Below are 56,453 nucleotides of genomic sequence, written 5' to 3'. Positions count from 1 at the left end.
GGCGAGTGCCGCCGCGGCCAAGTCGGTCGTACCCGACAGCGGCCGCCAGCAGTCCGGCAACGTGACGGCGCGCGTGCAGGAACAGGCCGCCCCGACCGATGGCCCACGCGACGAGCTGAAGCTGAGCAAGGGCGAGCGGGGCGCGCAGGCCGATGCTGCCGCCAAGGCCGAAGCCAACGTCGCGCGCGAGCGCCAGGTCAAGGAAGCCGAGGCGCGCCTGGCGCAGCTGGAAAAGAATATCGGCGACATGCAGAAGCTGCTCGAGCTGAAGAACGCCGAGATCGCCAAGCTGAGCCAGACCAACCAGGCTGCGCTGGCTGACAAGGAAAAGGAGAAGGAAAAGGCGGCCGCGGTGGCCAAGCCGGAAGCAGCCGCACCGAACGTGGTGGCTGCCCAGGCGCCAAAGGCCGATGCCGCTGAACCGGCAGCGGCAGCGGCAGCGGCAGCAGCCACTGCCGCCGCCGTGCCGGATGCCGCCGCCAGTGCCGCTGCTGCCGCAGCGCCGGCGGTGGCAGCCGCCGGGGCTTCGGCGCCGCAGGCCGCAGCAGCGGCTGCCGCGCCGGCATCGGCCCCGGCAGCCAAGCCGGCGCCGCCCGTGGTGGCCCCGCCCGCACCGGTGCAGGAGCCGTCGTTCCTTGACGGCCTGCTGGCCAACCCGCTGCTGCTGCCCGGCGGCGGCCTGGTGGTGGCGCTGCTCGGCGTCTACGCGATCTATCGCCGCCGCCGCCAGCAGAAGGAAGGCGAGGCGACCGGCTTCGGCGACAGCATCCTGTCGCAGGAAAGCACGGTGATGGCCGGCACCAATTCGCTGTTCGGTGCCGCCGGCGGCCAGAGTGTCGATACCTCGCAGCACAGCGTGTTCGGTGCCGACTTCCGCATCGGCAACAACACGCCGGAAGCCAACGAGGTCGACCCGATCGCCGAGGCCGAGGTCTATATCGCCTACGGGCGCGATGTGCAGGCGGAGGAAATCCTGCGCGAAGCCCTGGAGAAAAGCCCGGAGCAGCAGTCGGTGCGGCTCAAGCTCCTGGAGATTTACAGCAACAGACAGGATGTGGAAGGTTTCCGCGTGATAGCAGAAGAAATGTTCGCCCAGACCGGCGGGCACGGTGCGGAATGGCTGAAGGCAGCGGAAATGGGGCGCGCGCTCGAGCCGGGCAACGCGATGTACCTGGCGGTGACGCCGGAGGCCGCGGGTCCGGATACGGCCTCGCCGGCGACGGACCAGTGGCGCACACAGGACCCGTCGCAGGATCCGGCTTCGATCCCGCGCCTGGAGCCCTCGCTGGGCGACCTGGCGTTGCCGCTGGACGCCTTCCCGGCGCCCGCGGCGGGCGACCCGATCGTGGCGCCGGCGTCGGCGGCAATGATGTTCGGTGCGGATTCGGACCCGACCGAGCCGGCGGTGCGCCTGGACGGCGGACTGGACCTGGACTTCCCGGCCCGTGCCAGCGACCCGCTGGCGGACGAGCACGCGCACGACGTGCCGCGCCTGGACACGCCGACGCGCTCGCGGCCGCTGGAGTTCGACATGTCGGCCCTTTCGCTGGACCTGGGCAGTGGGCCGTCGGCCAACAGTGATGCGCCGGTCGCGGCGGACGAGGCTTTCGCGCCGCTGCCAGCGACCACCCTGCTGCGCGACGGCAAGCTGGCTGCGCCGATCGACCTGTCGCGTGTACCGGACGAAACCAATCCCGACACGGCCCGCGGCGTTTCGCCCAGCACGCTGTCGACCGATGGCTTCGACGGCGGGCGCGACATGCAGATCAAGCTCGACCTGGCACGCGCCTATATCGAGATCGGCGACAAGGAAGGGGCCCGCGAGCTGCTGCAGGAAGTGGTCGAGCAGTCGCAGGACCCGCTGCAGGCCGAGGCCCGTTCGCTGCTGCTGGAAGTGGCCTGAGCTATCATTGACGGTCCGCCGCGGCACGCGCTGCCGCGGCCTGAAGCGATGCGCCGGAAGCGTCCCTTCCGGCGCATTTGCTTTTCCGGCGCGCATCGCCTGCTCGCCGCCATGCTTTTTCCCCTGACATGAACCGCATCGCACTTGGCCTGCACTACGACGGCGCCGCCTTTTCCGGGTGGCAGTCGCAGCCGCACCGCAATACCGTGCAGGATCACCTCGAAGACGCCATCGAGCGCTTTGCCGGCGTGCGCCTGCTGACCACCGTGGCGGGGCGCACCGATGCCGGCGTGCACGCGCTGGGGCAGGTGATCCACCTGGATACCGGGCTGGAACGCGAGCCCTTCTCCTGGGTGCGTGGCGTCAATGCCTTCCTGCCGCGGTCGATCGCGCTGCAGTGGGCGCTGCCGGTCGACGAAGGCTTCCATGCCCGCTTCCTGGCCTATGAGCGCATGTACTACTACGCGCTCTACACCGGTCCGCACCGGGTGCCAATGGTTCATGGCCGCGCCGGCTACCAGATGCTGCCGCCCGGACAACGCCTCGACGTGGACGCCATGCGCGAAGCCGCGGCGCACCTGATCGGCGAGCACGACTTTTCCGCGTTCCGCGCCGCCGAATGCCAGGCCAAGTCGCCGGTCAAGACCATGTACGACGTCACCATCCGCGACGACGGCAACTGGGTGTTCCTGCGCTTTCGCGCCAGCGCCTTCCTGCACCATATGGTGCGCAACCTGATGGGCTGCCTGGTGGCGGTGGGCCGGCGCCGCTACCCGCCGCAGTGGCTCGCGCAGGTGCTCGCCGGGCGCGACCGCAAGCTGGCGGCGCCCACGTTCATGCCGGATGGCCTCTACCTGGTCGGGGTCAAGTATCCTGATGCTTACCCGATCCCCGCGGCCGACCCGTCCGCGAGCCTGTTCCATGGAGTGTTCGATGACGCAGCCTGAGGGCAGTGCGGCGCACCTGCCGCAGCGCACCCGCATCAAGATCTGCGGCCTGACCCGCGAAGACGACGTGCGCGCCGCCGTCGACGCCGGCGCGGACGCGATCGGGCTGGTGTTCTACCCGAAGAGCCCCCGCTACGTCGACGTGGCGCAAGCCGCGGCGCTGGCCGAGGCCGCCGGGCCGTTCGTCGCGGTGACGGGACTGTTCGTCAACGCCGAACTGGAAGACATCGCCCACGTGGCCGAGCGCGTGCCGCTGACGCTGCTGCAGCTGCACGGCGACGAAACCCCGCAGTTCTGCACCCAGGCCGCCCAGCGCTGCCGGCTGCCGTTCCTGCGCGCCGCCCGTGTCCGTCCGGGGCTCGATTTGGTAGAATTTGCCGACCAATACCGTGATGCCGCTGCCTTGCTGCTCGATGCCTTCGTCGAAGGCTACGGCGGTGGCGGCCACGTCTTCGACTGGACCCTGATTCCTCCGGCATGGCTTCCGCCCAATCCTCCGGTTCCGGCAACCGGCAACCCGAACGCAAGCGGCGCTCCTCGCATCGTTTTGAGTGGTGGGTTGAACGCGCAAAACGTCGCTGGCGCGATTGAACGCGTGCGGCCCTATGCTGTGGACGTCAGCAGCGGGGTAGAGGCCGCCAAGGGCGTGAAAGACCACGCCCGCATTGCCGAATTCGTGCGCGCTGTCCGCAGCGCCAGCGCAGGATGAGCCGGGTCGAAGCCCGATCCCTTCCCCATACCGCGCCCGCCGCTATGACCAGAACCATTGCTGGCATCGCGCACCCAGTCAACCAGGCGAGCCCTGCCGAGCGAGGCAAGGCCGCTGTTCCGAAGAGCCTAGACATGTACGACCTGCCCGATTCCCGTGGCCATTTCGGCCCCTATGGCGGCACCTTCGTTTCCGAGACGCTGGTCCACGCGCTGGACGAACTGCGCGAAGCCTATGCGCACTACCAGAAGGATCCGGAGTTCGATGCCGAATTCCGCCGCGAGCTGAAGCACTTCGTCGGCCGCCCGTCGCCGATCTACCACGCGCAGCGCTGGAGCGAGACCCTCGGCGGCGCGCAGATCTACTTCAAGCGCGAAGACCTGAACCACACCGGCGCGCACAAGATCAACAACGTCATCGGCCAGGCGCTGCTGGCCAAGCGCATGGGCAAGCCGCGCGTGATCGCCGAGACCGGGGCAGGGCAGCATGGCGTGGCCACGGCCACCATCGCCGCCCGCTTCGGCATGGAATGCGTGGTCTACATGGGCGCCGAGGACGTCAAGCGCCAGGCCGCGAACGTCTACCGCATGAAACTGCTGGGCGCGACCGTGGTGCCGGTGGAAAGCGGCTCGCGCACGCTCAAGGACGCGCTCAATGAAGCCATGCGCGACTGGGTCACCAACGTCGAGAACACCTTCTACATCATCGGCACCGTGGCCGGCCCGCACCCGTACCCGATGATGGTGCGCGACTTCCAGTGCGTGATCGGCGAGGAGGCCAAGGTGCAGATGCCCGAGCTGGCCGGCCGCCAGCCGGATGCCGTGATCGCGTGCGTGGGCGGCGGCTCCAATGCCATGGGCATCTTCTATCCGTACATCGAGCACCAGGACGTGCAGCTGATCGGCGTGGAAGCCGCCGGCGATGGCCTGGACACCGGCCGCCACGCGGCTTCGCTGACCGGCGGCACGCCTGGCGTGCTGCACGGCAACCGCACCTACCTGCTGCAGGACGACAACGGCCAGATCATCGAGACGCATTCGGTCTCGGCCGGCCTGGACTACCCCGGCGTCGGCCCCGAACATGCCTGGCTCAAGGACAGTGGCCGCGCGCAGTACGTGCCGATCACCGACGAGGAAGCGCTCAAGGCCTTCCACGACTGCTGCCGCATCGAGGGCATCATCCCGGCGCTGGAATCGAGCCATGCGATCGCCTACGCGTGCAAGCTGGCGCCCACGCTGCCCAAGGACAAGCTGCTGCTGGTGAACCTGTCCGGACGCGGCGACAAGGACATGCATACCGTGGCCGAGCGCGCGGGGCTCAAGCTCTGATGCGCGCGCTGCCCCACCCCCAGGGCCTTGCCGTCGGCGGGCCCGACTGCTTGCCTGGCGCGATTGACGCGCCGCCGCTGCACTTGTTCCAGGAAGACATGTTCGAGGGCATTGCCCGCCTGCCGGACGGCTCGGTCGACCTGATCGTCGCCGATCCGCCGTACGGCCTGGGCAAGGACTACGGCAACGATTCCGACCTGCTGTCGGGCCAGGCCTACCTGGACTGGTCCGAGCGCTGGATGGACGCGGTCGTGCCCAAGCTCGCGCCCAAGGGCACGCTCTACCTGTTCTGCACCTGGCAGTACTCGCCGGAGCTGTTCGTGATGCTCAAGCGGCGCCTGACGATGATCAACGAGATCATCTGGGACCGCCGCGTGCCCAGCATGGGCGGCACCACGCGCAAGTTCTCGTCGGTGCACGACAACATCGGCTTCTTTGCCAAGGCGCGCGACTACTACTTCGATCTCGACCCGGTCCGCATCCCGTACGACCCCGAGACCAAGAAGGCGCGCAGCCGTCCGCGCTTCGAGGGCAAGAAGTGGCTGGAGGTGGGCTACAACCCCAAGGACCTGTGGAGCATCTCGCGCATCCACCGGCAGGACCCCGAACGCGCCAACCACCCGACGCAGAAGCCGCTGGAGATCGTCGAGCGCATGGTGCTGTCGAGTTGCCCGCCGGGCGGCCTGGTGCTGGACCCGTTCGCGGGCAGCGGCACCACCGCGGTGGCGTGCCTGCGCCACGGCCGCCGCTTTGTCGGCTACGAGATCAACCCGGAGTACGTGCAGGTGGCGTGCGGGCGCGTGGCTGCGGCCGCGCAAGCCATGCCCGCGATCGAGCCTGACGTCACCCCAACCCCGGCCGCCGCCAACGACGACGCCTCGCCGGCGCCGCGGCCTCACCTGATTCCCTGATATGTCCCGTATCCAGAAGACGTTCGCGGCACTGGCCGCGCAGCAGAAAAAGGGCCTGATTCCGTTCATCACCGCCGGCGATCCCGAGCCCGGCCTGACCGTGGCGCTGATGCACGCGCTGGTGGCGGGCGGCGCCGACGTGATCGAGCTGGGCGTGCCGTTCTCCGACCCGATGGCCGACGGCCCGGTGATCCAGCGCGCCTCCGAGCGCGCGCTGGCGCAGGGCGTGTCGCTGACCCAGGTGCTGCAGTGGGTGCGCGAGTTCCGCCAGGCCAATGCCGAGACCCCGGTGGTGCTGATGGGCTACGCCAACCCGATCGAGCGCATGGGCGAAGAGGCCTTTGCCAAGGCCGCGAGCGCGGCCGGCGTGGATGGCGTGCTGGTGGTCGACTATCCGCCCGAGGAGTGCGAGTCGTTCGCCGCGCTGATGCGCGACCATGGCATGGACCCGATCTTCCTGCTGGCGCCGACCTCCACCGATGCGCGCATCGAGGCGGTGGCCAAGGTCGCCAGCGGCTATCTTTACTATGTCTCGCTCAAGGGCGTGACCGGCTCCGCATCGATCGACCTGGACAGCGTGGCGTCACGCCTGCCGCTGATCAAGCAGCACGCCAACCTGCCGGTGGGCGTGGGCTTCGGCATCCGCGACGCGCAGACCGCGCGCGCGATCGGCAGCGTGTCCGACGCGGTGGTGATCGGCAGCCGCCTGGTGCAGTTGCTGGAAGACACGCCGCGCGAGCAGGCGGTGGCAACGCTGCAGGCGTTTATCGCGGAGATCCGCCAGGCGCTGGACGCCAAGTGACCTAATCACTGCCTGGCAGGAATCAAGAAGTGACGCGGCGTGCCCAATACGCGCGCCGCGCTTCGAGGTCACGGGCCCGCCGTGGTAAATTCGCGGGTTGATTCCCTGCCACCTGCCGAAGTTCGCCCTGACTCAGGGTTTGCCGGCGGCGCGCAGCTATCCGAAAGGAGCTTTCATGAGCTGGTTGGATAAACTCCTGCCCCCCAAGATTCAACAGACCGACCCCCGCACCCGCAAGGGCATCCCGGAGGGGTTGTGGGTCAAGTGCCCGTCGTGCGAGTCAACCCTGTACCGGACCGACGTCGAGGCCAACCTGCACGTCTGCCCCAAGTGCGACCACCACATGCGCATCAACGCGCGTGCGCGCCTGGACGCGCTGCTGGACGCCGAAGGCCGCTATGAGATCGGCCAGGAGATCGTGCCGGTCGACGCGCTCAAGTTCAAGGACTCGAAGAAGTATCCGGACCGCATCAAGGCGGCCATGGACGAGACCGGCGAGACCGACGCCATGGTGGTGATGGGCGGTGCCATCCACACCATCCCGGTGGTGGCGAGCTGCTTCGAGTTCGAGTTCATGGGCGGCTCGATGGGCTCGGTGGTGGGCGAGCGCTTCGTGCGCGGCGCGCAGGCCGCGCTCGAGCAGAAGGTGCCGTTCATCTGCTTTACCGCCACCGGCGGCGCGCGCATGCAGGAAAGCCTGCTGTCGCTGCTACAGATGGCCAAGACCACGGCCATGCTGAACCAGCTGAGCGCGAGCAAGCTGCCGTTCATCAGCGTGCTGACCGACCCGACCATGGGTGGCGTGTCGGCCTCGTTCGCCTTCCTGGGCGACGTGGTGATCGCCGAGCCCAAGGCGCTGATCGGCTTTGCCGGCCCACGCGTGATCGAGCAGACCGTGCGCGAGAAGCTGCCGGAAGGCTTCCAGCGCTCGGAATTCCTGCTGCAGAAGGGCGCTGTCGACATGATCGTCGATCGCCGCAAGATGCGCGCCGAACTGGCGCAGCTGCTGGCGCTGCTGCAGAAGCAGCCGGCCGACGCGGTGGCATAACGCCGCAAATATCGCTGTACCGAAGGCGCGGGTGGTTGACGCGCCTTTCGCCTTTTCTGGACGCCAGCGGCGCCGGCACTTGACTTTGCGCCCGCCTGCCCGAATCTGGTAGCAAACGCTTTCCTCGCACACCTGAAATGCCTGTCTTCCATACGCTGCCCGAATGGCTTACCCATCTCGAAACCGCCCACCCCGTGGGCATCGACATGGGCCTGACGCGCATCACGCGCGTCAAGGAAGCCCTCGGGCTGCGCATCGACGCCACGGTCTTCACCGTGGGTGGCACCAACGGCAAGGGTTCGACCTGCGCCATGCTTGAGCGCATCCTGCTGGAGGCGGGCTACAAGGTGGGCTGCCATACCTCGCCGCACCTGATCTCGTTCAACGAGCGGGCGCGCCTCAATGGCGAGATGGCGACCGACGCGCAGCTGCTGCCGCACTTCGAGGCGGTCGAGCGCGCGCGCAACAGCTTTGCCGACCCGGTCAGCCTGACCTACTTCGAGTTCACCACGCTGGCGATCATCCATTTCTTCGCGGCTTCCGGCCTGGACGCGATCATCCTCGAAGTCGGGCTGGGCGGCCGCCTGGATGCGACCAATGTGATCGATACCGACTGCGCCATCGTCACCAGCGTCGATATCGACCACACCCAGTACCTGGGCAACACGCGCGAGGAAATCGGCTTTGAAAAGGCCGGCATCTTCCGCCCGGGCGTGCCGGCGGTCTGCGGCGACCCGGTGCCGCCCAAGTCGCTGGTGGCGCATGCCGAGGCCATCGGCGCCGAGCTGTGGCTGGTGGGCCGCGATTTCCACTTCCACGCGGCCAAGGGCCAGGAACGCCAGCAATGGGACTGGAGCGGTGGCGGGCGCAAGCTCAACGGCCTGGGCTACCCCGCGCTGCGCGGCGCCAACCAGCTGCTGAACGCCGCCGCCGTGCTGGCCGCGCTGCAGGCCATGCGCCCGCAATTGCCGGTGAGCGCGCAGGAAGTGCGCAACGGGCTGGCGTTCGTCGAGCTGCCGGGACGCTTCCAGGTGCTGCCGGGACGGCCCGCGGTGATCCTCGATGTGGCGCATAATCCGCATGCGGCCGCCACGCTGGGGCAGAACCTGGAGAACATGGGCTTCTTCCGCTACACCTATGCGGTGTTCGGCGCGATGCAGGACAAGGATATTGCCGGCGTGCTGCAGCATGTGGCCGACAAGGTCGACCACTGGTGCCTGTGCGACCTGCCGACCGAGCGCGCCGCCAGCGCCGCCGACGTGCTGGCGACACTTGAGGGGGGCGGTTTCCGCGCCGGCCCCGACGCCACCGCCGCCTGCTTTTCCAGTCCGGAGGCGGCATTCCGCGACGCCATGGAGAGAGCGACCGAGAATGATAGAATTCTGGTCTTCGGATCGTTCTATACCGTCGCCGGCGTGATGGCCTACCGGGCCACCCAAGCCAACTGACCTGGCACTGAGCGGCAAACGCAACGACCGGCCCCTGCCTGAGGGGGCTGTCGCACCGAACCAATCTATGGGCCTGCTTTCGCTGTTTTCTTCCCGCAAGGGCAACGACCCGGCACCGGAGCGTGCGCGCCGCCAGCGCAACGACCCCGGTGCAGGCATCGCCTCGTCGCGCCGTCTCGCCGACGAATATGCCGACGACACGCTGGACCCTGAATTCCCGCAGAAGCAGCGCGCGCGCCGCCGCCTGATCGGCGCCGTGGTGCTGGTGGTGGCCGCGGTGATCGTGTTGCCGATCGTGTTCGAGACCAAGCCGCGCCCGGTGGCCGACGATGTCGCGGTCAAGGTGAGCGGCGGGCAGGGCAGCAGCAAGCCCCGCGTCGAGCCGCGCAAGGCCGACCCGCTGCCGCCGGCGCCGGCGGCCCGCAGCGACGCGGCGGCGCTCGATGCCGGCGAGGAAATCGTCAATACGGCGGACAAGCCCGCCGACAAGCCCATCCAGCGCGCCGAGGCCAAGCCCGACGCTAAGCCCGAAGCCAAGCCTGAGGCCAAGCCCCAGGGCAGCGGCAAGTACCTGATCCTGATCGGCGCGTTCTCGTCGGAAGAGAAGGCGAAGACCTGGCTGGCCAAGCTCAAGGCGAGCAAGGTGCCGGCCTATGTGGAAAAGAAAGTGCTGGCCGACGGCGAGCGCATCCTGCTGCGCGCCGGTCCCTTCAGCGACCGCGACGCCGCCGATGCCGCCGACAAGCGCGTGCGCGCGGCGGGCCTGACCTCGAAGGTAATCGAACAGTAAGGGCTAGCGCTGCCTGGCGCATGGGCGCGGCAGCGAGCAACGATGCAGCCGACTTTCTTCGACTACGCCGTGGTCTTCATCCTGCTGGCCTCGGGCGCGCTGGGCGTGCTGCGCGGCCTGGTGCGCGAGGTGCTGTCGCTGATCGGCTGGGTGGTGGCGTTCTGGGTCGCGTTCCGCTACGGCGCGGTGGCCGCGGGCTGGATGCCCGAGTCGCTGCCCGGCGGCGAGCTGGCACGCCACGCGCTGGGTTTCGTGGTGCTGCTGATCGGCACCGTGCTCGGGGCGTCGCTGGCCGGCATGGTGGTCGGGCAGTTGCTGGAGAGCACGGGCCTCAAGCCGGCGGACCGCGGGCTCGGGCTGGTGTTCGGATTGCTGCGCGGCGCGCTGCTGGTGATGGTGATGGTGACGCTCGCCAGCCTGACGAAATTGCCGGACGAACCGTTCTGGCGCGATGCGGTGAGCCGTCCCTATGTGATGCAGGCCATGGAATCGGTAAAGCCATGGCTGCCGCCGGAGCTGGCGAAGTACGTCAAGACATGACATGAAGCCGGGCATGGTGCCCGGCCAGTAGTACGCAGGCCTTGCGGTCCGGAAGGTTAGCCGGACCAGGCTGCGCCCCCTGATTCAAAGCCTTTCCTGGGAGCTTGGCATGTGCGGTATCGTCGGTGTGGTTTCAGCCACGCCTGTCAACCAACTGATTTACGACAGCCTGCTGTTGTTGCAACACCGCGGACAGGATGCTGCCGGCATCGCCACCGCCAACGGCAGTACTTTCCACATGTACAAGGCCAACGGCCTGGTGCGCGACGTCTTCCGTACCCGCAACATGCGCGGCCTGCCGGGCACCGCGGGCATCGGCCAGGTGCGCTACCCGACCGCCGGCTCGGCCTCGAGCGAGGAAGAGGCGCAGCCGTTCTACGTCAACGCCCCGTACGGCATCATCCTGGCGCATAACGGCAACCTGACCAACTGGCAACAGCTGCGCGAGGAAATGTTCCGCCGCGATCGTCGCCATATCAACACCCACTCCGACACCGAAGTGCTGCTGAACGTGCTGGCCGACGAGCTGCAGCGCGCCAGCAACGGCATGGCGCTGGACCCGGAAACCATCTTCAAGGCCGTTGCGGGCATGCACCGCCGCGTGCGCGGCTCGTACGCCATCGCGGCGCAGATCGCCGGCTACGGCATGCTGGCGGTGCGCGATCCGTTCGGCATCCGCCCGCTGTGCCTGGGCAGCGTCGAGACGCCGTCGGGCAAGGAGTGGATGGTTGCCTCCGAATCGGTGGCGCTGGAAGGCATCGGCTACAAGTTCGAGCGCGACGTGGCTGCGGGCGAGGCCATCTTCATCGACCTGGACGGCAAGCTCTACAGCAAGCAGTGCGCCGACAACCCGGCGCTGACGTCCTGCATTTTCGAGTACGTCTACCTGGCCCGCCCGGATTCGTGCATCGATGGCGTACCGGTCTACGACGCGCGCCTGCGCATGGGCGACTACCTGGCCGAGAAGATCCGCCAGGAAGTGTCGGCCGGCGACATCGACGTGGTGATGCCGATCCCCGACTCCAGCCGCCCGGCCGCGATGCAGGTGGCCAACCGCCTGGGCGTGAACTACCGCGAAGGTTTCTTCAAGAACCGCTACGTCGGCCGTACCTTCATCATGCCCGGCCAGGCAGTGCGCAAGAAGTCGGTGCGCCAGAAGCTCAACGCCATGGGCGTCGAGTTCAAGGGCAAGAACGTGCTGATCGTCGATGACTCGATCGTGCGCGGCACCACCTCGTTCGAGATCGTGCAGATGGCGCGCGACGCCGGGGCCAACAAGGTGATCTTCGCCTCGGCCGCGCCGCCGGTGAAGTTCCCCAACGTGTACGGCATCGACATGCCGACCCGCAGTGAACTGGTGGCGCACGGCCGCACGCACGAAGAGATCGCAAAGATCATCGGCGCGGACAAGCTCGTGTACCAGGAGGTGGAAGCGATGAAGCAGGCGGTGCGCGACATCAATCCGGCGCTGAAGGACTTCGATGCTTCGTGCTTCGATGGCCGCTACGTCACCGGCGATATCGACGAGGCCTACCTGGACCGCCTGGAAACCGCGCGCAGCCAGGCCGACCGCGACGGCACCGCGGCCGACACCGAGCGCTCGGCGCTGCACCTGCAGCGCTCGGGCAACAACGAGTAAGCCGCAAGCCTGTCCCGCGGCATGTCCGTTCGTTGACGGATGCGACGCCCGGCCGTAACATGGCCGGGCGTCGATTTGATAGTCAGCTTGCGGACGCGGGTCCAGCCCGAAACAGCTAAAGAGATGGTGGCCGGCAAGATTCGCCAATGCGCACAGTGCTGCGCAACGCGTCCACCCATCGCCACAGCCTGCCGAAGGCCGCCGCAGAACAGCAAGCCCGTCGATCCGACCATCCGATCGCACGGGCTTTTTTCATGGCCGGCCGCCTTGCCGCGGCGGGCCGCAACCATTGCATTCGCGCGGGTACGACCGCGCCACCAGCATGAACGAACCGCTCAATCCTGAATCGCTCGGCATCGATACCCTTGGCGTGCGCGCCGGCACGCTGCGCAGCGAGTTCATGGAGCATTCCGAGGCCATTTACCTGACCTCGAGCTTCTGCTTCAACAGCGCCGCCGAGGCCGCCGAACGCTTTGCCAACTCGGAAGAGGGCTTCACCTATTCACGCTTCACCAACCCGACCGTGTCGATGTTCCAGTCGCGGCTGGCCGCGCTGGAAGGGGCGCAGGCCTGCATGGCCACGGCGTCGGGCATGAGCGCGATCCTGTCGGTGGTGCTGTCGTCGATGCAGGCGGGCGATCACCTGGTCAGCTCGCGCGCGATCTTCGGTTCGACCATGACGCTGTTCAACAATATCTTCGGCAAGTTCGGCGTGGAGACGACCTTTGTCGATCCGACCGACCTCGAGGCGTGGCGCGCGGCGGTGCGGCCGAACACGAAGCTGTTCTTCCTGGAGACGCCGTCGAATCCGCTGACCGAAGTGGCCGACATCGCGGCCGTGGCGGACATTGCCCACAACGCCAATGCGCTGCTGGTGGTCGACAACTGCTTCTGCTCGCCCGCGCTGCAGCAGCCGATGAAGTTCGGCGCCGACATCGTGGTGCATTCCGCCACCAAGCATATCGATGGCCAGGGCCGCGTGCTGGGCGGCGCGGTGCTGGGCTCGCACGATTTCATCATGGGCAAGGTGTTCCCGTTTGTGCGCACCGCCGGCCCGACGCTGTCGGCGTTCAACGCGTGGGTACTGCTCAAGGGCATGGAGACGCTGGCGATCCGCATGGAGCGCCATTCGTCCAGCGCGCTGGCGCTGGCGCAGTTCCTGGAGTCGCATCCGGCCGTGGCGCGCGTGTTCCACCCGGCGCTGCAGTCGCACCCGCAGCACGAGATTGCCATGCGTCAGCAGAGCGGTGGCGGCGCGATCGTTTCGTTCGAGCTGAAGGGCGCCACGCCCGAGCAGCAGCGCGCCAACGCCTGGCGCGTGATCGACAACACGCGTCTGTGCTCGATCACCGGAAACCTGGGCGATACCCGCACCACCATCACGCACCCGTACACCACCACGCATGCACGCGTGAGCCCGGAGGCCAAGGCGGCCGCAGGCGTGGGCGAAGGGCTGATCCGGCTGGCGGTGGGGCTGGAATCGGTCGAGGACCTGAAGGCCGACCTGCTGCGCGGCCTGGGCGAGTAAGACAGCCTGCGAGGCTGCCCGCGCTTACGGTGCTTCCTGCGCCGGCGGCGGATCGTCGCTGCCGGCCACCGCTTTCACGCCGGCAGCGGTGATGTCGTAAGTAGTACCTACTGCGGTCGAGGCCACGCTGACCGCGGCGGAACCGACGGTTGCCACGGTCGAAACCGCGGCACTGCCCACGGCCATCACCATGCAGCCGCCCAGCGAAAAGGTAGCCAACGCGGCCCCCAACGCCAAGGCAACGCGCTGCAAGGTGGCGGGTTCTCCGCTATCGTTGCGCACGGTACGCTGCAACGGGAAATTTCGGTATGGCATGGACACTGCTGGCCCTGGCAGGGCTGTTCGAAGTGGTGTGGGCAATCGGGCTCAAGCTGGTGGGCAGCGCCTGAGCCCGCGCGTGCAACCTCAGCGCAACATCCGCCGGCGCAGCAGCACCAGCGAAACCACCAGCGCGGCCACCGCATAGGCTGCGAGCACGGCAAGATGCAGGCTGGCGCCTTCCACGGGCCGGCCCAGCATCAGCGGCCGGATCAGATCGACCGCGTGCGCCAGCGGCAGCAGCCTGGTGGCCGCCTGCACGCCTTCGGGCAATTGCTCCACCGGAAAGAACACGCCCGACAGCAGCAGCATCGGCGTCATCGCCAGCGTCTGGTAGAACATAAAGAAGTCGTAGCTGGGCGCCAGCGCGGTGACGATCATCGCCAGCGCGGCGAAGGCAATGCCGGCCAGCACGATCACCGGCAGCGCCAGCAGCGCGCCCGGCATTTGCGCATAGCCCAGCGCGGCCGCCACCAGCATGATCGCCAGGCCCGACAGCACCGCCTTGCTGGCCGCCCAGAAGATCTCGCCCAGCACCACGTCGCCCAATGTCAGCGGCGCGTGCATGATCGCTTCCCAGGTGCGCTGCACGTGCATGCGCGAGAAGGCGGAGTACATCGACTCGAAGCTGGCCGACATCATCACGCTCGATGCGGTGGTGCCGGCGGCGAGGAAGGCGATGTACGACACGCCGTTGACCTGGCCCACCATCAGCCCCAGCCCGAGGCCGAGGCCGAACAGGTAGATCATCGGATCGGCCAGGTTGCCGATCATCGACGGGATGGCCAGCTTCCTCCACACCAGGTAGTTGCGGTACCAGACCATCATCCAGTTGCGCATGTTGCGTGGCAGCAGCGGCTGTGGATAGGTCTGGCGCGCGGCCGGGCCAGCGCTCCGGGTGGCGATGGCGGGCGTGTCGGAGGTGTCGGAGGTGTCGGTGCGGGGATCCTGTTCGCTCATGTCAGTCCCTGGTTCAGTCCCGCATCTCGCGGCCGGTCAGCTTGAGGAACACGTCCTCCAGGTTGGCCGGGCGGTGCAGGTAGCGCACGCCGTTCTTGCCGTGCAGCGCCGCCAGCAGCGGGGCGGGCTCGCGCACGTAGCAGAACAGCGTCTCGCCGCTCATTTCGGTGCGCTGCGCCAGCGGTGTCAGCGTGCCGCGCAGCGTGCCCAGTTCATCGCCGTAGACCTCGACCACATCGCAGCCGATCTGGCTGTCGATCAGCTCGTGCGGTTTGCCTTCCGCGATCTTGCGCCCGCCGTCGATCACGCACAGGTAGTTGCACAGCCGTTCGGCTTCTTCCATGAAGTGCGTGGTCAGCAGGATGGTCTTGCCACTCGCCATCAGCGACTTCAGGCGCTCCCAGATCAGGTGGCGCGCCTGCGGGTCCAGTCCGGTGGTGGGCTCGTCCATCACCAGCAGGTCGGGATCGTTGATCAGCGCGCGCGCCACCGTCAGGCGCCGGCGCATGCCGCCGGAGAGGTCGCGCACCTGCGCGTCGGCACGGTTTTCCAGCCGGGCGAATTCCAGCAGCTTCGGCACCCGGCGCTCGATCTCGGTCGATGACAGCCCGAAGTAGCGCCCGAAGATGCGCAGGTTCTCGATCACCGAGAAATCCGGGTCGAGGTTGTCGAACTGCGGCACCACGCCCACGCGCATGCGCGCCTGCGGCGCGCGCTCGGGGATGGGCTCGCCGCATAGCATCAGCGTGCCGGCCATCGGCGTGGTCAGGCCCAGCAGCAGGCGCAGCGTGGTGGTCTTGCCGGCGCCGTTGGGGCCGAGCAGGCCAAAGCACTGGCCGCGAAACACCTGGAGATCGAGGTCATCGACGACGACCGTATCGCCGTATTGCTTGCGCACCTTGCGCAACTCGAGGATGGCAGTCAAGGCAGGGTCCGGTGGGCGCCCAAAAGGGGGCGCAATATCCGCCATTATGCCGGGCATCGGCGCAACGCTCAGGTGGCGCAGTGCAGCAAAGGCCGCCAGCCTGGGGCGCGACCCGGACGCACGTTTCGTGCAGGCATAAAAAAACCGCCAGCGAACTGGCGGTTTTTTTACGAAGCTTGCCCGAATCAGTACATCTTCTTCGGCAGCATTTGCATGCGCAGGCGCTTGCGCAGGCGTGCTTCGGCGGCCTTCTTCTTGCGCTTGCGCTCGGTCGTCGGCTTCTCGTAAGCGGTACGGCTCTTGAGTTCAACGATCAGGCCAGTCTGCAGAATGGCACGACGGAAACGCCGCATTGCAACTTCAACGGGCTCACCGGGTTTCAAGACGATCTTAGTCAATTCAGTCCTTTAGGGGATTGCCGCGGTAGCGGCTGGTTCACACGGGGGGAAACTGCTGTCGCCGGAGCGACTGGTATTGCACGCTGGGCTTGTGCCCGGTGCGCCCCCGCGAACCTGAAAGATGTGGACGTTTCAGTCCGTGCAACCAGTGTCAGGGGGTGATAGCGCCAGGCCCGGATATAACTTGGAGCCTGACAGTACCGGTTTCCATGAATGCTATACGCCCGTAACTATGGCACGTATACGACGCACCTGTCAAGAATGGCGTTCGATCGGCGCCGTAGGAAAGGCCGGCAAGCCGCGAATTATCCGCATTTTTTCGCTTGTCCACCAGCCCACCCGGAATCGCGGGTGATGGCCCAAGCGCTGCCTACCGGTAAACCCGCAAGATGCCTGAAATTGTTTGACGATTAAATTCATATGTATAAACTAAGATTCATAGATATGAATTACTCGCCCAGTACGGCGAGATCCACACAGGAGAGCAGCGTGCCGCAACCCCCGGTTTATTTCATCTCGACCGAAGAGGTCGAGGGCTACCACCCCGCCAACCACGTCGGCACGCTGAACCGCCGGCTGATCGGCCCCGAGACCGTGGGTTCGCGCCACCTGGAAGTGATTCACGGCACCATCGAGAAAGGCAAGGGCGCGCTGCCTCACGCGCACCCCGGCATCGAGCAGGTGTGCTACGTGCTGGAAGGCCGGGCCGTCGCAGAAGTCGGCGGCCAGCGCAAGGAACTGGGACCGGGCGATTGCTGCTTCTTCCCGCCGGACGAGATGCATGTGTTCACGGTGGTAAGCGAAGAGCCGGCCAGGATCCTGGTGATCTATTCCCCACCGTACGAGGAATCGCCCGAGCGTGTGACACGGCCCGCCTGAGACGCGGCCGGCCACGGCAAGAATTCATATAACGACAGGAGACAGACCGTGAAGTGCTTCAAGACCGCTTTCGCCAGCCTGGTGGTGGGATTTGCCGCCGCGCTGCTTGCAACACCGGCGCCGGCCGCCGATGAATTTCCGTCCAGGCCGCTGCGCCTGGTGGTCCCGTTCGCAGCCGGCAGCGGCACCGATGCGGTGGCCCGGCTGACCGCCAAGTACCTGGGCGAAGCGCTGCAGCAGCCGGTGGTGGTCGACAACAAGCCGGGCGCCAACGGCACCATCGCCGCCGAGTTCGTCGCCAAGGCGCCGGCCGACGGCTATACGCTGTTCATGACCACCAACACCACGCATTCGGCCAACCCGTCGCTGATGAAACAGCTGCGCTACGACCCGGTCAAGGACTTCACGCCGGTCTCGCGCATGGGCAACCTGCCGTTCATGCTGGTGGTCAACCCGCAATTGCCGGTGAAGACGCTGCGCGAATTCATCGACTACGCCAGGGCGCATCCTGGCATGAGCTACGCGAGCGGCAACAGCACCGGCATCGTCGCCGGCGCGACGCTGTCGAAGATGGCGGGCCTGAAGATGCTGCACGTGCCGTACAAGAGCACGCCGCCGGCGATGACCGACGTGATGGGCGGCCAGGTGCAGGCGATGTTCGTCGACTTTGCCGCGGGCATCGCCAATGTGCGCGCCGGCAAGCTGCGCGCGCTGGCGGTGACCACCGTGCAACGCAGTGCGCTGCTGCCGGACCTGCCGCCGGTCGGCAGCGCGCCCGAGCTTAAGGGTTTCGACATCACTTCCTGGAATGGCGTATTCGCACCCGCCGGCGTGCCGGCGCCCGTGGTGGAGCGCCTCAACCGCGAGCTGGTTGCCATCGCCACCAGCAAGCAGCATGCCGCACAGTTCCACGCGCTGGGCTTCGAGCCCTTCGGCAGCACGCCCGCCGAGCTGAACCAGTTTGTCGTGGCCGAACTGCAGAAGTGGTCGCGGCTGGTGAAGGACGCGGGCATCCAGCCGGAATAAACAACCTGACAGGCAATCTCATGAATTTCGATTTCTCCGAAGAACAGGCATCGATCGTCGAAGCCGTGCAGCAGGTCTGCACGCAGTTCGACATGGAGTACTGGGACCGCCTCGACAAGTCCGGCACCTATCCGCACGAGTTCTACAAGACCCTGTGCGAGGGCGGCTGGCTGGGCGTGGCGATGCCCGAGGCATTCGGCGGCGCCGGTCTCGGCATCCTGGAAGCGGCGCTGGTGATGCAGACCATCTCGCAGTCGGGCGCGGGCATGACCGGCGCGTCGGCGGTGCATATGAACGTGTTCGGCCTGAACCCGGTGGTGGTGTTCGGCACCGAAGAGCAGAAGGGCCGCTTCCTGCCGCCGCTGATCGCCGGCGAGGAAAAGGCCTGCTTTGGCGTGACCGAGCCCGATGCGGGCCTGGACACCACCAAGCTCAAGACTTTCGCGCGCAAGGTGCCGGGCGGCTATTCGGTGAGCGGGCGCAAGATCTGGATCTCGACCGCGCAGGTGGCCGACCGCATGCTGTTGCTGGCGCGCACGACGCCGCTGGAGCAGGTGAAGAAATCGACCGAAGGCCTGTCGCTGTTCTACACGAAGGTGGACCGCAGCCGCATCGAGATCCGCGAGATCGACAAGATGGGCCGCGCCGCCGTCGATACCAACATGCTGTTCATCGACGACCTGTACATCCCGGAAGAAGACCGGATCGGCGAAGAGGGCAAGGGCTTCGAATACATCCTTCATGGCCTGAACCCCGAGCGCATCCTGATCGCCGCCGAAGCCATCGGACTGGGCCGCGCCGCGCTGGCAATCGCCACGCAGTACGCCAAGGAGCGCGTGGTCTTCGGCCGCCCGATCGGCATGAACCAGGGCGTCCAGCACCCGCTGGCGCAGGCGTGGATGCAGCTGGAATCGGCCAACCTGATGATGCTGAAGGCCGCCGCGCGCTACGACGCGGGGCAGTCCTGCGGGGCCGAGGCCAACGCCGCCAAGTACCTCGCCGCCGAGGCTGGCCACAACGCCTGCCAGACCGCGATCCTGACGCTGGGCGGCATGGGCTATTCGCGCGAATACCGCGTCGAGCGCCTGCTGCGCGAATCGTATATCCCGCGCATCGCGCCGGTCAGCCCGCAGCTGATCATGTGCTTTATCGCCGAGCGTGTGCTGGGTTTGCCCAAGTCGTACTGAACGGGAGGTGACGATGCAAGACAAAGCGCCTCCCGCGACCGGGCCACTGGCGGGCGTGCGGGTGATCGACATGACCTCGGTCGCGATGGGGCCGTACGCCACGCAGATCCTCGGCGACATGGGCGCCGAGGTGATCAAGGTCGAAGCGCCCGCCGGCGATGTGTTCCGCCATGCCGAGCCGGCGCGCCACGCCGCGATGGGCGCCAGCTTCCTCAACCTGAACCGCAACAAGCAGTTTGTCGTGCTCGACGTCAAGCAGCCGGAGGACCTGGCCGAGCTGAAGTCGCTGATCGCCACGGCCGATGTCTTCGTCTCCAACGTGAGGCCGCAGTCGTTGCGCAAGCTCGGCCTGGACTATGCCTCGCTGCGTGCGGATCATCCGCGGCTGATCTATTGCGGCGCCTATGGCTATTCGGAGGAGGGCCCGTATGCCGGCGCGCCGGCCTTCGACGACATCATCCAGGCGCGCAGCGGGATGGCGCAGTTCCAGGGCGCCAACTCGAACGAGGGGCCGCAGTACGTGAACACCATCCTGGCGGACAAGGTCGCCGGCCTCACCGTCGCCTATGCGATCCCGATGGCGCTGTATGAGCGCGAGCGGTCGGGGCAGGGGCAGGCCATCGAGGTGCCGATGTTCGAAACGCTGGTGTCCTTCCTCGCCACCGAGCAGCTGGCCGGGCAGACCTTCGTGCCGCCGCTCGGCCCTGCCGGCTATCCGCGCGTGATGTCGGCCCACCGCAAGCCGTACCGCACCAGCGACGGCCATCTCGCGCTGCTGCCCTATACCAGCGCGCAATGGCTGCGCTTTTTCGACCTGTCAGGCCATGCCGGACTGGCGCGCGACCCGCGCTATGCGACCCCAGCCGCGCGCAGCGCCAATATCGACGCGCTCTACGCCACGCTGGCCGAGATCGTCGCGCAGCGCACCACCGCGGAGTGGCTGGCGTTGCTGCGCGATGCCGATATCCCGCACAGCGAGCTGCCGCATTTCGACACCCTGGTGGATGACCCGCACCTGCGCGCCACCGGCATGATGTTCGAATACGACCATCCGAGCGAAGGGCGACTGCGGGGTGTCGGCATCCCCACACGGTTCTCGCGCACGCCGGGCAATATCCGTAGCTGGCCGGAAGGTCTGCCACAGGCGCAGGACGGCACCGGTACCTGATCCGGCCGCACCGGGATCCGCGGGTGCCGTTCCCACGCCGCGTACAATTCCGGCCAAAGCACACGGAAGTCGAGGAAGCCCACGATGGCAGAAAACGAAGCGGCGGAAAAATCGGGCTACGGCAGCGTCAAGACGGCGCTGCGCGTGATCGAGATCATGGAGATCTATGCGCGCGAAGGGCGCTCGCTGACGCTGACCGAACTGGCGAAGCTGCTGGGCGCGCCGATGTCGAGCTGCCTGGGGCTGATCCGCACGCTGGCGTCGCTGGGCTACCTGTACGAAACCGGCCGCCGCCAGGGTTATTACCCCACGCGGCGGTTACTCGATATCGCCCAGCGCATCGCGCGCAACGACCCGCTGCTCGAACGGGTGCAGCCGGTGCTGGAGTCGCTGCGCGATGACACCGGCGAAACCGTGATCTTTGGCAAGCTGCAGGACGACGGCCGCGTGCTCTACCTGGAGGTGCGCGAGTCCGCCAACCCGGTGCGCTATATCGCCGCGCCGGGCGAACTGCGCGACGCGCATGTCAATTCCATCGGCCGCGCCATCCTTGGCACCATGGCCGCGGAGAGCCGCGCGGAACTGCTGGCCGGCGTTTCCTTTGCGTCGCGCACCGGGCGCACGGTGGACTCGCTGCGGGTATTCGAGGCAGCGATGCAGCAATGGCAGGCGCAGGGGTGGTATCCGAACTTCGGCGAGTCGTTCCCGGACCTGGGGGCCATCGCGATTCCGGTGTCGCTCGGCGGCGTCGTCTACGGGATGTCGGTGGCGGGGCCGCTGCATCGGGTCGAAGCCAATGCGGAGGCTATCGTCGTGGCGCTGAAGGCCGCGGGCAACACGCTGCAGGGATAAACGGAGGGAAGAGGGCAGGGGCGGCGAAGGGCAGGGGCGCTGCGGCAGCCCCGGGCGCAAGCCTCAACGAGCTACAAACGAAAAAGCCCGGTGCATTTGCACCGGGCTTCCGTATCGGTTGGCTCCCCGACCTGGGCTCGAACCAGGGACCTGCGGATTAACAGTCCGTCGCTCTACCGACTGAGCTATCGGGGAACAGCTGAGAAAGAAATTATAGCCAGTTTCTCTTTTTGCCGTCAACACCTTGCCAACATTTTGTTTGTCTTCAGGTGCTTCGGAGCGGCTGGCTGGCTGCGTCCCACGTTGGTGGTCAACAGCGAGGCCGCATTATAGCGACGGTTTTTCGTTTGTGCCAGAAAAAAACCGCCTTGCGGCGGTTTTTTCTGCGGCACCGTGCAGCGCCGTTCAGTCGAACACCGGCGATTCCACGCCCAGGACCTTGTGCAGCTTCGGCGAAGTCGTGGTGTACTGCATGTGGATCTTCTTCTCGGGGAAGATATACGGCGCAGCCCCGAACGCAGCCAGCGCGGCCTCGTGGAAGCCCGACAGGATCAGCTTCTTCTTGCCGGGGTAGGTGTTGATGTCGCCCACCGCGAAGATGCCCGGGATATTGGTCTGGAACTTCTCGGTATCCACCTTGATCTGCTTGCGCTCCAGGTCCAGGCCCCACTCGGCGATCGGGCCGAGCTTGGGCGACAGGCCGAAGAACACCAGCAGGTCGTCCAGCGGCAGGCGGCGGGTCACGCCGTCGGCACCGGTCACCTTGATCTCGGTGAGCACGCCGTCCTTCTCTTCATAGCCGCCGATCTGGCCGACCAGGAACTGCATCTCCATCTGTTCGCACAGTTCCTTCATCTTGGCCACCGAGGCCGGCGCGGCACGGAAGCCGTCGCGGCGGTGGATCATCACCACCGACTCGGCCTTGCCGACCAGGTCCAGCGTCCAGTCCAGCGCCGAGTCGCCGCCGCCGACGATGACCAGGTTGCGGCCGTGGAAGCGGCTCGGATCCTTGACGCGGTAGAACAGCTGCTTGCCGTCGAACTTGTCGAGGCCCTCGACCTTCAGCGTACGCGGCTGGAACGAGCCCACGCCGGCGGCGATGAAGATGGTCTTGGTGATAAAGCGGGTTCCGAGCGAGGTCTCGACGAAGAAGCGGCCGTCTTCACGGCGCTCCACCACGGAGACTTCCTGGCCCAGGTGGAAGGTGGGCTCGAACGGCTCGATCTGCTTGAGCAGGTTGTCGGTCAGTTCCTGGCCGGTGCAGCTGGGCACGGCCGGGATGTCGTAGATGGGCTTGTCGGGATACAGCTCCACGCACTGGCCGCCAACGACTTTCAGGGAATCGATCACGTGGGCCTTGATTTCGAGCAGGCCCAGTTCAAACACCTGGAACAGGCCCACCGGACCGGCACCGACGATCAGCGCGTCGATTTCGAGCGGCTGGCCGCCTGCGGGGCTGCCGCCCTCGACCTGCTTGGTCGTGTCGGCAACGGGATTTGGAATGCTCAAGTCCATATTCGTCCTGATACGTTGGTTGGGCACGCGGGTGCCCGGCATTGCGGAAAGCGCGTGGGGACGGCCTTCTTTGCAGCCTGGCGCGCTCAGCGCTCCAGGTACTGCAGCTTGTCGGTGGTGTCCTTCCAGTCCTCGGCCTCGGCCAGCGGGGCCTTGGTCTTGGTGATGGAAGGCCAGGCGCGCGCCAGTTCGGCGTTCAGTTCAATGAACTGCTGCTGGTCGCCCGGCACGTCTTCCTCGGCGTAAATGGCGTTCACCGGGCACTCGGCCACGCATACGGCGCAGTCGATGCACTCATCCGGGTCGATGGCCAGGAAGTTCGGGCCTTCGCGGAAACAATCCACCGGACATACGTCAACGCAGTCTGTATAGCGGCAACGGATGCAGGATTCGGTGACAACGTGAGTCATTTCGGTTCCAGGAAAACGGGTCGGCTTTTAATGGGAAACTGTTGGGCCGCTTCTTGCCGGCGGACGCCTCCATCTGCCTTGGCGGGCAGGTATGGCGGGACGAGCGCCGGCCGTGGCCTTTCGGGAACCGGTATTGTAGCCGAGCCTTCTGGCAAGGATAGCGGGTCTATATAGCTGGATCAGATAGTTTTCTTATTTCTTTATGTACTTTTGATCCAAGACATGGCGGCCCGCTGGCGTGCTTGCGCAACCGCAGGCATGATGAGGCCGCCTGAGTGCCACATGCCTCCACGCCGGGAGATTCGTATGCCACGCCAGCTTCGTGATTGCCGCCGCGCCGCCTTGCTATCCCTGCTTGTGATGCTGGCGGCATTTCCGGCGATGACACCGACCGCCGCTGCGCAAGCCCTGGTCCAGCCGGGCATGGCGGACAGCGTGGTGTCCCGGCTGGTGGCATGGCGCGCGCGATCGGAGGCGCCGGTTGCCTTGCCCGCATTGACCGGCTTCGACTGGGACTACTTCACCGTGACCGATTCCCCCGCGGGCGATGCCATCGCCCATTGCGGCCGTGCCGGCCTGATGCCTTGCGGACCCGAGTTGAACCCGAAACCGGGGGACCGGATGCAGGTGCTGCGCTTCGAGCGCGCGGGCGCGGCGGTCTACACCGAGCGCATCCTTGCCGAGGACGGCGCCTTCGCCGAGCCGCTGCCGCAACGCGTGCCGCGCAGTGCCGCCACGCTGGTGTCGTGCCCCGGGAGCGACGGCCGCGCGCTGTGGTGCCTGCAGGGCAGGACGGCCGGCAAGCCGGTCCTGCGCGCGCCGCAGCCGTTCCTCGACGGCGCTTGAACGCCTGTCAGCGCCCCGGACGCGCGCCGTCTCGGTTAGCATGTCAGCCTGACCCGGCACATCGCCTTCTGGCTAGCCATGATTATCCAGTCTCTGCTCGACACCGACCTGTACAAGTTCACGATGATGCAGGTGGTCCTGCACCAGTTTCCGCAGGCGCAGGTCGAATATCGCTTCAAGTGCCGCAACGCCGGCGTCGACCTGACGCCGTATATCGACGAGATCCGTGCCGAGATCGCGCACCTGTGCCAGTTGCGCTTTACCGATGACGAACTCGCCTACCTGCGCGGCCTGCGCTTCATCAAGAGCGATTTCATCGACTTCCTCGGCCTGTTCCACCTGAACGAGAAGTACGTGTCGGTGCGCGAGGCGCCGCAGGGCAACGGCGAGATCGAGATCTCGATCATCGGCCCCTGGCTTCATACCATCCTGTTCGAAGTGCCGGTGCTGGCGATCGTCAACGAGGTCTACTTCCGTCGCACCCAGCCGCGGCCTGACCTGGCCGTCGGGCGCAGCCGGCTGGAGAACAAGCTGGCGCTGCTGCAGCCGCCGGAATTAGCCGATTGCGTCATCGCCGACTATGGCACGCGCCGGCGCTTCTCGCGCGACTGGCAGGAAGAGGTGCTGCTGACCATGCGGCGCGAGCTCGGTTCGCAGCTGGCCGGCACCAGCAACGTCCATTTCGCCCGCCTGCACAACATGGTGCCGCTCGGCACGATGGCGCACGAATACCTGCAGGCCTGCCAGGCGCTGGGGCCGCGCCTGCGCGATTCGCAGGTGTACGCGCTCGAACGCTGGGCGCGCGAGTACCGTGGCGACCTTGGCATCGCGCTGTCAGATACCTATGGCTTCGATGCCTTCCTGCGCGACTTCGACCTGTACTTCTGCAAGCTGTTCGACGGCGTGCGCCATGATTCGGGCGACCCGATCGTTTGGGGCGAGCGCATGGTGGCGCATTACGCCGCCAACCGCGTCGACCCGCGCACCAAGACGCTGATCTTCAGCGACAGCCTGGACGTGCCGCGCGTGATCGAGCTGTTCCAGCGCTTCCACGGCCGCTGCCGGCTGGCCTTCGGCGTCGGCACCAACCTGACCAACGATCTCGGCTACACGCCGCTGCAGATCGTGATCAAGATGGTGCGCTGCAATGGCCAGCCCGTGGCCAAGCTGTCGGACACGCCGGAAAAGACCATGTGCGACGATGTCGGCTACCTGTCCTACCTGCGGCAGGTGTTCTCGGCGCAGTAGGCATTGCGGGATTCCGGTGCGCCGTGCCATGCCGCGGCAACTATAATCGGCGCATCCTTGCCAACCGCACTGCCAGGCCCTATGGAAACCAACGACGCCCGCGACCGCATCTTTGCCCGCATCCGTGCCGCACAGGGCAGGCCGCGCCAGCCCACGCAGGGCGAACGCGCCGCGGTGGCCGATTACCTCGCGCGCCATCCGCAAGGCCCGCGCCCGATGCCGGCCGCCGATCTCGTCGAAGCCTTCGTGCAGCAGGCCCAGCGCATGGCGTCTACGGTCGATCGTGTCGCCACCATGGACGAAGTGCCGGCGGCAGCGCGACGTTATCTGGACAGCCTGAACCTGGTGCAGCGCGCCGTGGCATGGGATGCGCTGGGCACGCTGCCATGGCAGGCCGCCGGCATCGCGGTCGAATGCCGGCCGCCGCTGCGCGAGGTCGAGGCCGACCGCGACCATGGCGACCTGGTCGGCATCACCGGCTGCTTCTGTGCGATCGCCGAGACCGGCTCGCTGATGCTGCTATCGGGGCCGGCGACTTTCGCCTCCGCGGCGCTGCTGCCGGAAACGCATATCGCGGTGGTGCCGCGCTCGCGCGTGGTCGCCGGTCTGGAAGACGCCTTTGCGCTGGTGCGCAGCGAACGCGGCGAGCTGCCGCGCGCGACCAATATCATCAGCGGCCCGTCGCGCACCGGTGATATCGAACAGACCATCGTGCTGGGCGCGCATGGCCCGTATCGCGTGCATGTGATCGTGGTCGAGCAGGCTTGATCCATGGGGCAGAACGGACATAAGAATCGCCTGTAAACGCGCAGCAAACGCGCGACGCAGCACGATCGCGCGAGGAGTCTGGATTACACTTGCAGGCTTGCCGTGCGAGCCCGCACGCCGTTCGTTGCGGGGGCTCGATGCACCATGAACGCTGCATTCCCGAGGAGATCCTGCCTGATGCGACGTGCTTTCGTACCGTTGCCGATGCTGACCATGCTGGCAGCTGTCTTTGCTGTCTTCCCTGTGGCCGCGCATGCCGCGGACATAGAGGGGGCCGCACTGTCGCCGCTATGGGGCCTGCCGTTTGCCGGCATCCTGCTGTCAGTCGCGCTGTGGCCTCTGCTCGCGCCCAAGTTCTGGCACCACCACTATGGCAAGATCTCTGCGGGCTGGGGGCTGCTGTTCCTGCTGCCGTTCGCCGCGGTGTTCGGCACGCATGCGGCCGCCGCCAGCGCGGTGCATGCGCTGCTCGCCGAGTACATCCCCTTCATCTCGCTGATCGCTTCGCTCTATATCGTCGCGGGCGGCATCTGCGTGCGCGGCAACCTGCACGGGACACCGCGGCTCAATACGGGCATCCTGGCGCTGGGTACCCTGCTGGCAAGCTTCATGGGGACTACCGGCGCGGCCATGCTGCTGATCCGTCCGTTGCTGCGCGCCAATGACAACCGCCGGCATGTGGCGCACGTGGTCGTGTTCTTTATCTTCCTGGTGGCAAATGCCGGCGGCTCGCTGACGCCGCTGGGCGATCCGCCGCTGTTCCTTGGCTTCCTGAAGGGCGTGGACTTCTTCTGGACCATGCGCAACATCTACCTGGAGACGTTGTTTATCTGCGCGGTGCTGCTGGTGGTGTTCTACCTGGTCGACCGCCATTACTACCGCAACAAGGAGGAAGAACTGCCGCAGCGGAACGATCCCACGCCGGACTCCCACGGCATCACGATCGACGGCAAGATCAACTTCGTGCTGCTGCTGGCCCTGATCGGCCTGGTGCTGATGAGCGGGCTGTGGCAGCCGGCCATCTCGTTCAACGTCTTCGGCACCGACGTGCCGCTGCAGGCGGCGGTGCGCGATGCGCTGCTGATCGTGGTGGCGGTGGTGTCGCTGCTGGTCACGCCGCACACCGCGCGCGCGGGCAACGAGTTCAACTGGGAGCCGATCCTGGAGGTCGGCAAGCTGTTCGCAGGGATCTTCCTGACCATCATCCCGGTGATCGCCATGCTCAAGTCCGGCACAGACGGCGCCTTTGCCGGCGTAATTCGCGCGGTCAGCGACGGCAACGGGCAGCCGGTCGACAGCATGTATTTCTGGGCGACCGGGCTGCTGTCGTCGTTCCTGGACAATGCGCCGACCTACCTGGTGTTCTTCAACACCGCCGGCGGCGATGCCGCCACGCTGATGACGCGCGACGCCTCGACTCTGGCCGCGATTTCCGCCGGCGCGGTGTTCATGGGCGCCAATACCTATATCGGCAACGCGCCCAACCTGATGGTCAAGGCCATTGCCGAGAACCGCGGCGTGCGCATGCCGAGCTTCTTCGGCTACATGCTGTACTCGGGCATTTTCCTGATGCCGCTGTTCGTCATCATGACCTTCCTCTTCTTCCATGTGTGATGCCATGAAGCCGTCCGTCCTTGTCACCCGCGCCATCTATCCCGAAGTGATCGACCGCCTGGCGCAGTATTTCGATGTCGACGACAACCAGCAGGACGCGGTGCTTGATGCCGCCGCGCTGAAGGCCCGGCTGGCCGGCAAGGCCGGCGTGCTGGCCAACGCCGCCGACCGCATCGACGCGGACCTGGTTGCCGCGCTGCCGTCGCTGCGCGCGGTGTGCAACATGGCCGTCGGCTACAACAACCTCGACGTGCCGGCACTGACCGCCGCGGGCATCGTCGCCACCAATACGCCCGACGTGCTGACCGAGACCACCGCCGACTTCGGCTGGGCGCTGCTGATGGCCACCGCGCGCCGCGTCACCGAGTCCGAGCACTACCTGCGCGCCGGCAAGTGGCAGCGCTGGAGCTACGACATGCTCGTCGGCATGGATTTATACGGCAGCACGCTCGGCATCCTTGGCATGGGCCGCATCGGCCAGGCGCTGGCGCGCCGTGCCAGCGGGTTTGGCATGAGCGTGCTGTACCACAACCGCAGCCAGCTGCCGGCGGACACCGAGCGCACGCTCAACGCCCGCTATGTCAGCAAGGAGGAACTGTTGCGCCAATCCGACCACCTGCTGCTGGTGCTGCCTTATGGCCCGCAGAGCCACCATGCCATCGGCGCCGCCGAGCTGGCGCTGATGAAGCCGACGGCGACGCTGGTCAACCTCGCGCGCGGCGGCATCGTCGACGACGCAGCGCTGGCGCAGGCGCTGCGCGACAAGCGCATCTTCGGCGCCGGGCTGGATGTGTTCGAGGGCGAGCCCAGTGTCCATCCGGACCTGCTGACGGTGCCCAACGTCGTGCTGACGCCGCATATCGCCAGCGCCTCGGAAAAGACCCGCCGCGCCATGGCGACGCTGGCCGCCGACAACCTGATCGCCGCGCTCGACCAGGGCCCGCAGGCCGGCCATCCGCCCACCGTGATCAACCCTGAAGTCATGCCGGGCCGCCGCTGAGGCGCGCCCGCTTGTCCGTCGCTTAACCTGTTGCTGCATGTCCTTGATTCCGTACCTGACGCTGGCCGTGGCGCTGCTCGCGGTCGTCCTGCTGGTGATCGTGCTGTTGCGCCAGCAGGCCGCCTCGCCCGGCGCCGAACTGGCCCGCCAGCTTGCCGAATTACGCGTCGAAGGGGCGCGCGGCATGGAGCGCGTGGAGCGTGAGGTCCGTACCGATGTAGCCGAGGCCGCGCGCGGCAACCGCGACGAGTCGGCCCAGCAGATGCTGCGCTTCCAGCAGGCGCTGTCGTCGCAGCTGACCGGCATTGCCACGCTGCAGAACAACCAGATCGACACCTTCGCGCAGCAGCTCGCCAAGCTGACCGGGTCCAACACGCAGCAGCTCGAGCACGTACGCCAGCACCTGATGCTGCAAGGCCAGCAGGCGCGCGACGAACAGGCGGGAGCGCTGCGCCGCTTCGGCGACGGCCTGCAGCAGCAGCTGGCGCAGATGTCCGAAGCCAACGAGCGCCGCCTGGCGGAGGTGCGCGCCACGCTGGAGCAGAAGCTGCGCGACATCGAGGCCAATAACGCGGCCAAGCTGGAGGAGATGCGCCGTACCGTCGACGAGAAACTGCATGCGACGCTGGAGCAGCGCCTGGGCGAGTCGTTCCGGCTGGTCTCGGATCGCCTCGAGCAGGTGCATCGCGGGCTGGGCGAAATGCAGGCGCTGGCGCAGGGCGTGGGCGACCTGAAGAAGGTGCTGACCAACGTGAAGTCGCGCGGCACCTGGGGCGAAGTCCAGCTTGAGATGCTGCTGGAGCAGATGCTGACGCCGGACCAGTACGGCAAGAACGTCGAAACGGTGCGCAACTCTGGCGCGCGGGTGGAATTTGCCATTCGTCTGCCCGGCAAGGCCGCGGGCGGCGATGGCGACGGCGGCACGCCGGTGTGGCTACCGGTCGATGCCAAGTTTCCCAAGGAACAGTACGAGCGGCTGGTCGATGCGCAGGAGCGCGGTGACCCGGACGGCGTCATCGCCTTCGGCCGCGAACTGGAAGTTGCCTTGCGCCGAGAGGCGCAGACCATTGCCGAAAAATACCTGGCGCCGCCACAGACTACCGATTTCGCAATCCTGTTCCTGCCGACCGAAGGGCTGTATGCCGAAGTGTTGCGGCGACCAGGCCTGACCGACCTGCTGCAGCGCGACTATCGCGTTACCGTGGCGGGCCCGACCACGCTGACCGCGCTGCTGAACAGCTTGCAGATGGGCTTCCGCACGCTGGCGCTAGAGAAGCGCTCGAGCGAAGTGTGGGAGGTGCTGGGCGCGGTCAAGACCGAGTTCGGCAAGTTCGGCGACGTGCTGGCCAAGACCCGCGACACGCTCGAGCGCGCGGCGCGCAATATCGAGCAGGCCGAGGTGCGCACGCGCCAGATGGCGCGCAAGCTGCGGACGGTGGAAGCGCTGCCGGGCGATGCCGCGCAGCAGTTGCTGGGACTGAACGGGGTGGAGACGGTGGAGGCGGCGCAGACGCCGGATGACAGCGGCGGTTGAGCGCCTGCCGGTGCAGGGAACGCCCGCAACGCGGGCGAGGCGGCCGGCAGCCCGCCGGCCCGTGCATCAGCGAAGGTTCAGCGGTCGTCTTCGGGCGCCAGCTCGCGCACGTGGACTTCGATGCCGCCAAAGCGGGCAGCCACCCAGTTGTAAGCCTTGCACGCCAGCCACAGCAGGCCGAAGCCGATCAGCGCATTCAGGATGATCGCGCTGAAGACCGTGATCGCAGGCAGGTCGCCGTAGCGGATAAAGGTAACGAACAGCCCCAGCGAGACGATCGGCAGGGAGAAGCACAGGTAGACCAGCACCAGCGCGCGGGCGGTCTTCACGGGGTGGAGGTAGGCGATCTCCTGATTCATGACTGGGGATAACTTGATTGTTGCTGAATCGTGCGCCAAGTGTAGCGACTGCCCGACCCCAAGCATAGTCCGCTGCCCACGGCAAGGCTGAAAGCCAAGCGCCGGACGCGTCACGGCGGCAAATGTGCAGCACAAATACGACACATTGCCGCCGCAGCGATGCGGCCGGCCTTCTTGCCATGCTCAGATCAACCTCAGAGCAACCCTCAGATCAGCCCGTCGAACAGCATGACCTCGACCGGATCGCCGGCCTTGACCGAGTCATGCTCGTGGCCGAGCACGATAAAGCAGTTGGCTTCGCTCATCGAGCGCAGCACGCCTGAGCCCTGCTGGCCGGTGATGCGCACTTCCCACTGCCCGTCAGCCGCCCGGCCCAGGATACCGCGCTGGTATTCGGTGCGGCCGGGCTTCTTGCGGATCGCCTGCGCGCTGCGCACTTGCAGCAGCGGCAGCGGCGGCACGCTGGCACCCATCAATCGGTGCAGCGCCGACCGCACGAAGTGGTAGAAGGTGACCATCACCGCGACGGGGTTGCCCGGAAGGCCGAACAGCAGCGCCGAATCGCAGCCCTCGCTGCTGCCAATACGCCCGAACGCCATTGGCCGGCCCGGGCGCATGGCGATCTTCCAGAAGGTGACATCCCCCAGGCGTGCCATGATCTGCTTGGTGTAGTCGGCCTCGCCGACCGAGACGCCGCCCGAGGTGATGACCGCGTCGGCGCTTTCGCAGGCAGTGCGGAAAGCCGTTTCCAGCGCCTCGGGGTCGTCGCGCACCACGCCCATGTCGAGCAGTTCGACGTTCATCCGGCGCAGCATGCCGTGCAGCGTATAGCGGTTCGAGTCGTAGACGCAGCCAGCGTCCAGCGGTTCGCCGATCGAGCGCAGTTCATCGCCGGTGGAGAAGAAGGCCACGCGCAGCTTCCGGCGCACGCGCACTTCGGCAATGCCCAGCGAGGCCAGCAGGCCCAGGTCGGCGGGCTGGACGATGCGGCCGGCCGGCAGCGCGGCCTGGCCGCGGGCCAGGTCTTCGCCGCGCAGGCGGCGGTTGTCGCCGGCGCGCACGCAGTCGGCGGCAAAGCGGATGCGGGCGCCGTCGGCCACCGTTTCGACGAATTCCTGCGGCACCACCGTGTCGCAGCCGGCCGGCATTACCGCGCCGGTCATGATACGTACCGCCTGCACGGCCGTGGGCGCGAGCGCACCGGCGCCGCCGGCGAAGGCGCTGCCGATCACTTCAAGCTCGACCATGTCAGTCTGCGCGGCGGCGAGCGCTTCGCTGCAGAAGGCGTAGCCATCCATGGCCGAATTGTCATGGGCCGGCACGTCGATGGTCGAGACGATGCCCTCGGCCAGCACGCGGTCGAGCGCGCTGCGGATCGGCAGCTGTTCGATGCCGCGCACCGGCTCCACCACCTCGCCGATGATGCGGTTGGCCTGGTCCACCGGCAGCGCGGTGGGATCGTAGTCGGACAGGCAGGAAATGACGGATTGCAGGGAAGGCATGGTGGCTCGGCGGCGGGTGATTGCGGCGACTAGCGGCTTTCGTGCGTGCGCAGTTCGTCCAGCGTGTTGATATTGGCGAAGGCCGCGGCGTCGTCGAACATCACCTCGGCCAGCCGGTGCGAGGCGGCCCAGGTCTCGATCTTGCGGCCGCCGCCGGAAAGATACGCGACCAGGCTGTCCAGCGCGCTGACCGGCATCAGGCAGAACACGGGTTGGGTCTGGCGCTTGCCGGTTTCATCCAGCGTCACCGGGATCGCCAGTTCCGCGCCCTCGGACTCGATGGCCTGCGCCAGCCGCGCCACGAGGTCGGTGGGGAGAAAAGGCGAGTCGCATGGCGCCGTCACCATCCAGGATGTGCCGCACTGTTCCAGTCCCGCAAGCATGCCGGCCAGCGGCCCGGCGAAATCGGGCACGGTGTCGGTGTAGACCGGCACGCCGAACGATTCATAGGCAGCCAGGTTGCGGTTGGCGTTGATGATCAGGCCGCCGACCTGCGGGCCAAGGCGCATCATCGTATGCATCGCCATGGGCGTTCCGTGCAGCGGCTGCAGCCCCTTGTCGGTGCCGCCCATGCGGCTGCCCCTGCCGCCTGCGAGAATCAGGCCGGTGATGTCGTCGCGTGCAATCATGAAGGTGCGGCGGCGGGTTCAGCCGCCGATATAGGACATCTCGATCTTGCGCTCGGCGCGTGCCTGGCGCACCGCCGGGTCGCCGCGCTGCTCGGAATAGTTGTCGGTGCGCCCCTGCCATACCTGCGCGATCGCGTTCGAGATCTCCAGGTCGCTGTAGCCGCCGCGCAGCAGCGCGCGCAGGTCATAGCCCTCGGTGGCGAACAGGCACAGGTAGAGCCGGCCCTCGGTGGACAGCCGGATGCGGCTGCAATCGCCGCAGAACGCATGGGTAACGCTGGAGATCACGCCGATTTCACCGCTGCCGTCGCGATAGCGCCAGCGTTCGGCGGTCTCGCCGCTGTAGTTGGCCTGCACGGGTTCCAGCGGGAACTCGGCATCGAGGCGGCGCACGACCTCGGCCGAGGGCAGCACCTCGTCCATCTGCCAGTGGTTGCTGGCGCCGACATCCATGAATTCGATATAGCGGACGATGATGCCGCTGTGGCGGAAATGGCGCGCCATCGGCACGATTTCCTGGTCGTTGGTGCCGCGCTTGACCACCATGTTGACCTTGATCGGCGCCAGTCCAACGGCCTGCGCGGTCTCGATGCCGTGCAGCACGTCGGCGACGGCGAAGTCGACGTCGTTCATGCGGCGGAAGGTGGCGTCGTCGATCGCGTCGAGGCTGACGCTGACGCGCGTCAGGCCGGCGTCGCGCAGCGAGCGCGCCTTGCGCGCCAGCAGCGAGGCATTGGTGGTCAGCGTCAGGTCGAGTGGCTTGCCGGAGACGGTCTCGATCTTTGCCAGCATCTCGACCAGGTGCTCGATATTCTTGCGCAGCAGTGGCTCGCCGCCGGTCAGGCGGATCTTCTCGACGCCGTGCGCGACGAACAGGCGCGCGGTGCGCTCGATCTCTTCAAAGCTGAGCAGTTCTGAGTGCGGCAGGAAGGTGTAGTCCTTATCGAACACTTCCTTCGGCATGCAGTAGACGCAGCGGAAGTTGCAGCGGTCTGTCACCGAGATGCGCAGGTCATGCAGCGGCCGGCCGCGGGTATCGGCCACCAGGCCGGAGGGCGGTTCCAGCTTGCCGGGGATGCGCGGCGTCATCGAGTGGTAGCGATGGTCGCGCAGGTCGAAGATCGGAATGACGGATTCGGTCATGGCCTGTGGGTGGGCGCTGCTGCTCCGGCGAGTGGCCTGCCAAGGCCGGGCCGGGGGACTTCGGAAGCCCGGATGCATTTGCTGCCATTCTAGCCGAGTGGGCGCCCGGGGAGCCGCATTCCCGCGAATCTCGGGGATTTGGCGCGCATGAAAAAGGGACAGCCAAGGCTGTCCCCTCTGCAGCGAACGCGGGTGCCAGCGGCGGCACCCGGGCAGGCTTACTGCTGCGACGCCATGTCCACTTCGCGACGGCTGGTTTCGACCAGGATCATCGGACCCTGAGGCAGTGGCGGCAGCGGCTTGCGCTCGCGCGGCACGCGCGGCGCCGGCACGATGCGTGCAGCCGCTTCCTGGGCGGAGCGCAGCTTGTCGGCATCGGTGTGGACCCACTGCAGGCCGGCGCCGGCGAGCATCGGCTCGAGGCTTTCCATCGCGACCGGCGCGGCGGCCGGTTCCGCGGCGGGCGCGGCCACGGCAGGGGCGGGTTCCACGGCTGCGGCCACGACCGGCTCGGCCACGGCTTCGGCGGCGATCGCCTCGGTCACGGCTGCGGCGGCTTCCGCTTGCGCGGCCACGGCGGCCGGGGCGGGTTCGGCCACGGGTTCGGCCACGGGTGCGGCTACCGGGGCCGGTGCCGCTGCCGGTTCAGTGGCGGGGGCAGGGGTCACGCCTTCCGGCACGGCGATGCGGATCGCTTCGACGCTTTCCGCCGCGGCAACAGCAACAGCTGCCTGCGGTGCCGGCTCGGCTTGCGGTGCGGCCTGGGAAGCGGCTTGCGGAGCCGCCTCGGCGGCCTCGGCGGTCACCGGAGCGATGCCTTCGGCGGTCTCGGCAGCGCCTTCCTGAGCGGCTTCGCCTTCACCTTGCGTGCCCTGGCCGGCTTCGTCGCGCTCGCGGCGATAGCGGTTGCGGCCACGACGGTTACGGCGGCGGCGCTCTTCGCCCTCGGCGGTTTCGGCGAATCCTTCGGCACCTTCCGGCAGTTCGGCGCGCACGGCTGGCACTTCGTCCGCGGCGGCCTGCGGCAGCACGCCCAGCGCCTGGGCGACGGCTACGGCTTCCGGCTGCGGCGCTTCGCCGGCTTCGGTTTCACGCAGGTCGCTGCGCTCGCGCTGGCGATCGCGCTGACGCTCGCGGCGTTCCTGGCCGCGTTCCTGGCCACGTTCGCGGCGGCCTTCCTGGCGGGCTTCGGCGCGCTCGCCCTGGGCACGTTCGCCCTGGGCGCCTTCAGCCTGGCGGGCGACGGCCGGAGTGGCCTGGCCTTCCTGCTGGCGCGGCTGGCGGCCCTGGCGCTCGCCACGGCCTTCGCGTTGTTCGCCGCGCTCGCCTTGCTGGCGCTCGCCACGCTCGGCACGCTCACCGCGCTCTGCACGCTGACCGCGAGGCTGGCGGTCACCGCGTTCCTGGCGCTCGCCACGTTCGCCGCGCTCGGCACGTTCGGTACGTTCACCGCGCTCGCCACGTTCGGCCCGCTCGCCGCGCTGGCCACGGCCTTCGCCGCGCTGGCCGCGCTCGCGGCGGCCTTCGCCACCGCGGCTTTCGGCGGCCGCCACCGGCTTGGCCGGCTCAACCACCGGCGCAGGCGCCGGGCGCGCGCCGAACAGGCCCTTCAGCCAGGCGATGAAGCCGCCGGCTTCCACCGGCTTGGTGGCAGGGACGGGCGGAGCTGCCGGGGCGGCTTCCGGACGCGGGGCGCGCTCCGGACGCGGCACGGAAACCGGAGCCGGCTGTTCCGGCGTGATCCCCTTGACCGCCGCTTCCTGGCGCGGCTTGGCTTCTTCCTTGCGGCGGCTGCTGTAGCTGGTGTCGGCTTCCAGCTCCTTGGCCGCAGCCTCAGCCATCTTGTAGCTGGCGGTGCTGTCTTCCAGGCGCGGGTCGTCGTGGCGCAGGCGCTCCAGCTTGTAGTGCGGCGTTTCCAGGTGCTTGTTCGGGATCAGCAGCACGTTGACCTTGAAGCGCAGCTCGATCAGGTTGATTTCCTGGCGCTTCTCGTTCAGCAGGAAGGCGGCAACCTCCACCGGCACCTGGCAGTGGATGGCGGCGGTGTTTTCCTTCATCGCCTCTTCCTGGATGATGCGCAGGACCTGCAAGGCGGACGATTCGGTATCGCGGATGTGGCCCGTGCCGTTGCAGCGCGGGCAAGTGATGTGCGAGCCCTCCGACAGCGACGGGCGCAGGCGCTGGCGCGACAGCTCCATCAGGCCGAAGCGGCTGATCTTGCCCATCTGCACGCGCGCGCGGTCGTGGCGCAGCGCGTCCTTCAGGCGCGTTTCCACGTCCTTCTGGGCCTTGCCCGATTCCATGTCGATGAAGTCGATCACGATCAGGCCGCCCAGGTCGCGCAGGCGCAGCTGGCGGGCAATTTCGTCAGCGGCCTCGAGGTTGGTGCGCAGCGCGGTTTCCTCGATGTCGGCGCCCTTGGTGGCGCGGGCCGAGTTCACGTCCACGGACACCAGTGCCTCGGTGTGGTCGATCACGATGGCGCCGCCGGACGGCAGCATGACCATGCGCGAGTAGGCCGACTCGATCTGGTGCTCGATCTGGAAACGCGAGAAGAGGGGCACGTCGTCCCGGTACTTCTTCACGCGGTTCATGTTGTCAGGCATCACCACGCTCATGAAGGCGCGGGCCTGTTCGTAGATCTCGTCGGTATCGATCAGGATCTCGCCGATATCCGGCTGGAAGTAATCGCGGATGGCGCGGATGACCAGGCTCGATTCCAGGTAAATCAGCAGCGGGGCCTTGTTGTCGCCGGCGGCGCCATCGATGGCCTTCCACAGCTGCAGAAGGTAGTTCAGGTCCCACTGCAGTTCCTCGGCCGAGCGGCCGATGCCCGCGGTCCGGGCGATGATGCTCATGCCTTCCGGCACGGTCAGCTGCGCCATGGTCTCGCGCAGCTCCTGGCGGTCTTCGCCCTCGATGCGGCGCGACACACCGCCGCCGCGCGGGTTGTTCGGCATCAGCACCAGGTAGCGGCCGGCCAGCGAGATAAAGGTGGTCAGGGCCGCGCCCTTGTTGCCGCGCTCTTCCTTCTCGACCTGGACGATCAGTTCCTGGCCTTCATGCAGGGCATCCTGGATGCGTGCGTTGCGCACGTCGATGCCTTCCTTGAAGAAGGCGCGGGCAACTTCCTTGAACGGCAGGAAGCCGTGGCGCTCTTCGCCGTAGTTGACGAAGCAGGCTTCCAGCGAGGGTTCAATGCGGGTGATGACACCCTTGTAGATATTGCCCTTGCGCTGTTCGCGCCCGGCAGTCTCGATGTCGATGTCGATCAGTTTCTGACCGTCGACGATGGCGACGCGCAATTCCTCCTGTTGCGTCGCGTTGAACAGCATGCGTTTCATCGCAATACCTCACTCCGGTGCCGCGGTTGCACCGTCTGGGCGGTGTCCGCGGCGATTCATGGAGCACGCGAGGGAGCGAGCGAAGGCGCGAGAATTGCCGGAAAGCGCCGTTTCGCGCAAAGGCGAGCGGCTGGGCGCGGGTGAAAGAGAGGCGATGACGTCGGGGTAACGTCCGTGGGGCGGGAGAGGGCGCCGGCGGCTGCTCTGGCAGACACTGGCGCGTTCCCGTTCCGGAGGCGATGCATTTCGCCGGCATGACCGGCACCGGCGCGGCGCCGGCGGCATCGCGGCCGGGCCGCGGAAGGCCTAGACGCGTCAAAGAGCAAATTTTTCGGACACGGCAAGGCTGCCGATGCTGCCTGACATCTCCTGGCGGGCGCACCTACTACTTCTTGGAGTTCTGCGACCGGGCGCCGGTATTTCCAGTCAGGCGGCAGGCTGGCCTGCCGGCCGGCACCGTTTCCCGGTGCAGGCGGGACTTCTCTCACCGAAGCGGATGCCGGCAGGGGCATCCACTCTTAAATTCTGTTTTACCTGAACACTCTGTTCCCACGTCATCGTTTGCTGCGCCGAAGCCTCCTATGGGCGACTTCCTGCGTGCCGGCGATATCGTGCGTGCTGCTATTACCGCCATTTGGCCGTCTGGCGCCCGCGCGGATCACGCAATGAAGCGGCGCAGGGCGGAAGACGTGCCGGGCTGGCGGCGACCCCAAGTGTAGAATGCGGTCAATCCAAGATTAATCACGGGATTGATCGCTTACACAGGTCTTGCGCTGCCGGCCCCCGGCCGGAACAGCGAGGAAATTATATTGAAAATGAATGAGTTACGCCATCAAATTGAAAAGCCTGCCGATGTAGCGCCGGCAAGCCCGCAGGTGGCGTATGTCACGATTGACGAAGGCTCCGAAGGCCAGCGCATCGACAACTTCCTGTTGAAGGTGGCCAAGGGCGTACCCAAGAGCCATATCTACCGGGTATTGCGGTCTGGCGAAGTGCGCGTCAACAAGGGCCGTATCGATGCCACTTATCGTCTGCAGTCGGGGGACGTGGTGCGGATCCCGCCGATGCGTGTGGCGACTCCGTCGCAATCCGGGGCGCAGCCGGTGCCGGCCAGCGAGTTTCCCGTGCTGTTCGAGGACGCGCAGCTGCTGGTGGTGAACAAGCCCGCCGGCGTGGCGGTCCATGGCGGCTCGGGTGTTGCCTTCGGCGTGATCGAGCAGCTGCGCCAGGCCCGGCCGCAGGCCAAGTTCCTCGAGCTGGTGCACCGGCTCGACCGGGAGACCTCCGGCATCCTGGTGCTGGCCAAGAAGCGCTCGGCGCTGGTCCACCTGCATGAGCAGATCCGCGGCAACAGCATGGACAAGCGGTATTTCGCCTGCGTGGCCGGGGAATTCCCGAACAACCGCCAGCACGTGAAGCTGCCTCTATATAAGTACACCACGCCCGACGGCGAGCGACGCGTGCGGGTACAGGCCGACGGGCTGGCGTCGCACACGGTATTCAACCGGATCGAGGCGTTTCCCGGCTTTACCTTGCTGGAAGCCGAGCTGAAGACCGGCCGGACGCACCAGATCCGCGTCCACCTGGCCCATTCGGGATTCCCGATCGTCGGCGACGAGAAGTACGGCGATTTCCCCCTGAACAAGTCACTGGCGCGTTCCGCCGCCAATCCCGGCATCAGGCGCATGTTCCTGCACGCCCACCGGCTGGTGTTCGTCCACCCGGCAACGGGGCAGACGCTGGCCGTCGAGGCGCCGCTGCCGGACGAATGCGTCGGATTCCTGCAACAATTGCGACAGCTGCGCGCCCCGGAGTAGGGCCGCGCAATCAATGCCACAAGGACAACCATGGCCAGGCAACAATTTGACCTGATCGTTTTCGACTGGGACGGGACGCTGATGGACTCGACCCCGACCATCGCCAAGTGCATCCAGCTTGCTAGCCGTGACCTGGGCCTGCCCGTGCCGGACGACAGCGCGGCCAGCCATGTGATCGGGCTGGGGCTGAAGGATGCATTGTCGTATGCCGTGCCGACGCTGGACCCGGTCGACTACCCGCGCCTGGCGGAACGCTACCGCTACCACTTCCTGACCCGCGACGCCGACCTGGTGCTGTTCGACGGCGTGCGCGAGATGCTGGAAGCGCTGCGCGCCGAGCACTATTTCCTCGGCGTCGCCACTGGCAAGACCCGCGTCGGCCTGCAGCGCGCGCTCGCCGCCAGCGGCCTGACGCAGCTTTTCGACGCCACCCGCTGTGCCGACGAAACCTTTTCCAAGCCGCATCCGGCCATGCTGCAAGAGCTGACGCGTGAGCTGGGACAGGACATGGAGCGCACCGTCATGGTGGGCGACACCACCCATGACCTGCAGATGGCGGTCAATGCCGGCGCTGCGGGCATTGGGGTGTGTTATGGCGCACATCCGGGCGACTCGCTGCGGGCGATGGCGCCGGTGCATTGCGCCACGTCGATCGCCGACCTGACCGACTGGCTGCTGACCCATGCCTGAGAGCGCGGCCGGCCAGGGGGCGGTGCGGCTGTGCGCCGCGGCAGACCTGGAAGAGGGCGGCCTGGGGGTGCGCTTCCCGGTGGTGCTGGACAGCCGCGAAATCGGCGCCTTCGTGGTGCGCTTCGACGGTGCCGCGCATGGCTACCTGAACCAGTGCGCGCACGTGCCGATGGAGCTCGACTGGCAGGAGGGGCGGTTCTTCGATAGCTCGGGCCTATACTTGATGTGCGCCACACATGGCGCGGTTTATGCGCCGGACAGCGGCGAGTGCGTCGGCGGTCCCTGCCGCGGCGCGGCGCTGGCCAAGCTGCGCATCGAAGAGCGCGATGGCCAGGTTTACTGGTTTCCCGAGGGTCCGTACCGGGCCGCCGCGCAAGCGGACGGCGCCTAATGACGGGCGGCCTGGCCGCCCGTTCTGTTTCCAAGCCTTCCACGAGCGAGTTGCATGACAGAAGAGCAGAAGCCGCCTATTGGTCAACCGGGAGCATCGGGCGAATCGCCTGAGCCCGGGCAGGACGATGCGAACCGGCCCGAGTCCGAACGCCTGGTCACCGCGAAGCAGGCCGACTATCCGCTGGAAAGCGAACTGCGCGCCGGCGACGATGCGGCGCGGCGAGAGCAGCGCCAACGCAAGGCCCGCATGGCTGGGGATGCCGGAGCGGCCGGGAGCGGTCCGGTGGGCGCGGCCGGCTGGGAGCGCGATGTCCTGGAAAAGGTGCTGACGGCATCGCTGCGCGAGCAGCGCGCCGCACGCCGCTGGCGCATCTTCTTCCGCTTCGTCGGACTGGGCCTGTTGGCGCTGATCTTCATCGCGCTGTTCGATTTCAAGGGCGACGGCATCAACACGTCCGGCCGCCATACCGCGATGGTCACGCTGGAGGGCGAGATCGCGGCCGGTACGCCGGCCGGCGCCGAGTCGATCAATGCCTCGCTGCAGGCGGCATTCGCCGACACCAATGCCGCCGGCGTGATCCTCAAGATCAACTCCCCAGGCGGCTCGCCGGTGCAGGCCGGCATCATCAACGATGAGATCCACCGGCTGCGCGGACTCTATCCATCCAAGCCGTTCTATGTCGTGGTCGAGGAAATCTGTGCCTCGGGTGGCTATTACGTGGCTGCGGCGGCCGACAAGATCTATGTCGACAAGGCCAGCATCGTGGGCTCGATCGGCGTGCTGATGGATGGTTTCGGCTTTACCGGCCTGATGGACAAGCTGGGCGTAGAGCGCCGGCTGTACACCGCGGGCGCCAACAAGGGCATGCTCGACCCGTTCTCGCCGCAGATGCCCAGGCAGAAGGCCTACGCCGAGACCATGCTCAAGGAAATCCACGAGCAGTTCATCGACGTGGTGAAGGAGGGCCGGGGCGACCGGCTCAAGGATGACCCGGAGCTGTTCTCCGGCCTGTTCTGGTCGGGCGAGCGCAGCATCGAACTAGGCCTGGCCGACGCGCTGGGGACCGCCGATTCGGTCGCGCGCGACGTGCTCAAGGCCGAGGATATCGTCGACTATACGGTCAAGGAAAACATCGCCGAGCGCGTGGCCAAGCGCTTTGGCGCCGCGGTCGGCACCGCGGCGATGAAGACCATGCTGTGGAGCACGCGCCCGCAGGGCATGCACTGAGGCGGCGCGAGTCGCCAGATGAAAGAAAGGGGCGCCGTTGCGCCCCTTTCTGCATTTTCCGGCGTCTTCAGGCCGCCAGCAGCGAGAAGATCGCAGGCCGCTTGTGCAACGCAAGCCGGTCTGCCTTCCACGCCGACAGCGGCAGCGTGACGATGGTTTCGGTCGGCAGCGTCAGGTCAACCGCCACCGACAGCAGCGTGGTGCCGGCGCAATGCTCGCGCATGGCTTCGAGCAGCGCCGCGTTGCGGTACGGCGTTTCGATGAACACCTGCGTCTGGCTGGCCTTGCGCGAACGCTGTTCCAGCTCGCGCAGCCGCTGCGCGCGTTCGCCGGCATCGACCGGCAGGTAGCCGTTGAAGGCAAAGCTCTGGCCGTTCAGGCCCGAGCCCATCACCGCCAGCAGGATCGAGCTGGGCCCGACCAGCGGCCGCACCCGGATGCCGCGCGCATGCGCCAGCCGCACCAGCTCGGCGCCAGGATCGGCCACCGCCGGCACGCCGGCTTCGGACAGCAGGCCACCGTCGCGGCCGGCCTGGATCGGCGCGAGCAGCTCGGCCAACGCGTCGGCGCGGGTGTTGACGTTCAGCTCGCGGATCTCGATCTGCTGGATCGGGCGTGCCAGCGGGGTGCTTTCGCCCAGCTTCTTCAGGAAGGCGCGGGCGGTCTTGGCGTTTTCGGCGACCAGGTAGTCGAGCCCGGCTGCGATCTGCTGCACGCCGGCGGGAATGACTTCGACCAGCGGATCGGCTTCGTCGCGCTTGCCGAGGGTATTGGGGATCAGGAAAAGATTGCCGCTCATGGTTGGCTCCGGTGCGTCATGCCGCGAGCAGCGGGTAGCCCGCCTGGCGCAGCATGCCGGTCAGCGCGATCAGCGGCAGGCCGACCAGCGCCGTGGGATCGTCGGACTCGACGCGCGCGAGCAGCGTGATGCCCAGCCCCTCGGACTTGGCGCTGCCCGCCACGTCGTAGGGACGTTCCAGTTGCAGGTAGGTTTCGATCTCCGCGTCGCTGAGGTCGCGCATGGTCACGCGCGTCTGTACGTCGGCCAGTTGGGCGGTGCCGGTGCGCCCGTCCAGCAGGCACAGCGCCGAATGGAAGATGGCGGTGCGTCCGCGCATGCGGCGCAGCTGCGCGACGGCCTTATCGTGCACGCCGGGCTTGCCCATCTGCGCCCCGTCCAGCGTCAGCACCTGGTCCGAGCCGATCACCAGTGCACCCGGATGGCGCGCCGCGATGGCCTCGGCCTTGCGCTGCGACAGGCGCAGGGCGGTAGCCTCCGGCGCTTCGCCGCCGAGCGGGGTCTCGTCGATGTCCGGGATGGCCACTTCAAAGGGGATGCGCAGCCGCTCGAGCAGCTCGCGGCGGTAGGGCGAGCCGGAGCCAAGGATCAGCCTGGGGCGGGGGTCTTGATGCATAAGTGATTGAAGCGTAGCAGGAATAAGGCAAGGTTTGCGTGGCAAGACCTTTGACCTCCACAAGGTTTACGTCGTATAATCGCGCGTTTTGCCGCATCCGCACTTGGGCGCTGTGCCGCCAATGTGCGCGGCCGCTGTCAGCGCAGGCGTGGGATGTGGCGAGCCAGTCATTGCAATACGACGGGAGCCACGCACATGACCCAGCCAATTGACCTGCGCGCGCTCGATCTCTTCGCGTTCTGCCGCAAGAGCGAAAGCCTGAGCGGCGACGTGGCGGTGCGGGATTTGCCGCGCATCTTAGCCGAGACTGCCGCGCAAGCGCCAGCCGCGGCCCCCGAAGAGACGTTTGCCTATACGGCCACCGGCTTCGTTCGCGAAGAGACGGCCGAGCCGGGCGCCCCGGTGGTGCGGCGGCTGTTTCTCGATGTGACCGTCAAAGGCCGGATGTGGCTGGATTGCCAGCGCTGCCTGACGCCTTATGCCGAGCCGGTCGATACGGCTACGCGCTTCGAGGTGGTGGAGAGCGAAGAGGCGGCCGATGCCGCGCCGATGGACGACGACGATGTCGACGTGATCGCCGGCTCCAAGCGTTTTTCGCTGCTGGAACTGATTGAAGATGAAGTGCTGCTGGCGCTGCCGGTGGCCCCCAAGCATGACGCCTGCCCGTCGGTGCACGAAAGCCTCGTGACCGGCACGGACGGCGAGGCCCAGCCCGAAGCTGAGCCAGAGGAAGAAAAGCGGCCGTCGCCCTTTGCGGCGCTGGCCGGCCTGAAGAACAAGCACTGAGGCCAACCGGGCCGAGGGCGTGTTCCGCAGGTGGTAGTTGAAGCATCCGGCCGGGCCCCGGCTACGCCTTGGGCGGGATGCGTGTGTTAATATTGAAAAATTCTCGAAGGAGTCATCATGGCTGTTCAACAGAACAAGAAGTCGCCGTCCAAGCGCGGCATGCATCGTTCGCACGACCACCTGACGGTCGCCCCGCTGGCCGTCGAGCCGACCACCGGCGAAACCCACCTGCGTCACCACGTCAGCCCGAACGGCTACTACCGTGGCCGCAAGGTCATCAAGACCAAGAACGACTGATAGCTTCGTGGCGTGACATTGCGTCTCGCTCGCGCATGCCTGTAAGTCGGACACAAGACGGTCAGACACAAAAAAGCGGCAAGATCGTTGCCGCTTTTTTGTTGGGCGCTCGGGACAACCGCCGGGCGTGGTGTGCGCTGCCGCGCTATCCGTACCAGGAACAATGACGATCAAAATCGCTATCGACTGCATGGGCGGCGACCACGGCGTGTCCGTGACCGTGCCCGCGGCGATCAGTTTTCTATCCCGCTACGACGATGCCGAAATGGTGCTGGTGGGCCTGCCGGACGCCATCCGGGCGCAGCTGAAAAAGCTGCATGCGCTGGATCATCCGCGTGTGAGCATCGTCGAGGCCACCGAAGTCATCACCATGGATGACCCGGTCGAGGTGGCGCTGCGCAAGAAGAAGGATTCTTCGATGCGCGTGGCCGTCACCCAGGTCAAGGAAGGCCACGCCGGTGCCTGCATCTCCGCCGGCAATACCGGCGCGCTGATGGCGGTGTCGCGCTATGTGCTGAAAACGCTCGAGGGCATCGAGCGGCCGGCCATTGCCACCACCATCCCGAACCAGGAAGGCTGGGGCACCACCGTGCTGGACCTCGGCGCCAACGCGGACTGCGAGCCCGAACACCTGCTGCAGTTCGCCCGCATGGCCGAGGCCATGGTCGCCGTGGTGGACCACAAGGACCGCCCGACCGTCGGCCTGCTGAACATCGGCGAGGAAGTCATCAAGGGCAACGAGGTGGTCAAGCGCGCCGGCGAACTGCTGCGTGCTTCCGAGCTCAATTTCTACGGCAACGTGGAAGGCAACGACATCTTCAAGGGAACGACGGATATCGTCGTTTGCGACGGCTTTGTCGGCAATGTGGCGCTCAAGAGCACCGAGGGCCTCGCCAAGATGATCGGCGGCATGATCAAGGAAGAATTCACCCGCTCGTGGTTCACCAAGCTGCTCGCGGCGGTGGCCATGCCGGTGCTGTCGCGGCTCGCCAAGCGGCTTGACCCGGCGCGCTACAATGGTGCGTCGCTGCTGGGCCTGCGCGGCCTGGTGATCAAGAGCCACGGTTCGGCCGATGCCCATTCTTTTGAGTGGGCAATCAAACGCGGGTATGATGCCGCCAAGAATGGCGTGATTCCCCGTATCGCACGGGCTTTCGCCGATAAGTCCAGCGCCGCTGGCGTGGCGCTGGCCGCCCCGGAGACAGACGCGCCCAGCGCGCATCCCAGTACCCACCCCGCTTGAGCGCCTTGCGCACCAGCCGGCGGGAACTGCGGTCCATACGATCCGACACTACATGACCAAGTACGCAAAAATCATCGGTACCGGGAGCTACTTGCCCCCGCGGCGCGTGACCAACCATGATCTGGCGGCGCAGCTTGCCGAAAAGGGCATCGAGACCAGCGACGAGTGGATCGTCTCGCGCAGCGGCATCTCGGCGCGCCACTGGGCCGAGCCCGACGTGACCAGCAGCGACCTGGCGGTCAAGGCCGCCGAGCGGGCCATCGAGGCCGCCGGCATCGACCGGCAGAGCATCGACCTGATCATCGTCGCCACGTCTACGCCGGACTTCGTCTTCCCCAGCGCCGCCTGCATGGTGCAGGAAAAGCTGGGCATCACTAACCACTGCGCGGCATTCGACCTGCAGGCGGTGTGCTCGGGCTTCGTCTATGCGCTGGCCACGGCCGACAAGTTCATCCGCAGCGGCTCGCACCGCAACGTGCTGGTGATCGGTACTGAAGTGTTCTCGCGCATTCTGGATTTCAACGACCGTACCACCTGCGTGCTGTTCGGCGACGGCGCCGGCGCAGTGGTGCTGACCGCTTCTGAAGAGCCTGGCATCCTGTCGAGCGCCATGCACGCGGACGGCAGCCACGTCGACATCCTGTGCGTGCCCGGCAATGTCTCGGGCGGCAATATCACCGGCAACGCCTTCCTGCAGATGGATGGCCAGGCTGTGTTCAAGCTTGCCGTGAACGTGCTCGACAAGGTCGCGCGCGAAGCCATGGAACTGGCGGCCATGCAGCCTGAGCAAATCGACTGGCTGATTCCGCACCAGGCCAATATCCGCATCATGCAGGGCACGGCCAAGAAGCTGGGCCTGCCCGCCGAGCGCATGGTCGCCACCGTGCACGAGCACGGCAATACTTCGGCCGCGTCGATCCCGCTGGCGCTCGACGTCGCCGTGCGCGACGGCCGCATCCGCCCGGGCCAGACCGTGCTGATGGAAGGCGTCGGCGGCGGCTTCACCTGGGGCGCGGTGCTGCTGCGCATGTAATTCGCAGCCGGTGCCCGGTGCGCGCCAATGCCGCGCGCCGCCGCGCCGGCTTCCCGTTCCATAAAGGGTTCCAATCCGATGAAATTCGCTTTCGTATTTCCCGGCCAGGGTTCACAGTCGGTCGGCATGCTCAATGCCTTTGCGGATAACGCCGTCGTGCGCGCCACCGTGGAAGAAGCCTCGGCCGCGCTGGGCCAGGATCTCGGCCGCCTGATCGCCGATGGCCCCGCTGAAGAACTGAACCTGACCACCAATACTCAGCCGGTGATGCTGACCGCCGCCGTGGCGGTCTACCGCGCGTGGCTGGACGCCGGCGGCCCGGCTCCGGCCCTGGTGGCCGGCCACAGCCTGGGCGAGTACTCGGCGCTGGTGGCCGCGGGCGTGATCCCGTTTGCCGACGCGGTGCCGCTGGTGCGTTTCCGCGCGCAGGCCATGCAGGAAGCCGTGCCGGTGGGCGAGGGCGGCATGGCCGCAATCCTGGGCCTGTCCGATGACGACGTCCGCGCCGCGTGCGCCGAAGCGGCTGCCGCCGGCGTGGTCGAAGCCGTCAACTTCAACGCCCCGTCGCAGGTCGTGATCGCCGGCCACAAGGGCGCGGTCGAGAAGGCATGCGAGATCGCCAAGGCCAAGGGCGCCAAGCGCGCGCTGCCGCTGCCGGTGTCGGCGCCGTTCCATTCGTCGCTGCTCAAGCCCGCTTCGGACCGCCTGCGCGAGCGGATGGCCGGGCTGGCGTTCGCGTCGCCGTCGATCCCGCTGGTGAACAACGTTGACGTTGCGATCGTCAATGATCCGGAAGCGATCAAGGACGCGCTGGTGCGCCAGGCCGCGGCGCCGGTGCGCTGGGTCGAGTGCGTGCAGAAGATGGCTGCCGAGGGCGTCACCCATGTGATCGAATGCGGCCCGGGCAAGGTGCTGGCCGGCATGACCAAGCGCATCGACGGCAACCTGACCGGCGGCGCGATCTTCGATCCGGCCTCGCTGCAGGACACGCTGGCCCTGCTGAAGTAGCGCAGCGAAGTCAGCCCAGGTAGTCAGTCCAGGACAAAAGAGCACGAAAGGACATTCTGCATGACCAAACTTCTCGATAACCAGGTTGCGCTGGTCACCGGCGCCTCGCGCGGCATCGGCCGCGCCATCGCGCTGGAACTTGCCCGCCAGGGCGCCACCGTGATCGGCACCGCCACCAGCGAGTCCGGCGCCGCCGGCATCACCGAATACCTCGGCGCAGAAGGCCTGAAGGGCAAGGGCGCGGTGCTGAACGTCAATGACGCGGCCGCTTGCGATGCCCTGATCGACGAGATCGTGAAGACCCACGGCGGCATCGGCGTGCTGGTCAACAATGCCGGTATCACGCAGGACCAGCTGGCGATGCGGATGAAGGACGAGGACTGGGTCGCGGTCATCCAGACCAACCTGACCTCGGTTTTCCGACTGTCGCGCGCGGTGCTGCGCCCGATGATGAAGGCGCGCCAGGGCCGTATCATCAATATCACTTCGGTGGTCGGCTCGGTCGGCAACCCCGGCCAGATGAACTACTCGGCCGCCAAGGCCGGCGTGGCCGGCATGACCCGCTCGCTGGCCGCCGAGATCGGCAGCCGCAACGTGACCGTCAACTGCGTCGCGCCGGGTTTCATTGATACCGACATGACCAAGGCGCTGTCCGAAGAGCAGCATGCTTCGCTCAAGCAGCAGATTCCGCTGGGCCGCCTGGGGCAGCCCGAGGATATCGCCAACGCGGTGGCCTTCCTGGCCGGTCCGCAAGCCGCCTACATCACCGGCACCACGCTGCATGTGAATGGCGGGATGTACATGAATTAATCGGCTTTTTGGGTGGCGCTTTTCCGGCGAGAAGCCGGAAGAAGCCGCCTGAAGCCGTAGTGAAGTCGTAGTTTTCCGAACCAAACGGGCGCGATTCTTGCAAAGCTTGGCAGGCGGCATTTCTGTCGTCCCAAACCTGCTAAAATGCGCCCACTTTTTGTCGAACTTCCCTGGAGGGTTACATGGACAATATCGAACAACGCGTCAAGAAAATCGTGGCAGAACAGCTTGGCGTGGCCGAGGCAGACATCAAGAACGAATCCTCGTTCGTGAACGACCTCGGTGCGGACTCGCTGGACACGGTTGAACTCGTGATGGCGTTGGAAGATGAATTCGGCATGGAAATTCCCGATGAGGAAGCCGAAAAGATCACGACCGTGCAACAGGCTATCGACTACGCCACCGCGCACGTCAAGGCCTGAGCCCGTCGTATCTGAATTCCGAGCCACAGAAGGCAGGTGGGCGGGCCGTCGCGGCCTTGCCTTGCTGTTTTCTGTGGCTTTCGTCTGTTCGAAGACGCAGAATGGAATGCGCCTGTACGCCGCGCCCGTGGCCCGGCGGCAGGCTGATCCGTCGTTCCGTTGCCTCTTCACGCACCCGTAGGAAAACATAGTGAGCCGTCGTCGCGTCGTCGTCACTGGGCTTGGCCTTGTGTCTCCGGTCGGAAACACGGTTGCCGAAGGCTGGGCCAACCTGGTAGCCGGCAAGTCCGGCATCGCCACCATCACCAAATTCGATCACTCCGCGCTTTCCGTGCATTTCGCCGGTGAAGTGAAGGGCTTCAATGCCGAGGATTACATCCCGGCCAAGGAAGCCCGCAATATGGATACCTTTATCCATTACGGCATCGCCGCGGGTACGCAGGCCCTGAAGGACAGCGGCCTGGAAGTGACCGAAGCCAACGCCGAGCGTATCGGCGTACTGGTCGGCTCGGGCATCGGCGGCCTGCCGATGATCGAAGAGACCAAGGCGGTGCTGACCGAGCGCGGTCCGCGCCGCATTTCGCCGTTCTTCGTGCCGGGCTCGATCATCAACATGATCGCCGGCCACCTGTCGATCATCCACGGCATCAAGGGCCCGAACCTGGCTGCCGTGACCGCGTGCACGACCGGCCTGCACAGCATCGGCCTGGCCGCGCGCCTGATCCAGGCCGGCGACGCCGACGCCATGCTGGCAGGCGGCGCCGAGTCGACGGTGTCGCCGCTGGGTATCGGCGGCTTCGCCGCGGCCCGCGCGCTGTCGACCCGCAACGACGATCCGGCCGCAGCCTCGCGCCCGTGGGACAAGGACCGCGACGGCTTCGTGCTGGGCGAGGGCGCCGGCGTGATGATGCTGGAAGAGTACGAGTCGGCCAAGGCGCGCGGCGCGCGCATCTATGCCGAGCTGATCGGCTTCGGCATGAGCGGCGATGCGTTCCACATGACCGCGCCGAACATGGACGGCCCGCGCCGCTGCATGGTCAACGCGCTGAAGGACGCAGGCATCAACGCGGACCAGGTGCATTACCTGAACGCGCATGGCACCTCGACGCCGCTCGGCGACAAGAACGAATCCGATGCTATCAAGGCAGCGTTCGGCGACCAGGCCTACAAGATGGTGGTGAACTCGACCAAGTCGATGACCGGCCACCTGCTGGGCGGCGCCGGCGGCCTGGAATCGGTCTTCACCGTGCTGGCCGTGCACAACCAGGTGTCGCCGCCGACGATCAACATCGACAACCAGGATCCGGAATGCGACCTGGACTACGTGGCCAACACGGCGCGCGAGATGAAGATCGACGTTGCGGTGAAGAACAACTTCGGTTTCGGCGGTACCAACGGCACGCTTGTCTTCCGCCGCGTCTGATCCGTGGTTGAGGCGGGCCCTTCGCGGGCTGCGCCAGGACAGGGTCCACCCGTTGCGGTGGGCCCTGTTCGTGTTCTGCGCCGGTGAAGCGGCTGCGGTGGGGCTGCTCGTGTCCGCGCTGGCCGACACCGTTGCCGCCAGCCCGGCCGGCATGCTGTGGTGGCATGGCGCGCTGGCTCCGCTGCCCTTCGCCACCGGCGTGGTGATTGTGCGCAGCTGGCGCCGATGGACGTGTGCCTTGCGCTGGCGCTGCACGGCGCTGCTGCCGGCACCCGACGGCAGAGGGCCGCTGCGAGTCCGTATTGAAGCATCCGCCAGCCGCCACGAAGTAGTGGTGAGCGGATTCTGGCAGGCGGGCGGCGTCGCTGTCTTGCGCCTGGCCTCCCGCGCGCCTGGCTTGCCGGGTGCCGTCTTCCTCCCCTGGCAAGCCGCGTCGCCGGAACTCTCGCGGCGGTTGCAGCGCGCTGCCAGAGTTGCACTCCAGGTGCAACCCGATGCGGCCACGAGGGAACGAAATTGTTAATTCACGGTCACAGGATGCGCGTTGCTCGACGGGGCGGGCGGAGAATCGTAGGTAAAATACAACGTTTGTCGTGACGACCAAACCAAGAGATACACTGCAGGTGAGCCATACGTGAGCGAACGCGAAGCCGATCAGCTCTTAGTTGAACGCGTCCAGCAGGGCGACAAGCGGGCCTTTGAACTTCTGGTGACCAAATACCATCGGAAGATCATTCGCCTGATCTCGCGCCTGGTGAGGGACCCCGCCGAAGTCGAGGATGTGGCGCAGGATGCCTTTATCAAGGCATATCGCGCCTTGCCCCAGTTTCGCGGGGAGTCCGCCTTCTACACGTGGCTGTACCGGATCGCCGTCAATACGGCCAAGAACTACCTGGCTACCCAGGGCCGCCGCCCGGAAGCGTCGAGCGACATCGATGCGGAAGAGGCTGAAACTTTTGCGGACGGTGAGCAACTAAGGGATATCAATACGCCGGAGTCGATGCTCCATACGCGCCAGGTTGCCGAGACGGTGAACCGCGCGATGGAAGCACTGCCGGAGGAATTGCGGACCGCCATTACGCTGCGCGAGATCGAGGGCCTCAGCTATGAGGAAATCGCGGAGGCGATGGGATGTCCGATCGGCACGGTGCGCTCGCGGATCTTCCGTGCGCGCGAGGCGATTGCCGAAAGATTGCGTCCGCTGCTGGGAACGGCAGAGGGCAAGCGGTGGTAGTGGTTCCGGTGGTGGTAGTAGTTCGGTAGCAAAGAACGATGTCGTGCGGCCAGCGTTGCAGCCTATTCCTGCATCGATAAGCGACAGCAGTAGACGGGATTATCGGTGTTCAATGGAATGTCTTGGGGTGGGAAATGGGTCAGGCTCATAAGCAGTCGGTTCATGTAGTGGAAGCAGCGGAGCAGATCTCCGTTCTGATGGATGGCGAACTCGCGCCGCACGAAGTCGATGCCGTGCTTGATCTCGCGAAAGGCGATGCCGGCATGGTGGACTGGAGCACATACCAGTTGATCGGCGATGCGCTACGCTCGGAAGACCTGACGCATGCTGGCTCCACCGCCGATTTCCTCTCTCGCTTCTCCGCGCGCCTGGAGGCCGAGCCGCATGTGCTGGTGCCGGCCGTGGCGCAAGCCAGCGCCCGCCACCGCCTGCTGTTCAGGCCGTCGTGGGTGCGCCGCGCCTTGCCGGGTACCGCGATCGCGGCCGCCGTCGCGGCGGTCAGCTGGGTGGTGGTGCCGCAGATGCGCGGACCCACCGGCCTGGCCACGCCCCAAGCCGTGGTGGCGCGCGCGGAACCGTCCGCAGCCGCGCCGGCCGCCGGCATCGTCACCGTGGCCGAAACCCAGATGATTCGCGACCCGCGACTCGACGAATACCTGCGTGCCCATCGCACGTCGGTGGCAACGGATGCATTCGTGCCGACCATGCGCACGGTTGCCAACGGCGCCAGCTTCTCTCAGGAAAATACGCAGGAATAATGCCGGACATGCATAAAGGACGGTCGTCCGCCTATGTAGCGGGCGCACAGAGAATTGGGGCCCTGCGTAGGTCCCTTTTTCTGGCCTTGTGTCTGACTGCTGCAGCGGCAACCGCGCAGCCGTCGGACAGTACGCTGAACCGACGCGACGCCACCGCCTGGCTCAACAAGATCCACAAAGCCGCGCAACGCGAGAACTATGTCGGCACGCTGATCTACCAGCGCGGCAGCGTCATGCATGCGTCGCGCATCCAGCATTACAGCGACCTGGTCAACAACGAGTACGAGCGCCTGGAAACGCTGGACGGCAAGCCGCGCGAGGTGCTGCGCCAGAATGACGTGGTGCACAGCCTGATTCCGGAAGCCAAGCTCGTGGTGGTGGAGAAGCAGGAAGCCAAGGACCGCTTCCCGGCGCTGCTTGCCACCAACAAGAACGATGTGCTCGAGCTCTACGACATGCGCAGGATGCCCGCGGAGCGGGTGGCCGGCATGGATTGCGAGGTGTTCGCGCTGGAGCCGCACGATGCCGCTCGCTATGCGGTGCGCCTGTGGGCCGAAAAGAATTCCGGCTTGCTGATGCGTGCGCAGACCGTTGGCGATGGCGGCAAGGTGCTGGAGCAGGTGGCGTTCTCGCAAGTCCAGATCGGGGTGCCGTCTGAAAAGCAGCGCATCCTTGCTGCCATCAAGAGTGCCAGCAACTGGAACCACTACGAGGTGAATTACCAGCCGACCAACATTGCAGACGAAGGCTGGACGATCGCCGTGCCGCTGAAGGGTTTCCAGAAAATCCGCGAGGTGCGGCGGCCGCTGGGCGAGCTGCGGGCCTCGGCGCCCGGCAACAGCCGCGGCCAGGTCTTCGAAGTCCTGCAGGTGGTCTACAGTGACGGGCTGACCGGCCTGTCGGTGTTCATCGAGCCGGTTTCCGAGCAGCGCGTGCGCCGCGAAGGCGTGGCCGCGCTCGGCGCAACCCAGGTCGTGGTGCGCCGCATTGCCGATTACTGGATTACCGTCGTCGGCGAAGTGCCGGCGAGCACCGTACGCCAGTTTGCGACGGCCGTAGAGTACCGGCAGCCCAAGGCGGTACACTGAGCCTGACGCGGGTGCAGCCGGCGCCTCGGAATGCCCATTCCGGGTGCCGGCCCATGAATCCTGCGCATGGGGTCCCAGCCACGGGATCGTATCGGTTTTTTCTTCTTTCGCTGAATCCCGGGAGTTGTCGATGACTTTCAGATCTCCAGCCCTGGCGCGTGCCGTGGTCATGGCTGCCATGTTGGTGCTCGGCCCGACCGTGGCCGAAGTCAGCCACGCCCAGGCTGCCGCCAACAGCTACAACCTGCCTGATTTCACCGACCTGGTGGAAAAGGCCAGCCCCGCGGTGGTCAATATCCGCACCACCGAGCGCGTGCGCCAACGCGGCGGCGCCCCCGGTGACGATGAAATGGCCGAGTTCTTCCGGCGCTTCTTTGGCGTGCCCATGCCGGGCGCGCCGGCCCCGGGCACGCCGCCTCGCCGCGGGCAGCCGCAGCCGCCGCAGCAGGAAGAGCAGAGCCGCGGCGTAGGCTCGGGCTTCATCATCAGCGCCGATGGTTATGTGATGACCAACGCGCATGTGGTGGCGGACGCCGAGACCATTTACGTGACGCTGCCGGACAAGCGCGAGTTCAAGGCCAAGCTGATCGGCTCGGACAAGCGTACCGACGTGGCGCTGCTGAAGGTCGATGCCAACAACCTGCCGCGCCTGCCGCTGGGCGACTCGGAGAAAGTCCGCGCCGGCGAGTGGGTGCTGGCCATCGGCTCGCCGTTCGGGCTGGATAACAGCGTGACTGCCGGCATCGTTTCGGCCAAGGGGCGCGATACCGGCGACTATGTGCCGTTTATCCAGACCGACGTGGCGGTCAACCCCGGCAACTCGGGCGGCCCGCTGATTAACCTGCGCGGCGAAGTGATCGGCATCAACTCGCAGATCTACAGCCGCAGCGGCGGCTACATGGGCATTTCCTTCGCGATCCCGATCGACGAGGCGATGCGCGTGTCGGAGCAGCTCAAGACCGCCGGCCGCGTGACCCGCGGCCGGATCGCGGTGGCGATCGGCGACGTCACCAAGGAAGTGGCCGATTCGCTGGGACTGGGCCGTGCGCGCGGCGCACTGGTCGGCAGCGTCGAGCCGGGCGGCCCCGCCGAGAAGGCCGGCATCGAGGCCGGCGACATCATCCTGAAGTTCAACGGCCGCGATATCGAGCGCGCTTCGGACCTGCCGCGCATGGTCGGCGATACCAAGCCGGGCGCGCGCGTGCCGCTGCAGTTGTGGCGCAAGGGCGCGACCCGGGAGGTCACCATCACTGTCGCCGAGCTGGAGCCGGACGGCAAGGCGCGCGCCAGCCGCAGCGCGGCGCCCAAGGAAGACAGCGCACAGACCAGCAAGCCGAACGCGCTGGGGCTGGTGGTCACCGACCTGCCCGACACGCGCCTGAAGGAGCTCAAGCTCAAGTCGGGCGTCGAGGTAGAGCTGGCCGACGGTCCTGCGCTGCGCGCCGGCATTCGTCCGGGCGACATCATCCTGCGCCTGGGCGACACCGACGTGACCAACGCGCGTCAGTTCAACGAGCTGGTGCGCGGGCTGGACAAGAGCCGGATCGCTGCGGTGTTCGTGCGGCGCGGCGACGCCACCCAGGTGTTGACGCTGCGCCCGGGTGCCACCGCCAACCGCTGATCGGCTACCCGTCGATGGCATGCCCGTTCTGACGATCTACGGCCGGGCATACTGCCATCTGTGCGACGACATGAAGGTCGCGCTGGAGTCGCTCCGGCGCGATTTTTCTTTCGTGCTGCATGAGGTGGATGTCGACAGCGACGCCGGCCTGGAAGACCGCTTCGGCGAACTGGTCCCGGTCTTGATGCCAGGGCCACCGGAGGCGCTCGACAGCGGTGCCGCGCAGCTTTGTCACTATTTCCTCGATGATGGCGCGGTGCGGGTGTGGCTTGCGGCACACGGCGGCGCCCGCGCCAGCCGCTGACTGCGCCTGGCACGCTTACAGCGTGGCCATTTCGCGACCCGGAAGCCTTTGAAAATCCGGTAAAATTGCGGATTGGCGCAAAAATTGCGCCCCTGACCTTTGCGGCACGCCCGCGCACGCCTGCCGGCGCGCGGCGCCGGGCCATTTTCGAACTGCGACGAACCGTTGTTGCCGCCCGGGCCCTATTGCCGGCGCTCCCCTGAACACTAGATGGACCATATCCGTAATTTCTCGATCATTGCCCACATCGACCATGGGAAGTCCACCCTGGCCGACCGGATCATTCAGCTCTGTGGAGGGCTGTCGGATCGGGAGATGGAAGCGCAGGTCCTCGACTCGATGGATATCGAGAAAGAGCGCGGCATCACCATCAAGGCGCAGACCGCCGCGCTGTCTTACAAGGCGCGCGACGGCAAGGTCTACAACCTGAACCTGATTGATACCCCGGGGCACGTCGACTTCAGCTATGAAGTCAGCCGCTCGCTGTCCGCCTGCGAAGGCGCGCTGCTGGTGGTCGACGCCTCGCAGGGCGTCGAGGCGCAGACCGTGGCCAACTGCTACACCGCGATCGAGCTGGGCGTGGAAGTGGTGCCCGTGCTGAACAAGATCGACCTGCCGCAGGCCGACCCCGAGAACGCGATCCAGGAGATCGAGGACGTCATCGGCATCGACGCGCAGGATGCCACGCCGTGCTCGGCCAAGACAGGCCAGGGCGTGCAGGACGTGATCGAAGCCCTGATCGCCAAGGTGCCGCCGCCCAAGGGCGATACTGACGCACCGCTGCAGGCGCTGATCATCGATTCCTGGTTCGACAACTATGTCGGCGTGGTAATGCTGGTGCGCGTGGTCAACGGCACGCTGCGCACCAAGGACAAGGTCCTGCTGATGGCCACCGGCGCGCAGCACCTGGTCGAGCAGGTGGGCGTGTTCACGCCCAAGTCGATCCAGCGCGATTCGCTGACCGCAGGCCAGGTGGGCTTTGTCATCGCCGGCATCAAGGAACTGAAGGCCGCCAAGGTGGGCGACACCATCACCACCGTGCAGCGCAAGGCCGAGGCGCCGCTGCCGGGTTTCAAGGAAGTCAAGCCGCAGGTGTTTGCCGGCCTGTATCCGGTTGAAGCCAACCAGTATGAAGCGCTGCGCGAATCCCTGGAAAAGCTCCGGCTGAACGACGCCTCGCTGATGTTCGAGCCGGAAGTGTCGCAGGCGCTGGGCTTCGGCTTCCGCTGCGGCTTCCTGGGCCTGCTGCACATGGAAATCGTGCAGGAACGCCTGGAGCGCGAGTTCGACATGGACCTGATCACGACCGCGCCGACGGTGGTGTACCAGGTCGAGATGCGCGACGGCACCATGATCACGGTTGAAAATCCGGCGAAGATGCCGGACCCGAGCAAGATCGAGGCGATCCTGGAGCCGATCGTCACGGTCAACCTGTACATGCCGCAGGAATATGTCGGCTCGGTGATCACGCTGTGCACGCAGAAGCGCGGCACGCAGATCAACATGAGCTACCACGGCAAGCAGGTGCAGCTGACCTACGAAATCCCGATGGCGGAAATCGTGATGGACTTTTTCGACCGCCTGAAGTCGGTTTCGCGCGGCTATGCGTCGATGGACTACGAGTTCAAGGAATATCGCCCGTCGGATGTGGTCAAGGTCGATATC

55 protein-coding genes and 1 tRNA gene (2 of these 56 running past the window's edge) are annotated in these 56,453 nt (G+C 66.6%); 42 read left to right on the top strand and 14 right to left on the bottom strand.

Annotated features, from left to right (window positions below):
* The 12 genes from E0W60_RS22410 to E0W60_RS22350 all read left to right on the top strand — a co-directional run.
* Positions 1-1,903 carry the 3' portion of a FimV/HubP family polar landmark protein gene (locus E0W60_RS22410; protein WP_135705583.1) on the top strand. 950 nt of this gene lie to the left of the window's left edge, so 1,903 of the gene's 2,853 nt are visible here — the last part of the coding sequence; its start codon lies beyond the left edge, outside the window; the stop codon is at positions 1,901-1,903.
* Positions 1,904-2,031: 128 nt separating this feature from the next.
* Positions 2,032-2,850, top strand: coding sequence for a tRNA pseudouridine(38-40) synthase TruA (gene truA, locus E0W60_RS22405; protein ID WP_133095493.1), 819 nt, complete (start codon positions 2,032-2,034; stop codon positions 2,848-2,850).
* Positions 2,837-3,559, top strand: a complete 723-nt coding sequence (locus E0W60_RS22400; protein ID WP_135705582.1) for a phosphoribosylanthranilate isomerase — start codon at positions 2,837-2,839, stop codon at positions 3,557-3,559. Before truA ends, E0W60_RS22400 begins: the two co-directional genes overlap by 14 nt.
* Positions 3,560-3,693: 134 nt before the next feature.
* On the top strand, positions 3,694-4,887 hold the full coding sequence (gene trpB / locus E0W60_RS22395) for a tryptophan synthase subunit beta (protein ID WP_116346157.1): 1,194 nt from the start codon (positions 3,694-3,696) through the stop codon (positions 4,885-4,887).
* Positions 4,887-5,798, top strand: a complete 912-nt coding sequence (locus tag E0W60_RS22390) for a DNA-methyltransferase (protein ID WP_133095495.1) — start codon at positions 4,887-4,889, stop codon at positions 5,796-5,798. The genes trpB and E0W60_RS22390 overlap by 1 nt, the downstream gene beginning before the upstream one ends.
* A gap of 1 nt (position 5,799) precedes the next feature.
* A complete protein-coding gene (gene trpA / locus E0W60_RS22385; protein WP_133095496.1) occupies positions 5,800-6,600 on the top strand; it encodes a tryptophan synthase subunit alpha in 801 nt (266 codons plus the stop codon).
* Positions 6,601-6,775: 175 nt separating this feature from the next.
* Positions 6,776-7,648: an acetyl-CoA carboxylase, carboxyltransferase subunit beta gene (gene accD, locus E0W60_RS22380; protein WP_133095497.1), complete on the top strand. Its 873-nt coding sequence runs from the start codon at positions 6,776-6,778 to the stop codon at positions 7,646-7,648.
* Between the two features lie 137 nt (positions 7,649-7,785).
* Positions 7,786-9,096, top strand: a complete 1,311-nt coding sequence (gene folC, locus E0W60_RS22375; protein WP_133095498.1) for a bifunctional tetrahydrofolate synthase/dihydrofolate synthase — start codon at positions 7,786-7,788, stop codon at positions 9,094-9,096.
* Between the two features lie 67 nt (positions 9,097-9,163).
* Positions 9,164-9,886: an SPOR domain-containing protein gene (locus E0W60_RS22370; RefSeq protein ID WP_133095499.1), complete on the top strand. Its 723-nt coding sequence runs from the start codon at positions 9,164-9,166 to the stop codon at positions 9,884-9,886.
* 42 nt (positions 9,887-9,928) lie between these two features.
* A complete protein-coding gene (locus tag E0W60_RS22365) occupies positions 9,929-10,426 on the top strand; it encodes a CvpA family protein (protein WP_135705581.1) in 498 nt (165 codons plus the stop codon).
* A 109-nt stretch (positions 10,427-10,535) separates the two neighbouring features.
* Positions 10,536-12,065: an amidophosphoribosyltransferase gene (gene purF / locus E0W60_RS22360; protein ID WP_133095500.1), complete on the top strand. Its 1,530-nt coding sequence runs from the start codon at positions 10,536-10,538 to the stop codon at positions 12,063-12,065.
* Between the two features lie 322 nt (positions 12,066-12,387).
* Positions 12,388-13,593 (top strand): O-succinylhomoserine sulfhydrylase, encoded by a 1,206-nt coding sequence (locus E0W60_RS22350; protein ID WP_133095501.1) that lies wholly within the window; start codon positions 12,388-12,390, stop codon positions 13,591-13,593.
* Positions 13,594-13,617: 24 nt separating this feature from the next.
* On the opposite strand, the gene E0W60_RS22345 is transcribed toward E0W60_RS22350, so the two are convergent.
* From E0W60_RS22345 to rpsU, 4 genes are all read right to left on the bottom strand, one after another.
* Positions 13,618-13,908 carry a hypothetical protein gene (locus tag E0W60_RS22345; protein WP_240745887.1) on the bottom strand — a complete coding sequence of 97 codons (291 nt, stop codon included), beginning with the start codon at positions 13,906-13,908 and terminating at the stop codon, positions 13,618-13,620.
* Between the two features lie 90 nt (positions 13,909-13,998).
* Positions 13,999-14,871 carry an ABC transporter permease gene (locus E0W60_RS22335; RefSeq protein ID WP_135705579.1) on the bottom strand — a complete coding sequence of 291 codons (873 nt, stop codon included), beginning with the start codon at positions 14,869-14,871 and terminating at the stop codon, positions 13,999-14,001.
* A 13-nt stretch (positions 14,872-14,884) separates the two neighbouring features.
* Positions 14,885-15,841: a nodulation factor ABC transporter ATP-binding protein NodI gene (nodI, locus tag E0W60_RS22330; RefSeq protein ID WP_205751667.1), complete on the bottom strand. Its 957-nt coding sequence runs from the start codon at positions 15,839-15,841 to the stop codon at positions 14,885-14,887.
* Positions 15,842-15,981: 140 nt separating this feature from the next.
* Positions 15,982-16,194 (bottom strand): 30S ribosomal protein S21, encoded by a 213-nt coding sequence (rpsU, locus tag E0W60_RS22325; protein ID WP_010814647.1) that lies wholly within the window; start codon positions 16,192-16,194, stop codon positions 15,982-15,984.
* Positions 16,195-16,683: 489 nt separating this feature from the next.
* Here rpsU and E0W60_RS22320 point away from each other — a divergent pair, with 489 nt between their 5' ends.
* The 5 genes from E0W60_RS22320 to E0W60_RS22300 all read left to right on the top strand — a co-directional run bounded on the left by E0W60_RS22320 (position 16,684) and on the right by E0W60_RS22300 (position 21,306).
* The gene (locus E0W60_RS22320; RefSeq protein ID WP_135705578.1) at positions 16,684-17,073 is read left to right on the top strand and encodes a cupin domain-containing protein; all 390 of its coding nucleotides are present in this window, start codon (positions 16,684-16,686) and stop codon (positions 17,071-17,073) included.
* 48 nt (positions 17,074-17,121) lie between these two features.
* On the top strand, positions 17,122-18,099 hold the full coding sequence (locus tag E0W60_RS22315; protein ID WP_135705577.1) for a Bug family tripartite tricarboxylate transporter substrate binding protein: 978 nt from the start codon (positions 17,122-17,124) through the stop codon (positions 18,097-18,099).
* A 20-nt stretch (positions 18,100-18,119) separates the two neighbouring features.
* Positions 18,120-19,286 (top strand): acyl-CoA dehydrogenase family protein, encoded by a 1,167-nt coding sequence (locus E0W60_RS22310; RefSeq protein ID WP_135705576.1) that lies wholly within the window; start codon positions 18,120-18,122, stop codon positions 19,284-19,286.
* A 13-nt stretch (positions 19,287-19,299) separates the two neighbouring features.
* A complete protein-coding gene (locus E0W60_RS22305; protein ID WP_135705575.1) occupies positions 19,300-20,454 on the top strand; it encodes a CaiB/BaiF CoA transferase family protein in 1,155 nt (384 codons plus the stop codon).
* A gap of 84 nt (positions 20,455-20,538) precedes the next feature.
* Complete coding sequence (locus E0W60_RS22300) at positions 20,539-21,306, top strand: IclR family transcriptional regulator (protein ID WP_133095508.1); 768 nt, start codon at positions 20,539-20,541, stop codon at positions 21,304-21,306.
* Between the two features lie 119 nt (positions 21,307-21,425).
* Here the strand turns inward: E0W60_RS22300 and E0W60_RS22295 are convergent.
* The 3 genes from E0W60_RS22295 to fdxA form a co-directional block, all read right to left on the bottom strand.
* A tRNA-Asn gene (locus E0W60_RS22295) sits at positions 21,426-21,501 on the bottom strand.
* A 210-nt stretch (positions 21,502-21,711) separates the two neighbouring features.
* Positions 21,712-22,821: an NAD(P)/FAD-dependent oxidoreductase gene (locus tag E0W60_RS22290; RefSeq protein WP_133095509.1), complete on the bottom strand. Its 1,110-nt coding sequence runs from the start codon at positions 22,819-22,821 to the stop codon at positions 21,712-21,714.
* Positions 22,822-22,907: 86 nt separating this feature from the next.
* Positions 22,908-23,231, bottom strand: a complete 324-nt coding sequence (gene fdxA, locus E0W60_RS22285; RefSeq protein WP_133095510.1) for a ferredoxin FdxA — start codon at positions 23,229-23,231, stop codon at positions 22,908-22,910.
* A gap of 306 nt (positions 23,232-23,537) precedes the next feature.
* Here fdxA and E0W60_RS22280 point away from each other — a divergent pair, with 306 nt between their 5' ends.
* From E0W60_RS22280 to rmuC, 6 genes are all read left to right on the top strand, one after another.
* The gene (locus E0W60_RS22280; RefSeq protein WP_135705574.1) at positions 23,538-24,077 is read left to right on the top strand and encodes a hypothetical protein; all 540 of its coding nucleotides are present in this window, start codon (positions 23,538-23,540) and stop codon (positions 24,075-24,077) included.
* Positions 24,078-24,155: 78 nt separating this feature from the next.
* Entirely contained in the window at positions 24,156-25,325 is a 1,170-nt protein-coding gene (gene pncB / locus E0W60_RS22275) for a nicotinate phosphoribosyltransferase (protein WP_135705573.1), read from the top strand.
* A gap of 81 nt (positions 25,326-25,406) precedes the next feature.
* Positions 25,407-26,093: a LutC/YkgG family protein gene (locus E0W60_RS22270; RefSeq protein WP_133095513.1), complete on the top strand. Its 687-nt coding sequence runs from the start codon at positions 25,407-25,409 to the stop codon at positions 26,091-26,093.
* A gap of 177 nt (positions 26,094-26,270) precedes the next feature.
* A complete protein-coding gene (locus E0W60_RS22265; protein WP_133095514.1) occupies positions 26,271-27,707 on the top strand; it encodes a sodium:proton antiporter in 1,437 nt (478 codons plus the stop codon).
* Positions 27,708-27,711: 4 nt separating this feature from the next.
* Positions 27,712-28,707 (top strand): 2-hydroxyacid dehydrogenase, encoded by a 996-nt coding sequence (locus E0W60_RS22260; RefSeq protein ID WP_133095515.1) that lies wholly within the window; start codon positions 27,712-27,714, stop codon positions 28,705-28,707.
* A 37-nt stretch (positions 28,708-28,744) separates the two neighbouring features.
* A complete protein-coding gene (gene rmuC / locus E0W60_RS22255; protein ID WP_135705572.1) occupies positions 28,745-30,241 on the top strand; it encodes a DNA recombination protein RmuC in 1,497 nt (498 codons plus the stop codon).
* 77 nt (positions 30,242-30,318) lie between these two features.
* On the opposite strand, the gene E0W60_RS22250 is transcribed toward rmuC, so the two are convergent.
* The 5 genes from E0W60_RS22250 to E0W60_RS22230 all read right to left on the bottom strand — a co-directional run bounded on the left by E0W60_RS22250 (position 30,319) and on the right by E0W60_RS22230 (position 37,218).
* The gene (locus tag E0W60_RS22250; protein WP_029046288.1) at positions 30,319-30,600 is read right to left on the bottom strand and encodes a hypothetical protein; all 282 of its coding nucleotides are present in this window, start codon (positions 30,598-30,600) and stop codon (positions 30,319-30,321) included.
* A 206-nt stretch (positions 30,601-30,806) separates the two neighbouring features.
* Positions 30,807-32,102: a molybdopterin molybdotransferase MoeA gene (moeA, locus tag E0W60_RS22245; RefSeq protein ID WP_135705571.1), complete on the bottom strand. Its 1,296-nt coding sequence runs from the start codon at positions 32,100-32,102 to the stop codon at positions 30,807-30,809.
* A 29-nt stretch (positions 32,103-32,131) separates the two neighbouring features.
* Positions 32,132-32,731, bottom strand: a complete 600-nt coding sequence (mobA, locus tag E0W60_RS22240; protein ID WP_133095518.1) for a molybdenum cofactor guanylyltransferase MobA — start codon at positions 32,729-32,731, stop codon at positions 32,132-32,134.
* 18 nt (positions 32,732-32,749) lie between these two features.
* Positions 32,750-33,874: a GTP 3',8-cyclase MoaA gene (moaA, locus tag E0W60_RS22235; protein WP_135705570.1), complete on the bottom strand. Its 1,125-nt coding sequence runs from the start codon at positions 33,872-33,874 to the stop codon at positions 32,750-32,752.
* A gap of 218 nt (positions 33,875-34,092) precedes the next feature.
* Positions 34,093-37,218 (bottom strand): Rne/Rng family ribonuclease, encoded by a 3,126-nt coding sequence (locus E0W60_RS22230; protein ID WP_135705569.1) that lies wholly within the window; start codon positions 37,216-37,218, stop codon positions 34,093-34,095.
* An 815-nt stretch (positions 37,219-38,033) separates the two neighbouring features.
* On the opposite strand from E0W60_RS22230, the gene E0W60_RS22225 reads away from it, so the two are divergent.
* From E0W60_RS22225 to E0W60_RS22210, 4 genes are read left to right on the top strand one after another with little or no spacing between them, the layout of a single operon-like run.
* Positions 38,034-39,035 carry an RluA family pseudouridine synthase gene (locus tag E0W60_RS22225; protein WP_133095521.1) on the top strand — a complete coding sequence of 334 codons (1,002 nt, stop codon included), beginning with the start codon at positions 38,034-38,036 and terminating at the stop codon, positions 39,033-39,035.
* Between the two features lie 30 nt (positions 39,036-39,065).
* Entirely contained in the window at positions 39,066-39,725 is a 660-nt protein-coding gene (locus tag E0W60_RS22220) for an HAD-IA family hydrolase (RefSeq protein ID WP_135705568.1), read from the top strand.
* Positions 39,718-40,116 (top strand): Rieske (2Fe-2S) protein, encoded by a 399-nt coding sequence (locus E0W60_RS22215; RefSeq protein ID WP_135705567.1) that lies wholly within the window; start codon positions 39,718-39,720, stop codon positions 40,114-40,116. Before E0W60_RS22220 ends, E0W60_RS22215 begins: the two co-directional genes overlap by 8 nt.
* A gap of 54 nt (positions 40,117-40,170) precedes the next feature.
* Positions 40,171-41,346, top strand: a complete 1,176-nt coding sequence (locus tag E0W60_RS22210; RefSeq protein WP_133095524.1) for a S49 family peptidase — start codon at positions 40,171-40,173, stop codon at positions 41,344-41,346.
* A 67-nt stretch (positions 41,347-41,413) separates the two neighbouring features.
* Here the strand turns inward: E0W60_RS22210 and E0W60_RS22205 are convergent, their stop codons facing one another.
* Together E0W60_RS22205 and E0W60_RS22200 are read right to left on the bottom strand one after the other, a co-directional pair.
* A complete protein-coding gene (locus tag E0W60_RS22205) occupies positions 41,414-42,145 on the bottom strand; it encodes an SAM-dependent methyltransferase (protein ID WP_133095525.1) in 732 nt (243 codons plus the stop codon).
* A gap of 16 nt (positions 42,146-42,161) precedes the next feature.
* On the bottom strand, positions 42,162-42,761 hold the full coding sequence (locus E0W60_RS22200) for a Maf-like protein (RefSeq protein WP_135705566.1): 600 nt from the start codon (positions 42,759-42,761) through the stop codon (positions 42,162-42,164).
* 195 nt (positions 42,762-42,956) lie between these two features.
* Here E0W60_RS22200 and E0W60_RS22195 point away from each other — a divergent pair, with 195 nt between their 5' ends.
* The 15 genes from E0W60_RS22195 to lepA all read left to right on the top strand — a co-directional run.
* Complete coding sequence (locus E0W60_RS22195; protein WP_135705565.1) at positions 42,957-43,547, top strand: YceD family protein; 591 nt, start codon at positions 42,957-42,959, stop codon at positions 43,545-43,547.
* A 117-nt stretch (positions 43,548-43,664) separates the two neighbouring features.
* Positions 43,665-43,844, top strand: coding sequence for a 50S ribosomal protein L32 (rpmF, locus tag E0W60_RS22190; protein WP_029046300.1), 180 nt, complete (start codon positions 43,665-43,667; stop codon positions 43,842-43,844).
* 163 nt (positions 43,845-44,007) lie between these two features.
* Entirely contained in the window at positions 44,008-45,087 is a 1,080-nt protein-coding gene (gene plsX / locus E0W60_RS22185; protein ID WP_133095528.1) for a phosphate acyltransferase PlsX, read from the top strand.
* 52 nt (positions 45,088-45,139) lie between these two features.
* Complete coding sequence (locus tag E0W60_RS22180; protein WP_133095529.1) at positions 45,140-46,120, top strand: beta-ketoacyl-ACP synthase III; 981 nt, start codon at positions 45,140-45,142, stop codon at positions 46,118-46,120.
* Positions 46,121-46,198: 78 nt separating this feature from the next.
* A complete protein-coding gene (gene fabD / locus E0W60_RS22175; RefSeq protein WP_133095530.1) occupies positions 46,199-47,128 on the top strand; it encodes an ACP S-malonyltransferase in 930 nt (309 codons plus the stop codon).
* 60 nt (positions 47,129-47,188) lie between these two features.
* Complete coding sequence (gene fabG / locus E0W60_RS22170) at positions 47,189-47,938, top strand: 3-oxoacyl-ACP reductase FabG (protein WP_133095531.1); 750 nt, start codon at positions 47,189-47,191, stop codon at positions 47,936-47,938.
* A 182-nt stretch (positions 47,939-48,120) separates the two neighbouring features.
* Positions 48,121-48,360: an acyl carrier protein gene (gene acpP, locus E0W60_RS22165; protein ID WP_008644813.1), complete on the top strand. Its 240-nt coding sequence runs from the start codon at positions 48,121-48,123 to the stop codon at positions 48,358-48,360.
* Between the two features lie 190 nt (positions 48,361-48,550).
* Positions 48,551-49,783, top strand: coding sequence for a beta-ketoacyl-ACP synthase II (gene fabF, locus E0W60_RS22160; RefSeq protein ID WP_063238294.1), 1,233 nt, complete (start codon positions 48,551-48,553; stop codon positions 49,781-49,783).
* 52 nt (positions 49,784-49,835) lie between these two features.
* Positions 49,836-50,306 (top strand): hypothetical protein, encoded by a 471-nt coding sequence (locus E0W60_RS22155; RefSeq protein ID WP_240745886.1) that lies wholly within the window; start codon positions 49,836-49,838, stop codon positions 50,304-50,306.
* Between the two features lie 111 nt (positions 50,307-50,417).
* On the top strand, positions 50,418-51,017 hold the full coding sequence (gene rpoE / locus E0W60_RS22150) for an RNA polymerase sigma factor RpoE (protein WP_012353313.1): 600 nt from the start codon (positions 50,418-50,420) through the stop codon (positions 51,015-51,017).
* A gap of 134 nt (positions 51,018-51,151) precedes the next feature.
* Positions 51,152-51,775: a sigma-E factor negative regulatory protein gene (locus E0W60_RS22145; RefSeq protein WP_133095532.1), complete on the top strand. Its 624-nt coding sequence runs from the start codon at positions 51,152-51,154 to the stop codon at positions 51,773-51,775.
* An 8-nt stretch (positions 51,776-51,783) separates the two neighbouring features.
* Positions 51,784-52,863 carry a MucB/RseB C-terminal domain-containing protein gene (locus tag E0W60_RS22140; protein WP_133095533.1) on the top strand — a complete coding sequence of 360 codons (1,080 nt, stop codon included), beginning with the start codon at positions 51,784-51,786 and terminating at the stop codon, positions 52,861-52,863.
* A 130-nt stretch (positions 52,864-52,993) separates the two neighbouring features.
* Positions 52,994-54,484, top strand: a complete 1,491-nt coding sequence (locus E0W60_RS22135) for a DegQ family serine endoprotease (protein ID WP_133095534.1) — start codon at positions 52,994-52,996, stop codon at positions 54,482-54,484.
* A 19-nt stretch (positions 54,485-54,503) separates the two neighbouring features.
* The gene (locus E0W60_RS22130) at positions 54,504-54,788 is read left to right on the top strand and encodes a glutaredoxin family protein (RefSeq protein ID WP_133095535.1); all 285 of its coding nucleotides are present in this window, start codon (positions 54,504-54,506) and stop codon (positions 54,786-54,788) included.
* Between the two features lie 210 nt (positions 54,789-54,998).
* Positions 54,999-56,453, top strand: the 5' portion of a protein-coding gene (lepA, locus tag E0W60_RS22125) for a translation elongation factor 4 (protein WP_135705564.1). Its footprint extends 339 nt past the window's final position; the window shows 1,455 of its 1,794 coding nt (coding positions 1-1,455); its start codon is at positions 54,999-55,001; its stop codon lies beyond the right edge, outside the window.

The organism is Cupriavidus oxalaticus, assembly GCF_004768545.1.
GTDB classification, from domain to species: Bacteria; Pseudomonadota; Gammaproteobacteria; order Burkholderiales; family Burkholderiaceae; genus Cupriavidus; species Cupriavidus oxalaticus_A.
This window is presented reverse-complemented; position numbering and strand designations above follow the sequence as displayed.

Excerpts from the sequence above, each read along its gene's own strand:
- truA (WP_133095493.1), top strand. The coding sequence starts at position 2,032 with ATGAACCGCATCGCACTTGGCCTGCACTACGACGGCGCCGCCTTTTCC.
- E0W60_RS22400 (WP_135705582.1), top strand. The coding sequence starts at position 2,837 with ATGACGCAGCCTGAGGGCAGTGCGGCGCACCTGCCGCAGCGCACCCGC.
- trpB (WP_116346157.1), top strand. The coding sequence starts at position 3,694 with ATGTACGACCTGCCCGATTCCCGTGGCCATTTCGGCCCCTATGGCGGC.
- E0W60_RS22390 (WP_133095495.1), top strand. The coding sequence starts at position 4,887 with ATGCGCGCGCTGCCCCACCCCCAGGGCCTTGCCGTCGGCGGGCCCGAC.
- trpA (WP_133095496.1), top strand. The coding sequence starts at position 5,800 with ATGTCCCGTATCCAGAAGACGTTCGCGGCACTGGCCGCGCAGCAGAAA.
- accD (WP_133095497.1), top strand. The coding sequence starts at position 6,776 with ATGAGCTGGTTGGATAAACTCCTGCCCCCCAAGATTCAACAGACCGAC.
- folC (WP_133095498.1), top strand. The coding sequence starts at position 7,786 with ATGCCTGTCTTCCATACGCTGCCCGAATGGCTTACCCATCTCGAAACC.
- E0W60_RS22370 (WP_133095499.1), top strand. The coding sequence starts at position 9,164 with ATGGGCCTGCTTTCGCTGTTTTCTTCCCGCAAGGGCAACGACCCGGCA.
- E0W60_RS22365 (WP_135705581.1), top strand. The coding sequence starts at position 9,929 with ATGCAGCCGACTTTCTTCGACTACGCCGTGGTCTTCATCCTGCTGGCC.
- purF (WP_133095500.1), top strand. The coding sequence starts at position 10,536 with ATGTGCGGTATCGTCGGTGTGGTTTCAGCCACGCCTGTCAACCAACTG.
- E0W60_RS22350 (WP_133095501.1), top strand. The coding sequence starts at position 12,388 with ATGAACGAACCGCTCAATCCTGAATCGCTCGGCATCGATACCCTTGGC.
- E0W60_RS22345 (WP_240745887.1), bottom strand. The coding sequence starts at position 13,908 with ATGCCATACCGAAATTTCCCGTTGCAGCGTACCGTGCGCAACGATAGC.
- E0W60_RS22335 (WP_135705579.1), bottom strand. The coding sequence starts at position 14,871 with ATGAGCGAACAGGATCCCCGCACCGACACCTCCGACACCTCCGACACG.
- nodI (WP_205751667.1), bottom strand. The coding sequence starts at position 15,841 with ATGGCGGATATTGCGCCCCCTTTTGGGCGCCCACCGGACCCTGCCTTG.
- E0W60_RS22310 (WP_135705576.1), top strand. The coding sequence starts at position 18,120 with ATGAATTTCGATTTCTCCGAAGAACAGGCATCGATCGTCGAAGCCGTG.
- E0W60_RS22305 (WP_135705575.1), top strand. The coding sequence starts at position 19,300 with ATGCAAGACAAAGCGCCTCCCGCGACCGGGCCACTGGCGGGCGTGCGG.
- E0W60_RS22300 (WP_133095508.1), top strand. The coding sequence starts at position 20,539 with ATGGCAGAAAACGAAGCGGCGGAAAAATCGGGCTACGGCAGCGTCAAG.
- E0W60_RS22290 (WP_133095509.1), bottom strand. The coding sequence starts at position 22,821 with ATGGACTTGAGCATTCCAAATCCCGTTGCCGACACGACCAAGCAGGTC.
- fdxA (WP_133095510.1), bottom strand. The coding sequence starts at position 23,231 with ATGACTCACGTTGTCACCGAATCCTGCATCCGTTGCCGCTATACAGAC.
- E0W60_RS22280 (WP_135705574.1), top strand. The coding sequence starts at position 23,538 with ATGCCACGCCAGCTTCGTGATTGCCGCCGCGCCGCCTTGCTATCCCTG.
- pncB (WP_135705573.1), top strand. The coding sequence starts at position 24,156 with ATGATTATCCAGTCTCTGCTCGACACCGACCTGTACAAGTTCACGATG.
- E0W60_RS22270 (WP_133095513.1), top strand. The coding sequence starts at position 25,407 with ATGGAAACCAACGACGCCCGCGACCGCATCTTTGCCCGCATCCGTGCC.
- E0W60_RS22265 (WP_133095514.1), top strand. The coding sequence starts at position 26,271 with ATGCGACGTGCTTTCGTACCGTTGCCGATGCTGACCATGCTGGCAGCT.
- E0W60_RS22260 (WP_133095515.1), top strand. The coding sequence starts at position 27,712 with ATGAAGCCGTCCGTCCTTGTCACCCGCGCCATCTATCCCGAAGTGATC.
- rmuC (WP_135705572.1), top strand. The coding sequence starts at position 28,745 with ATGTCCTTGATTCCGTACCTGACGCTGGCCGTGGCGCTGCTCGCGGTC.
- E0W60_RS22250 (WP_029046288.1), bottom strand. The coding sequence starts at position 30,600 with ATGAATCAGGAGATCGCCTACCTCCACCCCGTGAAGACCGCCCGCGCG.
- moeA (WP_135705571.1), bottom strand. The coding sequence starts at position 32,102 with ATGCCTTCCCTGCAATCCGTCATTTCCTGCCTGTCCGACTACGATCCC.
- mobA (WP_133095518.1), bottom strand. The coding sequence starts at position 32,731 with ATGATTGCACGCGACGACATCACCGGCCTGATTCTCGCAGGCGGCAGG.
- moaA (WP_135705570.1), bottom strand. The coding sequence starts at position 33,874 with ATGACCGAATCCGTCATTCCGATCTTCGACCTGCGCGACCATCGCTAC.
- E0W60_RS22230 (WP_135705569.1), bottom strand. The coding sequence starts at position 37,218 with ATGAAACGCATGCTGTTCAACGCGACGCAACAGGAGGAATTGCGCGTC.
- E0W60_RS22225 (WP_133095521.1), top strand. The coding sequence starts at position 38,034 with ATGAATGAGTTACGCCATCAAATTGAAAAGCCTGCCGATGTAGCGCCG.
- E0W60_RS22220 (WP_135705568.1), top strand. The coding sequence starts at position 39,066 with ATGGCCAGGCAACAATTTGACCTGATCGTTTTCGACTGGGACGGGACG.
- E0W60_RS22215 (WP_135705567.1), top strand. The coding sequence starts at position 39,718 with ATGCCTGAGAGCGCGGCCGGCCAGGGGGCGGTGCGGCTGTGCGCCGCG.
- E0W60_RS22210 (WP_133095524.1), top strand. The coding sequence starts at position 40,171 with ATGACAGAAGAGCAGAAGCCGCCTATTGGTCAACCGGGAGCATCGGGC.
- E0W60_RS22205 (WP_133095525.1), bottom strand. The coding sequence starts at position 42,145 with ATGAGCGGCAATCTTTTCCTGATCCCCAATACCCTCGGCAAGCGCGAC.
- E0W60_RS22200 (WP_135705566.1), bottom strand. The coding sequence starts at position 42,761 with ATGCATCAAGACCCCCGCCCCAGGCTGATCCTTGGCTCCGGCTCGCCC.
- E0W60_RS22195 (WP_135705565.1), top strand. The coding sequence starts at position 42,957 with ATGACCCAGCCAATTGACCTGCGCGCGCTCGATCTCTTCGCGTTCTGC.
- rpmF (WP_029046300.1), top strand. The coding sequence starts at position 43,665 with ATGGCTGTTCAACAGAACAAGAAGTCGCCGTCCAAGCGCGGCATGCAT.
- plsX (WP_133095528.1), top strand. The coding sequence starts at position 44,008 with ATGACGATCAAAATCGCTATCGACTGCATGGGCGGCGACCACGGCGTG.
- E0W60_RS22180 (WP_133095529.1), top strand. The coding sequence starts at position 45,140 with ATGACCAAGTACGCAAAAATCATCGGTACCGGGAGCTACTTGCCCCCG.
- fabD (WP_133095530.1), top strand. The coding sequence starts at position 46,199 with ATGAAATTCGCTTTCGTATTTCCCGGCCAGGGTTCACAGTCGGTCGGC.
- fabG (WP_133095531.1), top strand. The coding sequence starts at position 47,189 with ATGACCAAACTTCTCGATAACCAGGTTGCGCTGGTCACCGGCGCCTCG.
- acpP (WP_008644813.1), top strand. The coding sequence starts at position 48,121 with ATGGACAATATCGAACAACGCGTCAAGAAAATCGTGGCAGAACAGCTT.
- E0W60_RS22145 (WP_133095532.1), top strand. The coding sequence starts at position 51,152 with ATGGGTCAGGCTCATAAGCAGTCGGTTCATGTAGTGGAAGCAGCGGAG.
- E0W60_RS22140 (WP_133095533.1), top strand. The coding sequence starts at position 51,784 with ATGCATAAAGGACGGTCGTCCGCCTATGTAGCGGGCGCACAGAGAATT.
- E0W60_RS22135 (WP_133095534.1), top strand. The coding sequence starts at position 52,994 with ATGACTTTCAGATCTCCAGCCCTGGCGCGTGCCGTGGTCATGGCTGCC.
- E0W60_RS22130 (WP_133095535.1), top strand. The coding sequence starts at position 54,504 with ATGCCCGTTCTGACGATCTACGGCCGGGCATACTGCCATCTGTGCGAC.